The sequence below is a fragment of the Pseudomonas sp. Xaverov 259 genome, from assembly GCF_019352915.1.
Taxonomy (GTDB): Bacteria; Pseudomonadota; Gammaproteobacteria; order Pseudomonadales; family Pseudomonadaceae; genus Aquipseudomonas.
In genome coordinates, this window is the sequence record NZ_JAAAFV010000001.1 from 1 (window position 1) to 48214 (window position 48214).

At 61.1% G+C, this 48214-nt stretch carries 42 protein-coding genes; 24 read left to right on the forward strand and 18 right to left on the reverse strand.

Annotated elements, in window-relative coordinates:
• The first annotated feature begins 1010 nt into the window (after nucleotides 1-1010).
• Genes K0H48_RS00005 through K0H48_RS00020 form a run of 4 tightly spaced genes read left to right on the forward strand, consistent with a single transcriptional unit; the run spans nucleotide 1011 to nucleotide 5685 of the window.
• On the forward strand, nucleotides 1011-1484 hold the full coding sequence (locus K0H48_RS00005) for a MarR family winged helix-turn-helix transcriptional regulator (RefSeq protein WP_058421761.1): 474 nt from the start codon (nucleotides 1011-1013) through the stop codon (nucleotides 1482-1484).
• The gene (locus tag K0H48_RS00010; RefSeq protein WP_219265488.1) at nucleotides 1481-2938 is read left to right on the forward strand and encodes an efflux transporter outer membrane subunit; all 1458 of its coding nucleotides are present in this window, start codon (nucleotides 1481-1483) and stop codon (nucleotides 2936-2938) included. The genes K0H48_RS00005 and K0H48_RS00010 overlap by 4 nt, the downstream gene beginning before the upstream one ends.
• A 15-nt stretch (nucleotides 2939-2953) precedes the next feature.
• Nucleotides 2954-4150: an efflux RND transporter periplasmic adaptor subunit gene (locus tag K0H48_RS00015; protein ID WP_219265492.1), complete on the forward strand. Its 1197-nt coding sequence runs from the start codon at nucleotides 2954-2956 to the stop codon at nucleotides 4148-4150.
• The gene (locus K0H48_RS00020; RefSeq protein WP_065931059.1) at nucleotides 4150-5685 is read left to right on the forward strand and encodes a DHA2 family efflux MFS transporter permease subunit; all 1536 of its coding nucleotides are present in this window, start codon (nucleotides 4150-4152) and stop codon (nucleotides 5683-5685) included. Before K0H48_RS00015 ends, K0H48_RS00020 begins: the two co-directional genes overlap by 1 nt.
• A 154-nt stretch (nucleotides 5686-5839) precedes the next feature.
• Here the strand turns inward: K0H48_RS00020 and lpxH are convergent, their stop codons facing one another.
• Both lpxH and K0H48_RS00030 read right to left on the reverse strand, forming a co-directional pair.
• Nucleotides 5840-6589 (reverse strand): UDP-2,3-diacylglucosamine diphosphatase, encoded by a 750-nt coding sequence (gene lpxH / locus K0H48_RS00025; protein ID WP_056858495.1) that lies wholly within the window; start codon nucleotides 6587-6589, stop codon nucleotides 5840-5842.
• On the reverse strand, nucleotides 6586-7089 hold the full coding sequence (locus K0H48_RS00030; RefSeq protein WP_016977438.1) for a peptidylprolyl isomerase: 504 nt from the start codon (nucleotides 7087-7089) through the stop codon (nucleotides 6586-6588). The genes lpxH and K0H48_RS00030 overlap by 4 nt, the downstream gene beginning before the upstream one ends.
• Before the next feature lie 249 nt (nucleotides 7090-7338).
• On the opposite strand from K0H48_RS00030, the gene K0H48_RS00035 reads away from it, so the two are divergent.
• The 4 genes from K0H48_RS00035 to lepB all read left to right on the forward strand — a co-directional run bounded on the left by K0H48_RS00035 (nucleotide 7339) and on the right by lepB (nucleotide 12912).
• The gene (locus K0H48_RS00035) at nucleotides 7339-9039 is read left to right on the forward strand and encodes a glutamine--tRNA ligase/YqeY domain fusion protein (RefSeq protein ID WP_219265495.1); all 1701 of its coding nucleotides are present in this window, start codon (nucleotides 7339-7341) and stop codon (nucleotides 9037-9039) included.
• Between the two features lie 21 nt (nucleotides 9040-9060).
• Nucleotides 9061-10449, forward strand: coding sequence for a cysteine--tRNA ligase (gene cysS / locus K0H48_RS00040; protein ID WP_017134693.1), 1389 nt, complete (start codon nucleotides 9061-9063; stop codon nucleotides 10447-10449).
• 560 nt (nucleotides 10450-11009) lie between these two features.
• The gene (locus K0H48_RS00045; RefSeq protein WP_257626789.1) at nucleotides 11010-11921 is read left to right on the forward strand and encodes a hypothetical protein; all 912 of its coding nucleotides are present in this window, start codon (nucleotides 11010-11012) and stop codon (nucleotides 11919-11921) included.
• Nucleotides 11922-12243: 322 nt separating this feature from the next.
• Nucleotides 12244-12912, forward strand: coding sequence for a signal peptidase I (lepB, locus tag K0H48_RS00055; RefSeq protein WP_219265501.1), 669 nt, complete (start codon nucleotides 12244-12246; stop codon nucleotides 12910-12912).
• On the opposite strand, the gene K0H48_RS00060 is transcribed toward lepB, so the two are convergent.
• On the reverse strand, nucleotides 12913-13500 hold the full coding sequence (locus K0H48_RS00060) for a TetR/AcrR family transcriptional regulator (protein ID WP_219265504.1): 588 nt from the start codon (nucleotides 13498-13500) through the stop codon (nucleotides 12913-12915).
• Nucleotides 13501-13524: 24 nt separating this feature from the next.
• A complete protein-coding gene (locus tag K0H48_RS00065; protein WP_219265507.1) occupies nucleotides 13525-14277 on the reverse strand; it encodes a 3-oxoacyl-ACP reductase family protein in 753 nt (250 codons plus the stop codon).
• A gap of 162 nt (nucleotides 14278-14439) precedes the next feature.
• Here K0H48_RS00065 and K0H48_RS00070 point away from each other — a divergent pair, with 162 nt between their 5' ends.
• Nucleotides 14440-14898: an HIT family protein gene (locus K0H48_RS00070; RefSeq protein ID WP_219265509.1), complete on the forward strand. Its 459-nt coding sequence runs from the start codon at nucleotides 14440-14442 to the stop codon at nucleotides 14896-14898.
• 126 nt (nucleotides 14899-15024) lie between these two features.
• Here K0H48_RS00070 and K0H48_RS00075 read toward each other — a convergent pair whose 3' ends face one another.
• The 7 genes from K0H48_RS00075 to K0H48_RS00105 form a co-directional block, all read right to left on the reverse strand.
• Nucleotides 15025-15363, reverse strand: coding sequence for a Na+/H+ antiporter subunit G (locus K0H48_RS00075; RefSeq protein WP_017137536.1), 339 nt, complete (start codon nucleotides 15361-15363; stop codon nucleotides 15025-15027).
• The gene (locus K0H48_RS00080; protein WP_038846025.1) at nucleotides 15360-15638 is read right to left on the reverse strand and encodes a K+/H+ antiporter subunit F; all 279 of its coding nucleotides are present in this window, start codon (nucleotides 15636-15638) and stop codon (nucleotides 15360-15362) included. Before K0H48_RS00080 ends, K0H48_RS00075 begins: the two co-directional genes overlap by 4 nt.
• Nucleotides 15635-16123: a Na+/H+ antiporter subunit E gene (locus K0H48_RS00085; RefSeq protein WP_219265512.1), complete on the reverse strand. Its 489-nt coding sequence runs from the start codon at nucleotides 16121-16123 to the stop codon at nucleotides 15635-15637. The genes K0H48_RS00080 and K0H48_RS00085 overlap by 4 nt, the downstream gene beginning before the upstream one ends.
• On the reverse strand, nucleotides 16120-17802 hold the full coding sequence (locus K0H48_RS00090; RefSeq protein ID WP_219265515.1) for a monovalent cation/H+ antiporter subunit D: 1683 nt from the start codon (nucleotides 17800-17802) through the stop codon (nucleotides 16120-16122). The genes K0H48_RS00085 and K0H48_RS00090 overlap by 4 nt, the downstream gene beginning before the upstream one ends.
• Nucleotides 17799-18143, reverse strand: coding sequence for a Na+/H+ antiporter subunit C (locus tag K0H48_RS00095; protein ID WP_003192163.1), 345 nt, complete (start codon nucleotides 18141-18143; stop codon nucleotides 17799-17801). Before K0H48_RS00095 ends, K0H48_RS00090 begins: the two co-directional genes overlap by 4 nt.
• Nucleotides 18143-21064 carry a monovalent cation/H+ antiporter subunit A gene (locus K0H48_RS00100; protein ID WP_219265517.1) on the reverse strand — a complete coding sequence of 974 codons (2922 nt, stop codon included), beginning with the start codon at nucleotides 21062-21064 and terminating at the stop codon, nucleotides 18143-18145. The genes K0H48_RS00095 and K0H48_RS00100 overlap by 1 nt, the downstream gene beginning before the upstream one ends.
• A gap of 263 nt (nucleotides 21065-21327) precedes the next feature.
• Complete coding sequence (locus tag K0H48_RS00105; RefSeq protein WP_219265520.1) at nucleotides 21328-22254, reverse strand: DMT family transporter; 927 nt, start codon at nucleotides 22252-22254, stop codon at nucleotides 21328-21330.
• A gap of 92 nt (nucleotides 22255-22346) precedes the next feature.
• Here K0H48_RS00105 and K0H48_RS00110 point away from each other — a divergent pair, with 92 nt between their 5' ends.
• From K0H48_RS00110 to K0H48_RS00160, 11 genes are all read left to right on the forward strand, one after another.
• Nucleotides 22347-22910: an XRE family transcriptional regulator gene (locus K0H48_RS00110; RefSeq protein WP_219265522.1), complete on the forward strand. Its 564-nt coding sequence runs from the start codon at nucleotides 22347-22349 to the stop codon at nucleotides 22908-22910.
• Between the two features lie 154 nt (nucleotides 22911-23064).
• Nucleotides 23065-24261 (forward strand): SfnB family sulfur acquisition oxidoreductase, encoded by a 1197-nt coding sequence (locus K0H48_RS00115; protein ID WP_219265528.1) that lies wholly within the window; start codon nucleotides 23065-23067, stop codon nucleotides 24259-24261.
• Nucleotides 24262-24273: 12 nt separating this feature from the next.
• Nucleotides 24274-24600 carry an acyl-CoA dehydrogenase gene (locus K0H48_RS00120; RefSeq protein ID WP_219265530.1) on the forward strand — a complete coding sequence of 109 codons (327 nt, stop codon included), beginning with the start codon at nucleotides 24274-24276 and terminating at the stop codon, nucleotides 24598-24600.
• Nucleotides 24600-26015 carry an LLM class flavin-dependent oxidoreductase gene (locus tag K0H48_RS00125; RefSeq protein ID WP_138814886.1) on the forward strand — a complete coding sequence of 472 codons (1416 nt, stop codon included), beginning with the start codon at nucleotides 24600-24602 and terminating at the stop codon, nucleotides 26013-26015. Before K0H48_RS00120 ends, K0H48_RS00125 begins: the two co-directional genes overlap by 1 nt.
• A gap of 133 nt (nucleotides 26016-26148) precedes the next feature.
• Entirely contained in the window at nucleotides 26149-27060 is a 912-nt protein-coding gene (locus K0H48_RS00130) for an AMP-binding protein (protein WP_219265532.1), read from the forward strand.
• The gene (locus K0H48_RS00135) at nucleotides 27057-27830 is read left to right on the forward strand and encodes an ABC transporter ATP-binding protein (RefSeq protein ID WP_219265534.1); all 774 of its coding nucleotides are present in this window, start codon (nucleotides 27057-27059) and stop codon (nucleotides 27828-27830) included. The genes K0H48_RS00130 and K0H48_RS00135 overlap by 4 nt, the downstream gene beginning before the upstream one ends.
• Complete coding sequence (locus tag K0H48_RS00140; RefSeq protein WP_219265536.1) at nucleotides 27827-28708, forward strand: branched-chain amino acid ABC transporter permease; 882 nt, start codon at nucleotides 27827-27829, stop codon at nucleotides 28706-28708. The genes K0H48_RS00135 and K0H48_RS00140 overlap by 4 nt, the downstream gene beginning before the upstream one ends.
• Before the next feature lie 4 nt (nucleotides 28709-28712).
• Nucleotides 28713-29762, forward strand: a complete 1050-nt coding sequence (locus K0H48_RS00145) for a branched-chain amino acid ABC transporter permease (protein WP_219265538.1) — start codon at nucleotides 28713-28715, stop codon at nucleotides 29760-29762.
• 22 nt (nucleotides 29763-29784) lie between these two features.
• Nucleotides 29785-31125 carry an ABC transporter substrate-binding protein gene (locus K0H48_RS00150; RefSeq protein ID WP_219265539.1) on the forward strand — a complete coding sequence of 447 codons (1341 nt, stop codon included), beginning with the start codon at nucleotides 29785-29787 and terminating at the stop codon, nucleotides 31123-31125.
• Between the two features lie 3 nt (nucleotides 31126-31128).
• Nucleotides 31129-31896, forward strand: coding sequence for an ABC transporter ATP-binding protein (locus K0H48_RS00155; RefSeq protein WP_219265541.1), 768 nt, complete (start codon nucleotides 31129-31131; stop codon nucleotides 31894-31896).
• Nucleotides 31897-31908: 12 nt separating this feature from the next.
• Entirely contained in the window at nucleotides 31909-33300 is a 1392-nt protein-coding gene (locus tag K0H48_RS00160) for an FAD/NAD(P)-binding protein (RefSeq protein ID WP_219265547.1), read from the forward strand.
• A 124-nt stretch (nucleotides 33301-33424) separates the two neighbouring features.
• On the opposite strand, the gene K0H48_RS00165 is transcribed toward K0H48_RS00160, so the two are convergent.
• The 4 genes from K0H48_RS00165 to K0H48_RS00180 are packed head-to-tail and all read right to left on the reverse strand — an operon-like array spanning nucleotide 33425 to nucleotide 38039.
• Complete coding sequence (locus tag K0H48_RS00165; protein ID WP_219265549.1) at nucleotides 33425-34672, reverse strand: efflux RND transporter periplasmic adaptor subunit; 1248 nt, start codon at nucleotides 34670-34672, stop codon at nucleotides 33425-33427.
• Nucleotides 34662-36143: a TolC family protein gene (locus K0H48_RS00170; RefSeq protein ID WP_219265551.1), complete on the reverse strand. Its 1482-nt coding sequence runs from the start codon at nucleotides 36141-36143 to the stop codon at nucleotides 34662-34664. Before K0H48_RS00170 ends, K0H48_RS00165 begins: the two co-directional genes overlap by 11 nt.
• Nucleotides 36136-37335 (reverse strand): ABC transporter permease, encoded by a 1200-nt coding sequence (locus K0H48_RS00175; RefSeq protein WP_219265553.1) that lies wholly within the window; start codon nucleotides 37333-37335, stop codon nucleotides 36136-36138. Before K0H48_RS00175 ends, K0H48_RS00170 begins: the two co-directional genes overlap by 8 nt.
• Entirely contained in the window at nucleotides 37332-38039 is a 708-nt protein-coding gene (locus K0H48_RS00180) for an ABC transporter ATP-binding protein (RefSeq protein ID WP_219265555.1), read from the reverse strand. The genes K0H48_RS00175 and K0H48_RS00180 overlap by 4 nt, the downstream gene beginning before the upstream one ends.
• 359 nt (nucleotides 38040-38398) lie before the next feature.
• On the opposite strand from K0H48_RS00180, the gene K0H48_RS00185 reads away from it, so the two are divergent.
• Both K0H48_RS00185 and K0H48_RS00190 read left to right on the forward strand, forming a co-directional pair.
• Entirely contained in the window at nucleotides 38399-39151 is a 753-nt protein-coding gene (locus K0H48_RS00185) for a TetR/AcrR family transcriptional regulator (protein ID WP_099550527.1), read from the forward strand.
• Nucleotides 39152-39446: 295 nt separating this feature from the next.
• Nucleotides 39447-41807: a YncE family protein gene (locus tag K0H48_RS00190; RefSeq protein ID WP_219265557.1), complete on the forward strand. Its 2361-nt coding sequence runs from the start codon at nucleotides 39447-39449 to the stop codon at nucleotides 41805-41807.
• Between the two features lie 528 nt (nucleotides 41808-42335).
• Here the strand turns inward: K0H48_RS00190 and K0H48_RS00195 are convergent.
• The 3 genes from K0H48_RS00195 to K0H48_RS00205 all read right to left on the reverse strand — a co-directional run bounded on the left by K0H48_RS00195 (nucleotide 42336) and on the right by K0H48_RS00205 (nucleotide 46314).
• Nucleotides 42336-43397, reverse strand: coding sequence for an FUSC family protein (locus K0H48_RS00195; protein ID WP_200434691.1), 1062 nt, complete (start codon nucleotides 43395-43397; stop codon nucleotides 42336-42338).
• Between the two features lie 151 nt (nucleotides 43398-43548).
• Nucleotides 43549-45165: an NADP-dependent glyceraldehyde-3-phosphate dehydrogenase gene (locus K0H48_RS00200; RefSeq protein WP_219265559.1), complete on the reverse strand. Its 1617-nt coding sequence runs from the start codon at nucleotides 45163-45165 to the stop codon at nucleotides 43549-43551.
• A 78-nt stretch (nucleotides 45166-45243) separates the two neighbouring features.
• Complete coding sequence (locus K0H48_RS00205; RefSeq protein WP_219265561.1) at nucleotides 45244-46314, reverse strand: MFS transporter; 1071 nt, start codon at nucleotides 46312-46314, stop codon at nucleotides 45244-45246.
• A 128-nt stretch (nucleotides 46315-46442) separates the two neighbouring features.
• Here K0H48_RS00205 and K0H48_RS00210 point away from each other — a divergent pair, with 128 nt between their 5' ends.
• Both K0H48_RS00210 and K0H48_RS00215 read left to right on the forward strand, forming a co-directional pair.
• Entirely contained in the window at nucleotides 46443-47159 is a 717-nt protein-coding gene (locus tag K0H48_RS00210; RefSeq protein WP_219265563.1) for a helix-turn-helix transcriptional regulator, read from the forward strand.
• Between the two features lie 28 nt (nucleotides 47160-47187).
• On the forward strand, nucleotides 47188-48057 hold the full coding sequence (locus tag K0H48_RS00215; protein WP_219265565.1) for a Dyp-type peroxidase: 870 nt from the start codon (nucleotides 47188-47190) through the stop codon (nucleotides 48055-48057).
• The last annotated feature ends 157 nt before the right edge of the window (nucleotides 48058-48214 follow it).

A 48214-nucleotide genomic window follows, 5' to 3' on the forward strand; every position in this document is an offset into this window, starting at 1 on the left:
GTCCTGCCGGGTTACCCACGGATTCAAGCCTGCGTTCGGCCATCGTGGTTGACGGGGCGTCTGAGATCAAAATCAAGATCAAGATCTACAGCACGGCGGCCTGAAAGCCGACCTGAGTGGTTGAAGCAAGAGCCAGATCAAGTGCGAAGCAAAAGCCTATCTACCTGATGCAACTCGGTCTAAATGTGGGAGCGGGCTTGCTCGCGAATGCGGTGGGTCAGTCAATTTATCTGTCACTGATACACCGCATTCGCGAGCAAGCCCGCTCCCACAGTTGACCGCATGCAGCTTTGAAAATGATGTCGGCTGCGGATTTGCATGCACTGAATATCTGCTTTTCTGTGGGAGCTGGCTTGCCTGCGATGCAGGCACCTCGGTACATCAGACACACCGAGTTGATGCCATCGCAGCGGTGCGACGATTCGACAAGCCAGCTCCCACATTAGACCTAGTATGGCTTTGCTGTTGCTGTTGCTGTTGCTGTTGCTGTTGCTGTTGCTCCGGCCCTTACATCCTTTTCGATGACGAAGTCAGCGGTCTTTTGATCTGCGCTTTTGATCTTGATCTGAAATCGCCCCGTCAAACACGATGGCCGGAATCTGACAGTGATTTGGGGGGTAAACCGGCAGGGATGCCGGTTTAGCCGCCCCGCGCCATGGATGGCGCGTGGCGGCGGCCCCCCAAATCACTGTCGGATTGCGGGCATGCCGAGCCACAGCGAGGCACCGAGTGTTGGGGCGAGGACTTTTTGGTTACCTTTTTGGTCCTTCAAAAAGTGACCCGCCGTCAGGGCGGAACCCTAAGCCGCCGTTACCGCAGCAACGGATATGCCCCCCGACCACCCAGCCCCACCGCTATCGCGGGCAACCCAGCTCCCACAGTTGTTTGTGTTTCAAGCCCACCTGTCGCCAAATTACCAAGCAAGCTAATAATTCCATTTGACATTTGCTGCCTAAGCAGTAACATCTTGTCATACATTCACTGCCTAGGCAGTAATAAGGTGACTTTCGATGACCCACTACACCCCTGACAGCTTTCGCAACTGCCACCTCGGCCTGTTGCTGGGCCGGGCGGCGCTGCTCAAGGACCGCATTATCGACACCCATATGGAACCCCACGGCGTCACCGCCGCGCAGTTCAAGGTGTTGATCATCATTGCCCAGTTCGACGTCGACACCCCGGCGGAGCTGTGCCGCAACCTGTCCCTGGACAGCGGCTCCATGACCCGCATGCTCGACCGTCTGGAGCAAAAGGGCCTGCTGGCGCGCAAGCGTTCCGAACAGGACCGGCGGCAAGTGCAGTTGGTGCTCACCGAAGACGGCCAGCGCCTGGCCGACATGTTGCCGCACATCGGCGCGCAGTCGATGAATGAACTGGCCGGTGCCCTGGAGCCTGGTGAGTTGGAAACCCTGGAAAGAATCCTCAAGAAAATTCTGGTAGCTGCCGGTGACGCCATCGTCATCCAGCGGGTAGGTAATCAATGAAAACGCGTGCACTCAGCCTGGTGCTGGTGGCGATGAGCATGGCCGGTTGTGCCAACTTCAGCGGCCTCGACACCCAGGGCCAACGTCTCGACGCCAACACCTTGCAAACCGGCAAATCCTTGAGCGGCGTGACCCTTTCCACGGCCGCCTGGCCGACCGCCGACTGGTGGAAAAGCCTCGGCGACCCACAGCTCGACGGCCTGATCCATGAAGCCCTGCAAAATAGCCCCGATATGCAAGTGGCCAGCGCGCGTGCGCACCAGGCTGAAGCTGCCGCCTATGCCGCCGACGCCGAACGCATGCCCACCCTGGATGCCAGTGCCGGCGTGAGCCGTTCGCGCCTGGCCAAGGACCAGGACCCGCGCGGGCAGGGCGATGCCTATGCCACCGTGCGCAACATCGGCGCCAGCTTCAACTACAACTTCGACCTCTGGGGTGGCCAGCGCGCCGCCTGGGAAGCCGCGTTGGGCCAGGCGCGTGCCGCCGAAGTCGACCAGCAAGCTGCTCGCTTGACCCTGGCGGCCAACGTGGCCAAGGCTTACAGCGACTTGGGCCAGGCGCATATCGTGCGTGACCTGGCCAACGATGACCTCAAGCGCACCCGCCAGATGCTCGACCTGAGCAAACGTCGCCTCAGCTCCGGTATCGACAGTGAGTACCAGTACCAGCAGACCGAAAGCCTGGAAGCCAGCTCCCAGTCGCAACTGATCGATGCCGAAAAACAGCTGCAAAGCGCCAAGATCGCCCTGGCCGTATTGCTCGGCAAAGGCCCGGACCGTGGCGGCGAGCTGAGCCGCCCGAATGTGCTGAAACCCAGCGCCGTCGCCGTGCCTTCGGTCTTGCCGGCCGAACTGCTGGGCCGTCGCCCGGACCTGATCGCCGCACGCTGGCGTGTCGAGGCCGCGAGCAAGAACGTGGCCGCGAGCAAAACCCGCTTCTACCCCAACCTCAACCTCAGCGCGAGCGCCGGGGCCGAGTCGTTGCTCGGTGACGCGATGTTTGGCTCGGCCAGCCGCTTCTTCAGCATTGCGCCGACCATCTCGTTGCCGATCTTCGACGGTGGCCGCTTGCGTGCCGACCTCGATGCTCGCGACGCCGATTACGACCTGGCCGTGGCCCAGTACAACAAAACCCTGGTGCAAGCCTTGGGCGATATCGGCAACACCCTGATGCAACTGCGCGAAACCGGGCGGCAGATCCAGGCGCAGCAACACGCTGCGGACATCGCCCAGCAGTCTTACGACACCGGCGTGCAGCGTTACAGCTCCGGCATCGGTAACTACCTGGATGTGCTCAGCATCGAGCAGCAATTGCTGCAGGCCCAGCGCCAGCTGGCGACCCTGAATGCCGCGCAGATCGATCTGTCGATTCAATTGATGCAAGCCCTGGGTGGCGGATTCAACGCCGATAACGTGGCCGCGACCACGACCAGCCCCGCCACCCGTACGGAATAATTTGAGGTATTTGTCATGGCCACTGCCGAAAACAGCAACGCAACTGAAAAACCCGATAACAACCCGCGCAAACGCAAAGTCATGCTGATCGGCCTGGCGCTGATCGTCATTCTTGGCGTAGTCGGCGTGTGGGGCTGGTATGAGTTCTACGGGCGCTTCAATGAAAGCACCGACGACGCCTATGTGAACGGCAACGTGGTAGAAATTACCCCGCTGGTCACCGGCACTGTGGTCAGCATCGGCGCCGACGACGGCGACCTGGTCCATGAGGGCCAGGTGCTGATCAACTTCGACCCGAATGACGCCGCCGTCGGCCTGCAAAGTGCCCAGGCCAACCTGGCGCGCACCGTGCGCCAGGTACGCGGTCTGTACAGCAATGTCGACGGCATGAAAGCCCAGGTCAACGCACAGAAAGCTGACGTGCAAACCGCCCAGGATAACTTCAACCGGCGTAAGACCCTGGCCCAGGGCGGTGCGATCTCCCAGGAAGAGCTGTCCCATGCGCGTGACAGCCTGACCGCCGCCAAAAACGCCCTGACCAACCTTGAGCAGCAACTGAAAACCACTAATGCCTTGGTGGATGACACGGTGATTTCGTCCCATCCAGACGTGCAAGCCGCCGCCGCGCAACTGCGTCAGGCCTACCTGACCAACGCGCGCAGCACCTTGATCGCACCGGTCACCGGCTATGTGGCTAAGCGCACCGTGCAGCTGGGCCAGCGCGTGCAGCCCGGCACCGCGTTGATGGCGGTGATCCCGCTGGACCAGTTGTGGATCGACGCCAACTTCAAGGAAACCCAGCTGCGCGATATGCGCATTGGCCAGCCGGTGGACATCGAAGCGGACATCTATGGCAGTGACGTGAAATTCAGCGGCACCGTCGACAGCCTCGGCGCCGGCACCGGCAGTGCCTTTGCCCTGCTGCCTGCGCAGAACGCCACCGGTAACTGGATCAAGATCGTGCAACGCGTACCGGTGCGCATCCATATTAACGCTGATGAGCTGGCCAAGAACCCGCTGCGGGTAGGCTTGAGCACTGTGGTCAACGTCAACCTGCACGACCAGAGCGGCCCGGTGCTGGCGCAACAGGCACCGCAAAAGGCCTCGTTCACCACCAACGTGTATGACCGCCAACTGGCCGAAGCCGATGCCATGATCACGCAGCTGATCCATGACAACAGCCTCGCCGCACCCAAGGCTGTGCAACGCTGATGAGCGCTAACGCCCCCGCGTCCTTTACGCCGCCCAGCTTGCTGATGGCCACGATTGGCCTGTCGCTGGCGACTTTTATGCAGGTGCTCGACACCACCATCGCCAACGTGGCGTTGCCGACCATTTCCGGCAACCTGGGCGTGAGTTCGGAGCAGGGCACCTGGGTGATCACCTCGTTTGCGGTGAGCAACGCGATTGCCTTGCCGCTCACCGGCTGGCTGAGCCGCCGGTTTGGCGAGGTGAAGCTGTTTTTGTGGGCGACCATTCTGTTTGTGCTGGCGTCGTTCCTCTGTGGTATTTCCACCTCGATGCCCGAGTTGATTGGCTTTCGGGTGCTGCAAGGCCTGGTTGCCGGGCCGTTGTACCCGATGACGCAGACGTTGCTGATCGCGGTTTACCCACCGGCCAGGCGCGGCATGGCCCTGGCGTTGCTGGCGATGGTCACGGTGGTGGCGCCGATTGCCGGGCCCATCCTCGGCGGCTGGATTACCGACAGCTACAGCTGGCCGTGGATCTTCTTTATCAACGTGCCCATCGGCATTTTTGCGGTGATGGTGGTGCGTTCGCAACTGAAGAAACGCCCGGTGGTCACCAGTCACCAGCCGATGGATTACGTCGGCTTGCTGAGCTTGATCGTCGGTGTCGGCGCGTTGCAGATCATCCTCGACAAGGGCAATGACTTGGACTGGTTTGAGTCCAACTTCATCATCATCGGTGCGGCGATTTCTGTGGTTGCTTTGGCGGTGTTCATCATCTGGGAACTGACCGACAAGCACCCGGTGGTCAACCTGCGGCTGTTTGCCTATCGCAACTTCCGCATCGGCACCATCGTGTTGATTTTGGGTTACGCGGGCTTCTTCGGGATCAACCTGATCCTGCCACAATGGCTGCAAACCCAGATGGGCTACACCGCCACCTGGGCCGGTCTGGCGGTCGCGCCGATCGGTATTTTGCCGGTGCTGATGTCGCCGTTTGTGGGCAAGTACGCGAACAAGTTCGACCTGCGTTTGCTGGCGGGCCTGGCGTTCCTGGCGATTGGCTTGAGCTGCTTTATGCGTGCAGGCTTTACTAATGAGGTGGATTTCACCCACATCGCTTTGGTGCAGTTGTTCATGGGGATCGGCGTGGCGTTGTTCTTCATGCCGACCTTGAGCATCCTGATGTCCGACTTGCCGCCGGCGCAAATCGCCGACGGCGCGGGTCTTGCGACCTTCCTGCGGACCTTGGGCGGCAGCTTTGCGGCGTCGCTGACCACCTGGATCTGGATTCGCCGCGCTGACCAGCACCACGCGTACATGAGCGAGAACATGACCACCTACGACTCGGCCACCCGTGATGCCTTGCAGGCGCTCGGCGGGGCAGGGCACAAGGCCTATGCGCAGCTGGACCAGATCCTCACCAGCCAGGCGTACATGATGTCCACCGTGGATTACTTCACGTTGCTGGGGTGGATGTTCATGGGCTTGATGTTGCTGGTGTGGTTGGCCAAGCCGCCGTTTGGCGCGAAGGCCGGGCCGGAGGCTTCGGGGCACTGATCTGAAGTTGTACGCGGTCAAAAATGTGGGAGCGGGCTTGCTCGCGAAAGCGGTGGTTCAGTCGATACCTGAGTTGACTGACACGCCGCCTTCGCGAGCAAGCCCGCTCCCACATTTGGATCTCGGTTCACATTGGAGCGGGGGTGTTTGAAAGTTATGCGCCGGGCAACGCCAGCTGCGGGTTTACAAAGTCAAACGCCGCCAGCGCAAACCCTTGCTCATCCACCTGCAACGCCCAACCCTGCTTGTCCCAATCGCCCAGCACAATGCGCTTGGCCGCCTGGTCACCAATCTGCAACTTATGAATGGCGGGGCGGTGCGTATGGCCGTGGACCAGGGTGCGCACGCCGAACTGCTGCATCACCCGTGGGACTTCCTCGGGCGTCACATCCACAATGTCGTTGGCCTTCATGCGCGTTTGCGCACGGCTCTCGCTGCGCAGCTTGCGCGCCAGCTTGTGGCGGGTGCGCAAGGGCAGATGCCGCAGAATGAACAAAACAATCGGGTTGCGCAGAATGCGCCGCAGCTTCATGTAGCCGACGTCGCGGGTGCAAAGGCTGTCGCCGTGCATCAACAGCACGGGCTCGCCGTAAAACTGCACGACACTCGGGTCCTTGAGCAAGGTAGCGCCTGCTGCTTTGCAGAACGCCTTGCCGATCAGGAAATCACGGTTGCCATGCATGATAAAAATCGGGGTGCCGCTGTCGCTCAGCTCGCGCAATGCTGCGCAAATCGAACGTTGGAAGGGTGTCATCCCATCGTCGCCAAGCCAGGCTTCAAAAAAGTCCCCCAGAATGTACAACGCCTGGGCGCCACGGGCGCGGCCGTGGAGCAGATCCAGAAACGCCCGGGTGATGTCCGGGCGCTCCTCTTCCAGATGCAAATCTGAAATCAGTAATATCACCCAACGATCTCGGCTTTCTCGACGATTACGTCTTCTACCGGAACGTCCTGGTGACCGGCTTTACCGGTGGTCTGCACGCCTTTGATCTTGTCAACGACGTCCTGGCCTTCGGTGACTTTGCCGAATACCGCGTAGCCCCAACCCTGCACGTTCTTGCCGCTGTGGTTGAGGAAGGCGTTGTCGGCCACGTTGATGAAGAACTGCGCGGAGGCCGAATGCGGCTCCATGGTACGGGCCATAGCGACGGTGTACTTGTCGTTGGAGAGGCCGTTGTCCGCTTCGTTCTGGATGCTTGGGCGCTTGTCCTTCTTTTCTTTCATGCCCGGCTCGAAACCGCCGCCCTGGACCATGAAGTTACCGATGACACGGTGGAAAACAGTGTTTTCGTAGTGGCCGGCGTTCACGTACTCGATGAAGTTGGCGACGGTGATCGGCGCTTTCTCGGCGTTCAGCTCGATGACGATGTCACCGTGGTTGGTGGTCAGTTTGACTTGAGTCATGTTCACTACTCTTTTCAGGGAATTCGTGGGTTTGGACGCCAAGGCGCCGCTACCGGTTTGGCTAAATGTGTGCCAAGGCGGGCAGTTTAGCGTGCCCGGCAGGAATTTCGAGGTGGTTTTTTACCGCCGGTGCATTAAATGCAGCAGTTTTCGGTGCTGCTCTGTCAGGTACTTGACAGCATCGGCTATGATATCGCCTTTGTTTTATCTGGCCCCAACCGGCCACGAACCTGTCTGTTCAAGGATCCTATGAGCAAGCCCACTGTCGACCCTACCTCGAATTCCAAGGCCGGACCTGCCGTCCCGGTCAATTTCCTGCGCCCGATCATCCAGGCGGACCTGGATTCGGGCAAGCACACGCAGATCGTCACCCGCTTCCCGCCAGAGCCCAACGGCTACCTGCACATCGGTCACGCCAAGTCGATCTGTGTGAACTTCGGCCTGGCCCAGGAGTTCGGTGGCGTCACGCACCTGCGTTTCGACGATACCAACCCGGCCAAGGAAGACCAGGAATACATCGACGCGATCGAAAGCGACATCAAGTGGCTGGGCTTCGAATGGTCCGGTGAAGTGCGCTATGCGTCCAAGTATTTCGACCAGTTGTTCGACTGGGCCGTCGAGCTGATCAAGGCCGGCAAGGCCTACGTCGACGACCTGACCCCCGAGCAGGCCAAGGAATACCGTGGCAGCCTGACCGAGCCGGGCAAGAACAGCCCGTTCCGCGACCGTTCGGTTGAAGAGAACCTCGACTGGTTCAACCGCATGCGCGCTGGTGAATTCCCGGACGGCGCCCGTGTGCTGCGTGCCAAGATCGACATGGCCTCGCCGAACATGAACCTGCGCGACCCGATCATGTACCGCATCCGCCACGCCCATCACCACCAGACCGGTGACAAGTGGTGCATCTACCCGAACTACGACTTTACCCACGGTCAGTCGGACGCCATCGAAGGCATCACCCACTCCATCTGCACCCTGGAGTTCGAGAGCCATCGCCCGCTGTATGAATGGTTCCTCGACAGCCTGCCAGTACCGGCGCACCCGCGTCAGTACGAATTCAGCCGCCTGAACCTGAACTACACCATCACCAGCAAGCGCAAGCTCAAGCAACTGGTGGACGAAAAGCACGTGCACGGCTGGGATGACCCGCGCATGTCCACCCTGTCGGGCTTCCGCCGCCGTGGCTACACCCCGGCATCGATCCGCAGCTTCTGCGACATGGTCGGCACCAACCGCTCCGACGGTGTGGTCGATTACGGCATGCTCGAGTTCAGCATCCGTCAGGATCTGGACGCCAACGCGCCGCGCGCCATGTGCGTATTGCGCCCGTTGAAAGTCGTGATCACCAACTACCCGGAAGACAAGGTCGATAACCTCGAACTGCCACGTCACCCGCAAAAAGAAGAACTCGGCGTGCGCAAGCTGCCGTTCGCGCGTGAAATCTACATTGACCGTGATGATTTCATGGAAGAGCCGCCAAAAGGCTACAAGCGCCTGGAGCCGAACGGCGAAGTGCGCCTGCGCGGCAGCTACGTGATCCGTGCCGACGAAGCGATCAAGGACGCCGATGGCAACATCGTCGAACTGCGTTGCTCCTACGACCCGGAAACCCTGGGCAAGAACCCTGAAGGCCGCAAGGTCAAGGGCGTGGTCCACTGGGTGCCGGCCGCCGCCAGCATCGAGTGCGAAGTGCGCCTGTACGATCGTCTGTTCCGTTCGCCGAACCCTGAGAAGGCTGAAGACAGCGCCAGCTTCCTCGACAACATCAACCCTGACTCCCTGCAAGTTCTCACGGGTTGTCGTGCCGAGCCATCGCTTGGCGACGCACAGCCGGAAGACCGTTTCCAGTTCGAGCGCGAAGGTTACTTCTGCGCGGATATCAAGGACTCGAAACCTGGTGCGCCGGTATTCAACCGTACCGTGACCTTGCGTGATTCGTGGGGCCAGTGATTCTGTCTTAAGGGAAATGTCGTGCTAACGATCTACAACACACTCAGCAAGACCAAAGAAGTCTTCAAGCCGCTGGATGGCAACAAGGTGCGCATGTACGTGTGCGGCATGACCGTGTACGACTACTGCCACATCGGCCACGGCCGCAGCATGGTTGCCTTCGACCTGGTGACCCGCTGGTTGCGTTTCAGCGGCTATGACTTGACCTATGTGCGCAACATCACCGACATCGAAGACAAGATCATCAACCGGGCGCGCGAGAACGGCGAGCCGTTCGATGTGCTGACCGAGCGCATGATCACCGCGATGCACGAGGATGAGGCGCGCCTGAACATCCTCAAGCCGGACATGGAACCGCGTGCCACGGACCACATTCCGGGCATGCTGAGCATGATCCAGACCCTGATCGACAAGGGTTACGCCTACGCCCCAGGCAATGGCGACGTGTACTACCGCGTCGCCAAGTTCATGGGCTATGGCAAGCTGTCGCGCAAGAAAATCGAAGACCTGCGCATCGGCGCACGTATCGAAGTCGACGAAGCCAAGCAAGACCCGCTGGATTTTGTGCTGTGGAAAGGCACCAAGCCCGGCGAGCCGAGCTGGGAGTCGCCGTGGGGCGCCGGGCGTCCGGGCTGGCACATCGAATGCTCGGTGATGTCCACCTGCTGCCTGGGCGAGACCTTCGACATTCATGGCGGCGGCAGCGACCTTGAGTTCCCGCACCACGAAAACGAAATCGCCCAAAGCGAAGCCGCCACCGGCAAAACCTACGCCAACGCCTGGATGCATTGCGGCATGATCCGCATCAATGGCGAGAAGATGTCCAAGTCCTTGAACAACTTCTTCACCATCCGCGACGTGCTGGAAAAGTATCACCCGGAAGTGGTGCGTTACCTGCTGGTGTCGAGCCACTACCGCAGCGCCATCAACTACTCGGAAGACAACCTCAAGGACGCCAAAGGCGCCCTGGAGCGTTTCTACCACGCGTTGAAAGGCCTGCCAGCCGTGGCGCCGGCCGGCGGCGAAGCCTTCGTGGCGCGCTTTACCGAAGTGATGAACGACGACTTCGGCACGCCGGAAGCCTGCGCGGTGCTGTTCGAGATGGTGCGCGAGATCAACCGCCTGCGTGAGAGCGATCTCGATGCAGCGGCTGGTCTTGCTGCGCGCCTGAAAGAGCTGGCCAGCGTGCTCGGCGTGCTGCAAATGGAAGCCGATGACTTCCTGCAAGCCGGCGCCGAAGGGCGTGTGGACGCGGCTGAAGTTGATGCGTTGATTCAAGCGCGTCTGGCTGCCCGTGCTGGTAAAGACTGGGCGGAGTCCGACCGTATCCGTGACCAACTCACCGCGATGGGTGTGGTGTTGGAAGACGGCAAGGGCGGGACGACGTGGCGGTTGGCTGATCAGGCTTGATTAGTAAACGCTGAATGAAAAACGCCCCGACTGGTTCGGGGCGTTTTTTTGCGGGGGTGTTATTTCAGCGGCCTACTCAATCCAAATGTGGGAGCGGGCTTGCTCGCGAATGCGGTGGATCAGTTAAAGATGTATTGACTGGCACGCCGTCTTCGCGAGCAAGCCCGCTCCCACATTCTACCGTGCTCGCTCTGCATACCCGCTGTTGTTGGATTTTTCCCTGCATTGGGCTAGGAACGAGCCAGCGTCTGCTCCAATTGCCGGAAAAAAGTGGGTGATGGCGGGGCAGTAAGCCTACTTAAAATATGGAACTTTCGGCGTCCGACTAACCAATGAGAGGTTGCAGCCTTATGGGCTTTTCAATCCATTAGTCGGGAGAGTCGTAGATGTGGAATCCAGGGGTAACAGGGCCAGTGGGTGGGAGCGGCCTTTATGCTCAGAACGGCATGCGACCGAATTCAGTATCTACCGCGTCTGCGGCTGATGTTGCTGCGGTGAGACAACAGGTTGATGAGTGGCTTAGAGCGGCGCCAGGGTCCAAGGCCCAAACGGCCTCGAGTTTGATTGACCGGTTGAGGGTGATCCGGGAAAGGACGGGTGACGGCACCTTCAAGAACAATCTCAACAAGTTGATCCAGACCCTCGGCCACTACGTAGAGGCCAAGGCTGCTGTTGGTCAGTCTATGCAGCAACAGTTTCCAGATGCGGGTGATTCCTCGTTGCCCAACACAAGGCGTTCCCTGCGTTATCCCCAGTCTGCCAACAGAGCTGGGCTTCGCAATCAGCAGCGCGTGAACAACCAGACACCCATTCAGAGTAGGGAATCTTATGACTATTACACCTCTAAGAGTCATCCGGGAAGAAAGCCCAGCGCAGGCAGTGGACCCGGTAATATCTGGAGTGGTTTCAGCCAAGGGAAGGACGGGAACTGCATCACGGTTGCGGCCATAAAAGCGGCGATGATGAGGTTTGGTCAGAAACCCACCGATATTTTCAACCAAGTGAAACTAACGGGTGATGGCTATGACGTGGTGATGCGCGATGGCTTCAGGCTCCACCTGTCCAAGAGCGAATTAGCAACGGCAGCCCAAAGATCGGATTTTAAAGGCACTGATTCGGCGATGCTGGCCGATGCTTGCTTTTTGTATGCCGCGAGTGCCAAACGAGCACAATGGGAAAACAACGATGGTTACGCCAGCAGGAGTTTTGACGCCGCGCTTTACAGCATTAATGATGGTGATAGCGATCGTAGAGATGGGTTGCGGCGTCTGGGCTTGTCCGCTCACATCCGAGTCACAGATGTTAGGACCTTGGGGCGTGGGCAGCTGGGTGTTGTCACACATGGCGTTCCAATCAATGGTTTGATGACAGGTCACTCCATGGCAGTGATTAATGGCAGGGAGGAAAAGTGGGGGGCGCAAGGCGGCCATCCGCCCACTCATATCTATGCTAATGCATTGGCTTTGGTCTGATAGGTGATTGGGCCGGATCAATACTCCTGCCGAAAACTGCCGAGCGTGGGCACTTGAATCTCAATGCTCGGCGGTGACCTGATACCGACTCTGAACAAAGCCGTTTTCGCCGTCTGGCCGCGCAATAAATCCGTCGACGCTGGCCGCGATAAAGACCGAGCATTTGATTTCCATGGGGAGCGACTCTCCTTTCTTATAGGCCTTTGATTGCGGGCTGTAACGCTAATATTAATTTAATCCACGGGTGTAATAAGCGAGTATTGCCAAATGTTACCCTGGGCTCTCTGGCAGCCGCCGGTGCCCCTCTATAGTGCGAGGCTGTATGCGAAGTTGGTTGAGCGGCTACCGTTACGTCATCCTTTTCTGGCTGTGCTTCGGCGTGTTCCGTACCTCGCTGGCCGACTGGAACCCGATCCCCTCCGGGTCGATGCGCCCCACGTTGCTTGAGGGCGATGTGGTACTGGTCAACCGCGTGGCGTATGACCTCAAGTTGCCGCTTACGGATATTTCCCTGGCCAAGCTGGATGACCCTAAACGCGGCGATGTGGTGACTTTCTCGTCACCCAAGGACGGCATGCGTTTAATCAAACGCATCGTCGGCATTCCCGGCGATACCCTGGAAATGAAAGATGAGGTGCTGTGGGTTAACGGCACACCCGCCACCTACAGTGATGGCCAGGACATCAGCGAGCCGCTAGTGCCAGGCCAAAGCGTGCCGGGTATCAAGCTGACCGAGCTTGCGAGCAACAGTAAACGCAGCATTCAGTTCATGCCCACGGTTCGGGCACTGCGAAATTTCGGCCCGGTCACTGTGCCGGCCGACAGTTATTTCATGCTCGGAGACAACCGCGATAACAGCGATGATTCGCGCTACATCGGCTTTGTGCCACGCCGCTTGCTGATCGGGCACGCGCATCATGTGCTGGCCTCAGCTGAGATACTCGATCATTGGATGCCGCGCTTGAACCGGTTCGGGGCGCAGATCCTGTAATTACGCGCTGGTGCCCAGTGCGCGAATTGCGAACCCCGCAATGTTAGCCAATTGCTCGACGGTAGCGCCGCCCTTGCCGGCGATCTTCATGCCGCTGAGGGTGGCCATCAGGAAATCGCAGGCGCCCGGCAGATCGATGCCCGGCGCAAGCTCGCCCTGTTGCTGTGCACGCCCCAAGGTTTGTTCGAATGCACGGCGCAAACGCTCGGCGCTGTTGGCAGTAAGCTGATTGATTTGCTCATCCTCCTGGCCGAATTCGCAGATCGCATTGACGCCCATGCACCCAGCAGTGCCTTCGCGAAGGGCGCGGGTGGCGAAGGAGTTCAGGGTGTCGTGCAGGCTTTGCAGCGGTGTCGGGCCTTGGCCCAGGCGCTCGATCAGGTCGTCGACGCCCGTGCGCTGATACTCGGCCATGGCCTGCAGGTACAACTGGCGTTTGTCGCCAAAGGTGTTATACATGCTCTGGCGGCTGAGCCCCATGGCCTGCATCAGTTCCTCGGTTGAGGCGGCGGCAAAACCCTTGTCGCAGAACACGCGGATGGCGTGTTGCAGCACCTGGTCGCGGTCGAAGGCTCGGGGTCTTGCCATGGGGTACCTCTGTAAAGTGAAGGGTCAGGCCAGGTAGCCACCGTCGATGCTCAGGCTGGCGCCGGTCACAAAGGCAGCTTCTTCGGACGCGAGGTAGGCGACCATGCCGGCGATTTCGTCAGTGGTGCCCACGCGGCCCAAGGGCACCAGGCTTTTGATCAAGTCGGCATGCGGCGCATCGGCCGGGTTCATGTCCGTGCTGGTCGGGCCGGGCTGGACGTTGTTGACGGTAATGCCGCGCGGGGCAAAATCAATCGCCAGGCCGCGGATCATACCGGCGATCGCCGCCTTCGTCATGCTGTAGACGCTGGAGCCCGGGAAGGCCGAGCGCTGCGCTACCACACTGCCTACGCTGATGATCCTGTCGCCACTGCGCATCACGGCTGACGCGGATTTCGCGGCGGCGAACGTCGCGCGTACATTCACGGCGAACATGCGGTCGAAGTCTTCCATGCTGAACTCATCGACGCTGCCGAGCTGCAAGATCCCGGCATTGTTGACCAGGATATTCAGCGCGCCGAAATGCGCAACGGTGGTCGTCACGGCCCGGGCAATCGCCGCCACATCGGCGCTGTCCGCCTGAATAGCCAGAGCTGTGCCGCCTTGGCTCTGGATCTGGCCGACCAGGGCTTGCGCCTTGTCAGAAGACGCGGCGTAGGTGAAGGCCACTGCTGCGCCTTCAGCCGCCAGGCGCCGCACGATGGCTTCGCCGATGCCACGGGAACCGCCGGTAACCAGGGCGATTTTGTTGGTGAAGCGTGCGAGATGAGCGGTCATGGGTGTGCCTGTTTTTAGTGGATTAAAAAATCCATTAAACCGTATCAACTGCTCACGGCGCTGCCAAGTCATTTATGGATTATTTAATCTTTAACTGCGCTGCGACATTTTTGCCTTACCTTTGCAGGCTTGGCTCGCACACTGAAACTGACGGTGATTTGAATGGATTGTATTTTTTGCAGCGTTGTCCGCAAGACGTCCCCGGCCCATATCCTGTGGGAAGACGAACAGCATATGGCGTTCCTGTCGATCTTCCCCAACACGCCAGGTTTCAGCGTAGTGATCCCCAAGCAGCATTACGGCAGCTACGCGTTCGCGCAGACGGATGCGGTGTTGTCCGCGCTGATTGTGGCGACCAAGAAGACCGCACTGCTGATTGATCGGGCGTTTCCCGACGTGGCGCGCACCGGGATGATGCTGGAAGGCTATGGCGTCGACCATCTGCACGCGAAGCTGTTTCCCATGCATGGCACAGGGCAGGACAGTGCGTTCAAGCCCATCAGCTCCAGAGTGGACAAGTTCTTTGAGGCTTATGAGGGTTACATCTCATCCCACGATTTTGTGCGGGCTGATGATGAGGAGTTGGCGAAATTGGCGGCGCACATCCGCTTGTTTACCTGACGCAAAACCCAAATGTGGGAGCTGGCTTGCCTGCGATAGCGGCCTATCAGTCACAGTAACATTGACTGATACACCGCTATCGCAGGCAAGCCAGCTCCCACAGTTTGATCGTATTCGCTTTATCAATCAGCGACGGCTGCTGACCTCGGCGGGCACATCATCGCCGGCCATGCGCTTGCGAAACAGCGCCGTGCGCGCCAATAGCAACGTGGTCACCGGCACCGTGATTGCCAACAAAATCGGAATCAACCAGCCGTGCAGCACTGGCCCGGACTTGAGCACCGAAAAATAGATAATCGATGCCAATGCCACGCACCAGGCACCCAGCGTGGAGGCCAATGCCGGTGGGTGCATGCGCTGGAAGAAGTCCTTCATGCGCAACAACCCAATGGCACCAATCAGCGCAAACAGGCTGCTGAGCACCAGCAACACGGCCACGATCACTTCAACCCAGAGCGGCATCATTCAATCACCTCACCACGCAGCAGGAATTTCGCCAGGGCGAATGACCCGACAAAGCCAAACAGCGCAATCAGCAGCGCCGCTTCAAAGTAGGTGTCACTGGCATAACGAATGCCGAGCACCAGCATCATCAACATCGCCAGGATGTACAGGTAGTCCAGCGCCAGAACCCGGTCTTGCGCGGACGGGCCTTTGAACAGGCGCACCAGGGTCAGCACCATCGCCAGCGAGAAAAGGAACAGGCTTAACAGGATCGCATTGGAGAGCAGGGCGCTCATTCGAAGATCTCCATCAGGGGCCGCTCGTAGACGGCTTTGAAGTGCTCGATAAACGGCGCTTCATCGTCCAGATCGAATACGTGCAGCAACAGGATGCTGCGGTCCAGGGCCAGTTCCGACCAGACTGTGCCAGGCGTCACGCTGGTGATCATCGACAGTACGGCCAGGCCGTTGGGGTCACGCAGGTCGAGCGGGATTTTGATAAAACGTGAGCGCGGCGGGCGCGATCCGCAAGTCAGTACGCCCCAGGCCACGTGCAGATTGGAGACGATCACGTCGCGGCCCACCACGAAGAACAGGCGGATGATGACCCCGGGGCGACGAATGCGCACCGGTAGCGGGCGCAGTGGCGCCATCAGCAGCGGCGCGAGAAAGCCCAGCACCGCGCCCAGCAACAGGTTGCCTGGGCTGACCGATAGGTTCAGCACCAGCCACAGCACCCACAATGCCAGCGACAACCACGGGGCAGGGAACAGGCGCTTCATGGCTGCACCTCCAGGGCGGCGGATTTGGATTCAGGGCTCAGTACCGGACGCGTGGCCATCACCGCCATCACGTAGTGCTCAGGGTTATTCAGGCTGTCGGCGGTGGCCTGGGTGTAGCGCATCAACGGTTCAGCCTTGAAGGTCAGAAGAATGCTCAGGCCGAGCAAGAAGAAGATCGGCACACACTCGTAGCGGCGCAGCAGCGGCGATGGGCGCTCCTCCGGTGTCCAGAAGCGCTGGATGCCCAGGCGGGCGAAGGCGATCAGCGATGCCAGGCCCGACAAGATCAACAGCGCCACCAAACCCCAGGCCGCCGGGCGGATCGGCTCATCCACCGCGTTACCCAGGCCCATTGGGTTGACCAGCGCGCTCAACAGGCTGAGCTTGCCGATAAACCCGGACAACGGTGGCATGCCGATAATCAGCAGTGCGCAGGCGATAAAGCTCAAACCCAGGAAGGCCATGGTCCAGGGGATCACCTGGCCGACCACGGCTTTCTGCTCATCATCCAGGTTGACGCCGGGGCGTGGGTGCAACGACTCCATGGCCTTGGGCAGCGCATCGATTTCTTCATCCAGCGGCAGGTCATTGGCCGAGCGCGAACGCTCGATCAACTCGGCCAGCAGGAACAGCGCGCTCAGTGCGAGGGTCGAGCTGACCAGATAGAACAATGCCCCGGCGGTCAGGCTTGGCTGGGCAAAGCCTACCGACGACAGCAGGATCCCGGCCGACACCAGAATACTCAGGCTGGCCATCCGCTCCAGGCGCTGCGCGGCCACCATGGCCAGCGCCGCGCAGACGATGGTCGCCATGCCGCCGTACACCAGCCAGTCGCCGCCAAACAGCGCCGATGCACCGGCTTGCCCGGAGAACAGCAAGGTCCACAGGCGCAGCACGGTGTACACGCCGACCTTGGTCATGATCGCAAACATCGCCGCCACCGGCGCGCTGGCCGAGGAGTAGGCGGGTGCGAGCCAGAAGTTCAGTGGCCACATGCCGGCCTTGGCCAGGAAGGCAGTGGCGAGGATCGCTGCGCCAGCGTGCAACAGGCCGCGATCGGCTTCCGGCACCAGCGGGATTTTCAGCGCCAGGTCAGCAAAGTTCAGCGTGCCGGTGACCCCGTAGATCATCGCCGCGCCAATCAGGAACAGCGACGACGCCAACAGGTTGATGGCAATGTAATGCAGCCCCGACGACACCCGCGCGCGGCCGGAACCGTGCAGCATCAAGCCGTAGGACGCCGCCAGCAGCACCTCGAAGAACACGAACAGGTTGAACAGGTCCGCCGTCAGGAATGCACCGTACAAACCCATCAGCTGGATCTGGAACAGCGCATGGAAACTGGTACCGGCGCGGTCCCAGCGGGCCATGGCGAACAGCAGCGCGCTCACGCCGATAATGCCGGTGAGTACCAGCATCATCGCCGACAGTTGGTCCACCACCAGCACAATGCCGAAGGGCACCTGCCAGTTGCCCGGCAGGTACACGCCAATCGAGCCGGGGCCGCCTTGTTGCGTCCAGTACAGCAGCAGGATGGCGACACCCAGGCCGATGATGCTGGAGAACAGATTAATCTTGGCTTTCAACGGGCGGCGTTTTTCGCCGAGCATCAGCATCAGCGCGGCGGTCAGCAATGGCAGCAGGATCGGCGCGACGATCATTTGATTCATCCACGTCATTCCTTTGGCTCCCGACCGTCCACATGGTCAGTGCCGGTCAGCCCACGGGAGGCCAGCAGCACCACCAGAAACAACGCGGTCATGGCGAAGCTGATCACGATGGCCGTGAGTACCAAAGCCTGGGGCAGCGGATCGGTGTAGTTGAGCAGGTCCTGCGGCACGCCGTCCTTGATGATCGGCTCTTTACCGATAAACAGGCTACCCATGCTGAAGATGAACAGGTTGACCCCATACGACAGCAGGCACAGGCCCATGACGACCTGGAACGTCCGTGGGCGCAGGATCAGCCAGACGCCGGAGGCCGCCAGCACTCCAATGGCAATTGCGATGACTTCTTCCATCAGGCGGCTCCTTCGGTTACGGCAACGGCCTTGGGCTGGTTGCTCGGTTTATGCGCTCGCACCGACTGGTGACCGAGGGCGGTGAGCATCAACAGCGTGGAGCCGACGACCATGGCGTACACGCCGACGTCGAAGAACAACGCGCTGGCAATGTGGATATCGCCCAGCAGCGGCAGGCTGAAGTGCCAGGTGTGGGTGGTGAGGAACGGGTAGCCAGCAAACAGCGCGCCGAGCCCGGTCAAGGTGGCCGAAAGCAGGCCGAAGCCCATCCAGCGCATGGGCCGCAGGCTCATCTGCGCCTCGACCCATTGGGTGCCGGCGACCATGTATTGCAGGATAAACGCCACCGACATCACCAACCCCGCGACGAAACCGCCGCCCGGCTGGTTGTGGCCGCGCATGAACAGGTAGAACGACACCACCAGCGCAATCGGTAGCAGCAGGCGTACCAGCACCGCCGGCACCATCATAAAGCCCAAGGCGGTATCGCTGGCCTGTCGCGGGTTGACGAGATCGGTAGCCACGTCCGGCGCCAGTTGGCGCTGTTGTGGCGGCAATTCCATGCTCTCTTTGGAAGGGCGGAAGCGGCGCAGCAGGGCGTAGACGGTCAGCGCCACAGCGCCGAGCACGGTGATTTCGCCCAAGGTATCAAAGCCCCGGAAGTCCACCAGCATCACGTTCACCACGTTGCTGCCGCCGCCTTCGGGCAGGGCGCGGCTCAGGTAAAACGAGGAAATATCGTTGGGGGTCTGGCGGGTCAGCATTGCGTAGGAGAGCAGCGCCATGCCGCCACCCACCACGGTGGAGAGCAGGAAGTCACGCAGGCGACGGATGCGCGCCTTGCGCAACGAACTCGGCAGTGGCGAGACTTCTTCGATCCGCCGTGGCAACCAGCGCAAGCCCAGCAAAATCAACACGGTGGTGACCACTTCGACCACCAGTTGCGTCAGGGCCAGGTCTGGCGCCGAGAACCATACGAAGGTCACACAGGTGACCATGCCGCACACACTGACCATGGTCAGGGCTGCCAGACGGTGATACTTGGCTTGCCAGGCGGCGCCCAGTGCACAGGCGATGGCCAGCACCCACAGGGTCACGAACACGATGGAGCCGGGGATCTTCGGCCGGTCGCCCCAGCTGAGGCCGCTGTTGAGCATCGGGATCAACCCGGCAACCACCGCCGCCAGCACCAGCAGGAACAATTGGGTTTGCAGGCGCTTGGTGCTGATGCGTTTTTCGATACGGCGCACGCCGCGCATCATCACCACCAGGCTGCGCTCGAACATGCGCTTGCCGTTGAAGTAACTGATGATCGGCGGGTATTTGAAACGGCCACGTTTGAGCTGTTTGCGCAGCAGCAGGTACAGCACGATGCCGCCGGACATGGCCACCAGGCTCATGATCATTGGCGCATTCCAGCCGTGCCAGATGGCCAGGCTGTATTCGGGCAGCACCCCGCCGACCACCGGCAATGCGGCGGCGGCGAGGATCGAACCGACCACCTGGGCCGGGAAGATGCCAACCAGCAGGCAGGTAAACACCAGCAGCTCGACCGGCGCGCGCATCCAGCGCGGTGGCTCGTGGGGCGTGTGGGGCAGGTCGGTCGCGGGCGGGCCGAAGAACACATCGACGGTAAAGCGCAGGGCATAGGCCACGCTGAATGTACCGGCGATGGTCGCGATCAGCGGCAGGGCGATTTCTACCCACTGTGTCGCCGAGATAAACACGGTTTCGGCGAAGAACATCTCTTTGGACAGGAAGCCATTGAGCAACGGCACACCGGCCATGGACGCACTGGCCACCATCGCCAGGGTCGCGGTAAACGGGATCAGGCGTACCAGGCCACTGAGCTTGCGGATATCCCGCGTTCCGCTTTCGTGGTCGATGATGCCGGCGGCCATGAACAGCGAGGCCTTGAAAGTGGCGTGGTTAAGGATATGGAACACCGCAGCGACGGCGGCCAGCGGGCTGTTGAGGCCCAGCAGCAGGGTGATCAGCCCGAGGTGGCTGATGGTGGAGTAGGCCAGCAGGCCCTTGAGATCATTCTGAAACATGGCGCAGTAGGCGCCGAGGAGAAGGGTGAGTGCGCCGGCACCGCCGACGATCCAGAACCATTCTTCGCTGCCGGACAGCGACGGCCACAGGCGGGCCAGCAGGAACACGCCGGCCTTCACCATCGTCGCCGAGTGCAGGTAAGCCGATACGGGCGTGGGTGCCGCCATGGCGTGGGGCAGCCAGAAGTGGAAGGGGAACTGTGCGCTCTTGCTCAAGGCGCCGATCAGCACCAGGGCCAGCATCACCGGGTACAGCGAATGCGCGCGAATCTGATCGCCCGCCGCCAGCACCAGGTCCAGGTCGTAGCTGCCGACGATATGCCCCAGCAGCATCACGCCTGCCAGCAGGCACAAGCCGCCGGCGCCGGTGACCATCAGTGCCATATAGGCACCGCGCCTGGCATCGGCGCGGTGGTGCCAATAGCCGATCAGCAGGAACGAGAACAGGCTGGTCAGTTCCCAGAAGAACACGATCTGGATCAGGTTGCCGGAGATCACCAGCCCGAGCATGGCGCCCATAAACGCCAGGAAAAACGCAAAGAAGCGCGGTACCGGATCGTCCGGCGACATGTAATAACGCGCATACAGCGCCACCAGCGTGCCGATGCCCAGCACCAGCATCGAGAACAGCCAGGCAAACCCGTCCATGCGTAGCACGAAGTTGAGCCCGAGGCTGGGCAACCACATGAATTCTTCGCGGATCACGCCACCGTGGGCGATCTGAGGGTAGAGCAGGGCGACTTGAATGGTGCCGACCAGGGCCACAAGGCCGGCCAACAGGGATTCGGTGTTACGTGCATTATGCGGCAGCAAGGCCGCCAGACAGCTGCCGATAAAAGGCAGAAGCAGTAGAACTATCAGGGACATAGGCTTCTAATCTGCGGGAGTTTGGGATGCATCATACGTGCCGCTTTCTCGATCACCAAACGGCAAGATGTGGCAGGATCCTACAAGGTAGGCCGAAAACCCCCATTTGGCATTGTTTCGGGCCTGATCGTTCCCACGCTCTGCGTGGGAATGCCGCCCTGGACGCTCCGCGTCCCAACTGCTTATGCAGCCGTGTGCCTTGCGCAAGGGTGACGCGGAGCGTCACAGGATGCATGCCCACGCAGAGCGTGGGAACGATCGGGTCAGGGGGCTTCCTGTTCCAGTTCGATTGATTTTTCAGCTTCTCGCTGATTGCGTGTCTTCATCTCACTCACAATCACCGCCGCCACAATCAACGCCGCGCCCACCATCGCTATTGGCGGAAAACGCTCCCCCGCAATCCGTCCGATTACACCGGCCCATACCGGTTCCCCGGCATAGATCAACGTGGCACGGGTTGGCGAAACACTCTGCTGCGCCCAGTTCATCGCTACCTGGATCACCGCACTGGTCAAGCCCAGGCCCACCGCGCTGAATACCAGCAACCACGAAAACCCCGGCAAGGCTTCACCCATCGGCACCACCATCAGGAATGACAACAACGACGCCGTGGCCAGTTGCACCACCGTGACCCGTCGCACATCCACCTGCCCGGCATAGGCACCAATGAGGATAATTTCGGCCGCCACCGCGATTGCGCAAATCAGCGTGGCAATCTCACCGGGGCTGAAGTTGAGGGACGCACCGGTCGGGCCTGTGAGCAGCATCAACCCGGTAAACGCCAGCATGATGCCAATGCTCGGCATCAGGCCTGGGCGACGCCCCAGCACCAGCCACTGCAACAGCGGTACGCAAGGCACATACAGCGCTGTGATGAACGCCGACTGGCTGCTTGGGATGGTCTGCAAGCCGATCGTCTGCATGCCGTAACCGAACATGATCGAGGTGCCGATGAAGGCGCCGGCTTTCAACTCGAACAAGGTCAGGCCGCGCAAGGTGCGCAACGAAAAGAACCCCACCACAATCGCCGCCGCCGCAAACCGCAGGCCCACGAAAAACATCGGCCCGCTGACGGTCAGGGCGTGCTGCACCAGCAAAAACGTGCCACCCCAGATCATGGTGATCACCACCAGGATGCATTCGGCTTTGCTGAAACGGTTGAAACGTGGGGAGGCGTTCGGGACGGTCATGGCGGCTCGGTCTTGCAAGGGAAAGGTACGGACCGCACAATGCGCCGCACGCTGGGCAGTATACTGCGCACACCCACCCATTGAGCAATATAGTGCACAAAGAAAATCCACAACGGGCTTCGGTCCTGCAACACGTCAGCCAGAACGTCCGTCGCCTGCGCCATGCTGCGGATCTGAGCCAGACTGCGCTCTCGGAAAAGTCCGGGGTCAGCCGGCGCATGCTGGTGGCCATCGAGGCGGGCGAGAAGAATGTCAGCCTGTCCACGCTGGACCGCGTCGCCGAAGCCTTGGACGTGGCCTTCAGCGACCTTATCCAGGCCCCGGATGCCGGTGATCACAGCCGCATCAACGAGCTGGCGTGGGCCGGTGACATTCCCGGCAGTAAAGCGGTGTTGCTGGCCAAGGCCACCGCGCGGCGTGAAGTCGAGTTGTGGGAGATGCACCTGGAACCGGGTGATCGCTACAGCCCCGACCCCGACCCGGACGGCTGGAGCGTGCAGCTGTTCGTGTTCGAAGGCTGCCTGACCTTGCTGGTGGGCGAGCAAGAAAAACACGTGGCGGCCGGTGAGTTCTACATGTTCGCCAGCCGCAACGTGCACGGCTATCGCAATGACGGCAAGGTGGCCGTGCGATTTGTGCGCAACGTGGTGATCTAACTGTTGCCCCGGCAACAGTGGATGCACACTTTGCTGGTTTGAAACGCGCTCAACAGCCGCTTAAAGCCAGTAAAAGCCTGATTTTGTTGACGATTAAATTCAGGCACGACTCCTGCAATCGCTCCGGTATCCCATCGGAGCCTGGAGTCGGCCCATGTCAGCCCACCCTCAACAACCTGCCCACATCATCCGTTCGGATGCCGAAGCCATTGAAGTCGCGACTCGCTTGGCTGTGCGCTTTGCCGTCGACGCCAGCGTGCGCGACCGCGAGCGGCGCCTGCCGGTGGCCGAGCTTGATGAGTTTTCTTCCAGCGGCCTGTGGGGCATCACCATTCCCAAGGCCTACGGTGGCGCCGAGGTGTCTTATGTAACGGTGGCCGAGGTGATCAAGTTGATCTCCGCCGCCGACCCGTCGCTGGGGCAAATTCCGCAGAACCACCTGGGCGTGGTGGACATCCTGCTGCAAACCGCCTGCGAAGAACAAAAGCGTCACTACTTCGGCAAGGTCCTGGCCGGCTACCGTTTCGGTAATGCTTTTTCCGAAGCCAAGAGCAAAAACGCCGGCACCTTCGACACTCAGATTCGTTTTGACGGCGACACGGCTTCTATCAACGGCGAGAAGTTCTACTGCACCGGCGCGTTGTTCGCCCACCTGGTGCCCACGGTCGGCAACAACGAGAACGGCCAGGCGTTTATTGCCTTTGTCGAACGCGATGCGCCGGGCCTCAGCGTGATTGACAGCTGGGATGGCTTCGGCCAGCGCACCACCGCCAGTGGCGGCGTGACCCTCGACGGCGTGAGCGTGCCCCTTAGCGCGGTCATTCCTGCGCACCAAGCCTTCGATCAGCCCACCGCCAACGGCCCGATCTCGCAGATTATTCAGGCCGCCGTCGATACCGGCATCGCCCTGGGCGCCCTCGAACAGGCAAAAATCTACGCCCGCCAGGCGCGGCCCTGGATCGACAGCCAACAGGATCACGGCTGGCAAGACCCGTTCACCATCGCGGCTATTGGCGATCTGGAATGGCGTGTGCACGGTACCGAAGCGATCCTCGCCAAGGCCGGCAAAGCCGTCGACCTGGCCCTGGCCGAGCCCAACGAAGACACAGTCGCCAACGCCTCGCTGGTGGTCGCCCAGGCCAAAGTGCTGTCGGCCGAAACCGCCTTGCTCGCCAGCAGCAAACTCTTCGAACTGGCGGGCACCCGCTCGGTGACCGGCAAGCACAACCTCGACCGCTTCTGGCGCAACGCGCGCACCCACACCCTGCACGACCCGGCCCGCTGGAAATACCACCTGATCGGCAACTTCGTGCTCAACGGCGTAAAGCCTGCGCGCCACGCCTGGAACTGAGGATATGTATTCATGACCGCCCTGAATCAAGCGCGCCAACTGCTGGAAAACACCCTGCGTTTTGTACAAACCAGCGATGACCCTTACGTGATCAGCCGTTTCGGCGACTTGCAGATCCGCGTCGACGTGGCCGCTGCGTTGTTTGAACGCGCCGAAACCCACCCAAGCCCGGTGGCGTTGACCGAGGCGCAAATTGCCGCCGCAGAAGCTCTGATCGCTGCCAGCAATGCCGAATTTGAACTCACCGGGCAACGCACCGCGCTGGCGTCGCCCCTCGATGACCCACTGCGCCGCAAGTACCAGATCGTCGGCAACTACCACCTCAACGGAGTGCTTTGATGTCCCGTGAAATCCGCTTGAATGCCTTCGACATGAACTGCGTCGGCCACCAATCTCCCGGCCTGTGGGCGCACCCGCGTGACCGTTCGTGGCAGTACAAAGACCTGGAATACTGGACGGACCTGGCGAAAATTCTTGAGCGTGGCAAGTTTGACGGCCTGTTTATCGCCGACGTGCTGGGTATCTACGACGTGTACAACGGCAACGGCGACGCGGCAATTCGCCAGGCGGCACAAGTGCCGGTCAACGACCCGCTGTCGCTGATTGCGCCGATGGCGTTGGTCACCGAGCACCTGGGGTTCGGCCTGACCGCTTCGTTGTCGTTTGAACATCCGTATCCGTTCGCTCGCAGGCTCTCAACCCTCGATCACCTGACCAAGGGCCGCGTCGGCTGGAACATCGTTACGTCTTATCTGGAGAGCGGCGCCAAGAACCTCGGCCAGAAAGCCCAGACGGAACACGATGCGCGCTACGACTACGCCGAGGAATACCTGGAGGTTTGCTACAAACTCTGGGAAGGCAGCTGGGAAGAGGGCGCCGTGCTGCGTGATCGCGAGCGCCGCATTTTCAGCGACCCGAGCAAAATCCACGAGATTCGCCATGTCGGCAAGCACTTCCAGGTGCCTGGCATTCACCTGTGCGAGCCGTCGCCGCAGCGCACGCCAGTGTTGTACCAGGCCGGGGCCTCCAGTCGTGGCAAACAGTTTGCTGCCGAACAGGCCGAGTGCGTGTTCGTGGCCGCACCCTCCAAGGTGCTGCTGAAAAAAACCGTCGCCGACATCCGCCGCCGTGCCGCCGAGGCCGGGCGTGATCCGAAGAAAATCCTGATCTTCAACTTGCAGACAGTGATCGTTGGCGAGACCGATGCCAAGGCCAAAGCAAAGTTTGACGAATACAAATCCTATGTCAGCTATGAAGGTGCAATGGCACTGATCTCCGGCTGGACCGGCATCGACTTCAGCCAGTTCAAGCCCGATGAACCGCTCAAACACGTACACACCAACGCGATTCAATCGGCGGTGGAAGCCTTCTCCACGGCGGACCCGAACAAGGTCTGGACGCCGAATGAACTGGCCGACTGGGTCGGCATTGGCGGCTTTGGCCCGTTGTTTGTCGGCAGCCCGCAAACCGTGGCGGACCTGTTGCAGGAATGGGTCGAAGAGACCGACGTGGACGGCTTCAACCTGGCCTACGCGCTGACCCACGAAACCTTCATCGACGCCGTGGACCTGCTCGTGCCGGAGCTGCAAAAGCGCGGCGTGTACAAGACCGAGTACGCCCAGGGTACCTTGCGCGAAAAGCTGTTCGGCGACGGTGCGCGGCTGGCGCCAAATCATCCGGGTGCCGGCTACCGAAATTTATCAGGTGTACATCGGGCCAATGTGGGAGCGGGCTTGCTCGCGAATGCGGACTGATATTCACCATTGATGGTGACTGAACCACCGCTTTCGCGAGCAAGCCCGCTCCCACATTTTGATCTTCATTGTTTGATCTATATTGGCCAGCGGACCACCGCACGCACATTACTTGAATAGGAGCATTACCCCTATGAGCGTGCACGAACTCAAACGTCCGCTGGCGCTGGAATGGCCCGCCGAACTGCTCGGCAACCTGCCCAAAGCCCTGGAACAATTGCAGCACTGGGCGCAGCTCACCCCGCTGCACATCGCCCTGCGCCACAAGCGCCAGGGCCGGTGGTATGCCTGGCGCTGGATCGACGTGTTGCGCGACGTCGAGCGCCTGGCCGACGGCTTGCGACAGCAGGGTTTCAGCGCGCAGTCACGCTTGGCCTTAAGCGCAACATTCGAGCCTAACCTGCTGCTGTTGGCGCTGGCCGCGCAGTCTGTCGGCGGGCAGGTGTTGACCCTGGCCGATGACCTGGAGCCAGAAGCCCTGTACCAACAGCTATGGCGCATTCACCCCAGCCATTCGTATGCCCAGGGCCGTCAGCAGGTGCGGCATTGGCAGTCGGCCAATCCGTTGGATTTCACCCAGTTGCTCGGCCCGGTGGACCCGGCGCAGCATCTGCAGCGCTGGTGGCAACCGAGCGGTGAAACCGTGTTGTGGAGTGAGGAGGGCACCCACTGGCAAGGCGGCCTTGCGGTGGTGCTGGAGCAATGGTTGAACAGCGGCCACGGCCTGGCGTTTCCGGAGAGCCAAGCCTCGGCCCGGCGCGATCGCGGTGAAGTCGCGCCGAGCGGCCTGTTGCTGTCACCAGAGCGTTTACAACACCTGGCCGATGAGATCGAAAGCCGCTTGGCGCCCCACGGCACCTGGCGCCGACGCTTGTGCGACTGGGCCATCGCTCACCCACAAAGTGGCCTGCGACGCCTGTTGAAAAATCGCGTTCGCAGGCTGCTGGGCTTTCAACGGTTGACCTACATCTGGCAGCCACCCAGCACGCAAACAACCAGCAGCGATCCAGTCTGGCTGGCTGAATTCAAACGGGACATCGCATGAGCCAGACCATTCTCAAAGTGCGCGATATCTCGCTGTCATTCAAAGGCGTCAAGGCCATCAATGCCTTGTCCTTTGAGGTGCAGCGCGGTGAAATCTGTGCGCTGATCGGCCCCAACGGCGCCGGTAAAAGTTCGCTGCTCAATGTGCTTAACGGTGTGTACCGCTTCGATGCCGGTGAGATTGTGTTTGAGCAACAACACTTCCACCGCATCGACCCTTTGGGCGCGGCGCGTCGAGGTATTGGGCGGACTTTTCAGAACAACGCACTGTTCAAGAAAATGAGCGTGCTCGACAACATCCTCACCGGCCTGTCGCGGCATATGCGCACCCACTTTATCGAGCAGGCCCTGGGCTTGCCGCGCGCCCGCCGTGAGGCCGAAGCCTTTCGCCTGCGCGGCCAAGGCATCCTCGAGTTTCTCGAACTGCAAGCGCACCGCGATGTGCTGGTGGGCAACCTCTCCTACGGCTTGCAAAAACGCGTGGAGCTGGGCCGAGCGCTGATCGCCGGCCCCAGCCTGTTGTTGCTGGACGAGCCCATGGCCGGCATGAACGCCGAGGAAAAACAGGAAATGGCGCGCTTCGTCGCCGACGTAAACCGCGACCTCGGCACCACCGTGGTGTTGATCGAACACGACATCGGCGTGGTGATGGGCCTGTCCCACCACGTGGTGGTGCTCGACTACGGGCGCAAAGTCGGCGACGGCACACCGGCGCAGGTGCAGGCCGACCCCGAGGTGATCGCGGCGTACCTGGGAGTCGCGCACCCATGACCTTTTTCTTTGAAACCCTGCTCGGCGGCCTGCTCGCCGGCACCATGTACTCGCTGGTCGCCATCGGTTTCGTACTGATCTACAAGGCCAGCGGTGTGTTCAATTTCGCCCAGGGCTCGATGCTGCTGTTTGCCGCGCTGACCTTTGTCAGCCTGCATGACCAGGGTGTGCCCTTTGCCTTGGCGTTGCTGCTGACGGTAATCGTGATGATCATCGGCGCCTTGCTCATCGAGCGGCTGGTACTGCGCCCGCTGGTGAACCGCTCGCAGATCACCCTGTTCATGGCCACCTTGGGCCTGTCGTTCATCATCGAAGGCCTGGCCCAAGGGCTGATGGGCTCGCAAGTGCGTGCGCTGGATTTGGGCATCGACGACGTGCCGCTGTTTGTCGGCCCGCTGATGCTCAGCCAGTTCGACCTGATCGCTGCGGCGGCGGCCGTGGTGCTGGTGAGCGTGCTGGCGCTGCTGTTCAACAAGACCCGCATCGGCGTGTCGTTGCGCGCCGTGGCGGATGACACCACAGCGGCGCTGTCCATCGGCATCAACCTCAATCGTATCTGGCAGATCGTCTGGGCCGTGGCCGGTATTGTCGGGTTGGTGGCGGGGTTGCTGTGGGGCGCACGCCAAGGCGTGCAGTTCTCACTCTCGCTGGTGGTGCTCAAGGCCTTGCCGGTGCTGATCATCGGCGGCTTCACTTCGATTGGCGGCGCGATTGTCGGCGGGCTGATTGTCGGCGCGGCGGAGAACCTCGCCGAGGTGTACATCGGCCCGCTGATCGGTGGCGGCATCACGCCGTGGTTCGCTTATGTATTGGCCTTGGCCTTCCTGTATATCCGTCCCGCCGGCCTGTTCGGCGAGCGCGCCATCGAGCGAGTCTGAAACCATGTCGATACCCGTTGTTCAAGAAACCGCGCCGTGGCTGCTGATCCAGCGGCGCTTGCCCTGGGGCCTGATCGGCGTATTGGCAGTGGCCTTTATTGGCGTGCCGCTGTGGGGCAATGACTATTGGCTGAATGCGATCCTGATCCCGTTTCTGGTGCTGTCGCTGGCCGGTCTGGGCCTGAACCTGCTCACCGGCTACACCGGGCAAACCTCTGTGGGCGCGGCGGGTTTCATGGCCGTTGGCGCGTTTGCCACCTACGGTTTTCTGTTGCGTCTGCCCGAGTTGGGCCTGCCGGTGGCGCTGCTCGGCGGTGGGGTGATCAGCGCGCTGGTTGGGCTGTTATTTGGTTTGCCCAGCTCGCGGATCAAAGGCTTCTACTTGATGGTCACCACCCTGGCGGCGCAGTTCTTTTTGGAGTGGCTGTTCGTCAAATTCCCCTGGTTTTACAACTACGGCTCCTCCGGGACCATTTCCGCGCCGAAGCTTTCGCTGTTCGGCCATGACCTCAATACGCCGCTGGGCCGTTACTGGCTGACGTTGGTCACGGTGCTGCTGTTGACCTGGACCGCCATCAACCTGGTGCGCAGCCAGGTGGGGCGTAACTGGATGGCGATCCGCGACATGGACACCGCCGCCGCCGTGGTCGGCATCCCGGTGGTGCGCTACAAGCGCCTGGCATTCGCGGTCAGTTCGTTCTACCTGGGGATTGCCGGTGCGCTGTGGGCGTTCGCCTACCTGGGCACGGCCAGCGCCAGCAGTTTCGATATCAACCGCTCGTTCCAGATCCTGTTCATCATCATTATCGGCGGCATGGGCAGCATTGCCGGCAACTTTGTCGGCGCGGCATTCATCAGCTTATTGCCGATTTTCCTCAGCCACGCCGGGCAGGCGCTGTTCGGTGGCTCGGTGGATGCGGGGCAGTTGCAGAACCTGCAAAAAATCATCTTTGGCGTGTTGATCATCGTGTTCCTGATCAAGGAACCCGAAGGCTTGATTCGCCTGTTGCACACCCTACGTGACCGTCTGCGGCAATGGCCGCTGCGTTTCTAACATTCCCTCAAGAGAATCCAACATGCGTGCAACCTTGAAACGTTCTCTGCTCGGCGCCGCCTTCGCGCTGGCAGCCCTGGCCGGTGCGGTGCCCCAGGCCATTGCCTCGCCCGACCAGCAATTTATCCCGCTGGCCACCTACCGCGTCGGCGCCTATGCCTCCAGCGGCGTGCAGGTGTGGGCCGGGATGATCGACTACCTGCGTTACATCAACGAGGTTGAAGGCGGCATTAATGGTGTCAAGCTGGTGTGGCAGGAATGTGAGACCGAATGGACGGCGGAGAAGGGCATCGAGTGCTACGAGCGCTTCAAGAATGGCCTGGATGGCGCGCCGGTCGCGGTGTACCAGCCTAACGGCGCACCGGCCGCCTATGCCCTGAGCGAGCGCGCGGAAGTCGACAAGATCCCGTTGATTACCCTCGGTTATGGCCGCACCGAAGCCACCGACGGCACGGTATTCCCGTATAACTTTCCGGTGATGCTGACCTTCTACAGCGAAGCGTCGACCTTGGTGAACTACATTGCCCAGCGCGAAGGCGGCTTCGACAAACTCAAGGGCAAGAAGATTGCCACGGTCTATCACGACTCGGCCTACGGTCGCGAAACCCTCGGCCCGTTGAAGTTGTTGGCCGAGAAATACGGCTTTGAAAATATCCAGATTCCAGTAGCCGACCCGGGCAACGAGCAATCAGCACAATGGCGTCAGGTGCGCCAGGCCAACCCGGACTGGGTGTTTTTGCGCACCTGGGGCGTGTCCACGCCGGTGGCGGTGAAGACCGCTGCGCGCTTTGGCTTCCCGGTTGACCACATCATCGGCGATATCTGGGCCAGTTCCAGCGAAGACGTGCTGCCCGCAGGCGCCGCCGCCAAAGGCTATCTGGCGCTCACGCCCTATCCGGCAGGCGCCGATTTCGAGATCCACAAACGCCTCAAACAGTCCATCCTCGACAAGGGCCACAGCGACCTCAAGGACCTGAAAAACTTCGGCAGCGTCTACTACAACTCGGGCCTGGTGAACGCCGCCGTGGCGGTGGAAGCGATCCGCACTGCCCAGGCCAAATTCGGCAAGCGCCCGCTTAATGGTGAAGAGGGCCGTTGGGGCCTGGAGCATCTGAATATCGATGACACACGCCTCAAAGCCATGGGCTATTTTGGCCTGATGCAGAACCTCAAGTTGTCGTGCCGCGACCATGAGGGCGGCGGCTCGGCGCGCGTGCAACAGTGGGATGGCGCCAACTGGACGCTGATCAGCGACTGGATCGCCGCCGACCGTGCGCTGCTGCGCCCGCTGATCGATGAAAAGTCCGCTGCGTTCGCCAAGGAAAAAGGCCTGACGCCGCGCACTTGCACCGGGGATGAATAAGCCATGAGCCAGCCCGCCGCTGAACCTGCGAGCCCGTCGCTGTTAAACGTCAATGACATCGAAGTGATCTACGACGGCGCCATTCTGGCGGTGGCCGGGGTCTCGCTGCACGTTCCAAAGGGCGCCATCGTGGCGTTGCTGGGGGCCAACGGTGCCGGCAAAAGCACCACGCTCAAGGCCATTTCGGGGCTGGTACGCGCCGAACGCGCCGAGGTCAGCCGTGGCGTGATCGAGTATGCCGGCCGCGACCTGGCGGGTATCGACCCCAGCCAGCGGGTGCGCCAGGGCATGGTCCATGTGCTGGAAGGCCGCCATGTGTTCGGCCAACTGAGCGTGGAAGACAACCTGCGCAGCGGCGGGTTCGTGCGGCGCTTGAGCCGCAAAGACATGGAGCATGACCTGGAGCGCATCTACGCCTGGTTCCCACGCCTCAAGACCAAGCGCCACACCCGCGCCGGGTTCACCTCGGGCGGCGAGCAACAGATGGTCGCGATTGGCCGCGCCTTGATGACCCGGCCGACGTTAGTCTTGCTCGACGAGCCCTCCATGGGTCTGGCGCCGATGATCGTGCAAGAGATTTTCGCGATAATCGCCCAGCTTAACCGCGAGCAGCAGGTGAGCTTCCTGATCGCCGAGCAGAACATCAATGTCGCGCTCACCTATGCCTCCCACGGCTATGTGCTGGATACTGGGCGCGTGGTGTTGAGCGGCAGCGCGGCTGAACTGCTGGCGCGCGGCGATTTGCATGATATTTATCTGGGCAAACAGTAAGGGCGAATGTGCATGACTGAATCCATCCGCAATGCTGATGTGCTGATCATCGGCGGCGGCTTGAGCGGCACGATGCTGGCGGTGCAACTGCTGCGCCAGCCTGGCAAGCGGCAGATCCTGGTGATCGAGCCGCGCAATGAACTTGGCCGTGGCGAGGCCTACAGTGCCGTCGAACTGGGGCACACCCTGAACGGCAATGCGGCGCGCATGAGTGTCGACCCGGACAACGCCGATGACCTGACCCAATGGCTCACCGACTACATCGGCGTCGGTGGCTGGCCGGAGTCGGACCAGCAACCTGTACCCATCAGCGAATTGTTCCCGCCACGTGGGATTTTTGGTGTGTATGCGCAACAGCGTCTGGCTGAGGCCAAGGCGCTTTCGGATTCCACGGTCGAGCATATTCGTGCCGAGGTGGTCGACCTGCAAGTGGATGCCGACTCAACGTTGTTGACGCTGGATAACGGCCAACAATTGCGCGGTGCTCATGCCGTATTGGCCACCGGCATGTTTCCGGCGGCGCGCACGCCGCAGACTGAATCCAGCGGTTTGAATGCTGCGGCAGTGGACCCGTGGGACGTCAAGGCCATGTGCCAGATCGACCCGCAGTCAACCGTGCTGATCATCGGTTCCGGGCTGACCATGGTGGATGCCGTGGTGTCCCTGGAACAGGCCGGCCATCGTGGGCCGATCGAGATATTTTCGCGCCACGGTCTGTTGCCCCATGTGCGGCGGCAACCGCCGAGCTGGGTGGATTTCCTGGCTGAAGATCATCGCCTGCGCAGCCCACGGCAGTTGCTGCGCGAGGTGCGGCGCCAATGCCAACTGGCGGTGGAGCAGGGCATCGATTGGCAGGCGCCACTGGACACGGTACGCGCGCATATCGGCCGTTTGTGGAGCCAGGCCAGTGAGCGTGAGAAACGCCAGTTCGTGCGCCATGTACGGCCGTGGTGGGAGAGCCATCACCATCGCTCACCTCCGTTGAGCGCGCAGCTGGTGGCGCGGTTGCATGCAGAAGGGCGGTTGCGGGTTCAGGCAGCGTCGTTCAAGGGGTTGGTGGCGTCGGACAGCGGTGTGATGATCCAGCTGCGAAGGCGCGGCGAGCAAGCCGTCACTCAGGTGTCTGGTGCGGCGTTGATCAACTCCAGCGGTATTGAGTACGACTGGCGGCGAGTAGCCAAACCGCTGCCGCAGCAGTTGCTCAAGCGTGGGTTGATCAAGCCTGGGCCGTTGGCGTTGGGGATTGCGGCGGATGTGTCGGGGGCTGTGTTGGATGCTCAGGGGCAGGTCAGCCAGCGACTGTTTGCCATGGGCCCGCCCTTGCGCGGGATGTGGTGGGAGAGTACGGCCGTCACCGATGTGGCGCTCCAGGCCAAAGCCCTGGCCGCCAAACTCACCCAATGATCGTTCCCACGCTCTGCGTGGGAATGCCGCCATGGACGCTCTGCGTCCGCTCTTGACGTCGTGACGCAGAGCGTCACCGGATGCATTCCCACGCAGAGCGTGGGAACGATCAGCGTGGGAACGATCATGGGCCGGTTTTTACAAACCCTGGCTTGAGGCCGAATACCTCGACACCTTCGGCGGTTGACTGCCCTGTGGTGATTTTCACCCGCTCAACCGGCTGATCCATCGCCGCGCGATACTCCACGCTCATGTCCGCCTGGATCGCCTGGCTGGGCACCACAATCGCCTGCGCATTGTTGTAGGTGACGATGGTCAACCGCGCACTCATGCCCAGGCGCACCCGCTGCAATTGCTGCGCAGTGAGCGTGGGAATCGACAAGCTGACCGGAAACTGTGCGCTGCCCTGGCTGTCGCTGGCAATCGCCAGGCCGCTGACCACGCTGACGGAGCCGGTCAGGCGCTCGCCGTCAAAGCCATCACCCATTACTTCTACCGCCTGGCCCTGGTGCAGTTGGTTGATGTCCAGTTCCGACACTTTGGCGACGATCTTCAGCCGTTCGATATTGGCCAGCCCGAACAGCACCTGCCCCTGGCTGACCTTGCTGCCGGCCTGCACCGGTGCGTTGTTACTGGCTCCCCCTGGCGAGGAGTTATTGCTGCCCGGCGCCGGCACCACGATGCCGGAGAAGGGCGCCTTGACCTCCTTGCCTTCCAGCAGCTTATGCAGGGCATCGTATTTCACCGTGGCGTTGGTCAGCTCCATCTCGGCGATCTGCCGGTATTCGCCTTTGCCCTGATCCTGCGCCTGCTGCAGCTCACTGCGGGCCGAAGCGAGGTCCAGTTGCTGCTGCTGGGTCTGCTGTTTGAGATCGTCCAGCTCGTTGCGCGGGATGATGCCGCGCTTGAACAGGTTTTCACTCTCGGTGAGTTTGCGCTGGGTGTTGCCGGCGGTCATTTCTGCGGTGCGCAGGCTGCGGCGTGCGCGGCTCACTGCGGGGCTGCTGTCCCAATCCTGCATCTCTTGCACGGTGCGCCGGGCCTTGAGTTGGGCGGAGAGCGCGTCACGCAGTTGCACTTCGAGGGTGGACGGGTCCATGCGCAACAGTACCTGGCCGGCCTCGACGCGTTGGCCTTGCTCCACCAGATTGGCCTGCACATTGCCGTCGAACGGCGCAGTGAGGGTGATGGTGGTGTCGGGTTCGATCTTGCCCACCAGGCCGATCTGGTGCACCAGCGGGTCGGGCTTGACCGCCAGCCATTGCTCGGTCGCGGCGGGCTGGTTGGTGGCCGGGCTGCGCAGGGCAATGCCTGCGCCCGCCAACAGCACGATGATCACGGCACCCAGCAGGTATTTTTTATTAGTAGTCATTGAGGGCGATTTCCCAACTTTCCAGCGTCATGCCCAGGGTCAAATCGAGCTGGGTCTGGGCGTTCAGATAAGCGATCAGTGCATTGAGCCGGGCGTTTTCGGCGTTGCGCAGGTCAGCCTCGTAACTCAACACCTGGAAGTTGGTGGAGCGTCCGGCGCTGAGTTTTTCCCGCTCGATTTCGATCTTGCGCCGCGACAGCTCCACGGCACGTTGGGAGATTTCATATTGGCGCCAACGCGTGCCCAGGTCGCGCACCACGTCGTTGACACTGCGCTCCAGCTCCTGGCGCGCGTCGGTGATGCGGATCTCCTGGTCTTCTACATTCACCCGCGCGCGCACCTCGGCCTGGCGGGTGCTGATGTCGCCGATAGGAATCTGCACCTGCACCCCGGCGTAGCTGTTCCACGTGCGGTTGTTGCTGTTGCCGCTGTCATTGTTGCTGTAGGCGTCGCGTAGCTGGTTGGCGCCGGCCACCAGGTCGACCTGCCAGCGCCCGGAGTCCTTGGCGATCACCAGGTTAAGGTCGGCCTGTTGGCTGCCAAGCAGGGCGGCGAGGTACTCCGGCTGCTGGTTCTGCGCCAGGTTGAAGGCCTGGCGTTTGTCGATGGTCATCGGCTTGGCTTCCAGGGCTTCGCTGGCGCGGATCGGCGTGGACAGGTCCAGCGCCAGCAAGCGCAGCAGGGCCAGGCGGCTGGTGTCGAGTTGGTTCTGGGCCTCTTCCACGCCCAGTTGCTGGGTGGCGATATCGGCTTCGGTCTGCACGATTTCAAACTCGGCCATGCGCCCTGCGCTGATCAGCGCCTTGTTCACCTCCAGCAAGGTGTTGGAGCGTTTGAGCGCGTCCTGGACAATGCTCAACTGCTCCTGGGCACGCAGCAGTTCACGGTAGGTGGCGATGATCTGGCTGATGGTCTGCGCCACGGTGGCCTTGAGGTTCAGGCGGTTGGCCTGCTCCGACAGGCGCGACAGGCGCAGCGGCGCGGTGGTGGCGTCCCAGCCGCCACCGCGCATCAGCGGTTGAATCAGCGTGAGGTCGAGGCCGTCGCTGCGGTAGCGGCCGGCGCGGTCGGCGTTGTTCAGTTGCTGGGTCCAGGCCATGCTCAACTGGGTGCCGTATTCACTGAGCAAAGTCGCTCTGGGCGCCAGGTTGGCGTTGCGCGCGTTGTCAGCCGAGCCGCGACTTTGGCGGTAATAACTGTTGAGGGAGAGCTTGGGGTTGAAGGTGTCTTCGGCCACCCGCAGGTCGAACTTTTGCGCCACGCGTTGCAGGTACGCGCTGCGGATCGCCGGGTTTTTGCGCAGGCCCAGGTACACCGCATCACCCAAGGTCATCGTCGTGACCTGGTTATTGAGCGACACACTGCGGTCATAACCACTGCGGGTGGTGCTCGGCGCCGACGGGTTGATCACCACGTCGGTGGCCATGGCCGGCAGGCTTGCCAGGGCGAGTAACCACAGCCATTTATTCATCGCGCAAGGCCTCCACCGGCTGCAGCCGCGAGGCCGAGACTGCCGGGTAGATGCCAAAGAACAAGCCCACCAGCAAGGTGCTGCCCACCCCCAGTGGCAGCGCGGCGGCGGCCAGGGCAAACTCCCAGCCCGACAGCCAGGCGTAGAGCCAGGCGGCGGTCATGCCCAGCACTGCACCACACAGCGCGCCCACTGCCGTCAGGGTGACCGCTTCGAGCAGGAACAGGTTGCGGATGTCGCGCTGGCGAGCGCCCAGGGCCATGCGGATGCCGATTTCACGGCGGCGTTCCGAAACATTCATCAGCATCACGTTCATCACGCCAACGCCGCCGCCGACCAGGGAAATCGCACCCAGCGCCAGCAGCAAATAGGCGAACGTGCGGCTTTGCCGGGTCATGCCATCGATCATTTGCTGGGGCACCTGAATGTCGACATCGTGGTCGGTGAGCTGGCTTTTCAGGGCAACGGCGGCCTCTCGGGCGATGCGCTCCATATCCTGGCCGGGCGCGGCGCGGATGATCACATTGCCGATCTGCGGCGTCGGGTAGATGCGCCGCATGCCTTCGGCGGGGATAAACAGCGATTCGTTGGCCTGCACCGGCATCAGCATTGCGCGGGGTTGGTTGTGCAGGATGCCCACCACCAGGAACAGGTAATCGTTGATACGCACACGGTCGCCCAGCTTCAGCGGGTTGCCCGGTGTGCCCAAGGCCTGGGCGACTTGATCGCCGATCACACCGTAGGTTTCGTTGGCGTCGAAGGCGGATAGAAAACGCCCCTCACGCAGGGCCAGGCGCATGGCGTCCTTGATATCCGCGGTGCTGCCGACAAAGTTGGCGTTGGCCGTGCGGCCCTGGAACACCAGCGGCCCGCTGAACAGGCTGAGCGCGCCGATATGGGCAATGCCCGGCACCGCCTGGCGCACCGCGTCCAGGTCAAGGCTGGCGCGCATCGGCGCGTTGCTGTTGCCTTTGGGTGGGAACTGGGCGATCAGGGTGTCGGTGCCCATGTCCTTGAAAATCATCGCCGCGTCCACCGCCGCGTTATGGCCGATATTGATCAGGGCCACCACCGATGAGCTGCCGATCACAATGCCCAGCAACGCCAGGATCGAACGTTTGCCCAAGGTGCGCAGGCTCACAAAGGCTTCATGCAGCAGTTGGCTCAGGCTCTGTTCGATCCGCTGGCTCATAGGCGTCCAGCCTCATGCACCACGCCATTGCGCACCAGGATCTTGCGCTCCAGGCGCTCGGCGATGTGCGCATCATGGGTGACGATAATCAGCGTTACCTGTTGATCGCGGTTCAGGGCCAGGAGCAGGTCCATGATCTCTTGGGCGGTGGTGCTGTCGAGGTTGCCGGTGGGTTCGTCGGCCAGGATCACCGAAGGCTTGCCGACCAGCGCACGGGCAATCGCCACGCGTTGGCGCTGGCCGCCGGAAAGGTCGGCCGGGCGGTGGTGGGCGCGCTCGGCCAGGCCGACTTGCGCGAGCATGCGCAGCGCCTGTTCCACCGACTCATGGCGCGACACGCCACGGTAACTGAGGGGCAGGGCGACGTTGTCCAGGGCACTGAGGCGTGGCAGCAGGTTGAAGCTCTGGAACACAAAGCCGATTTGCTGGTTACGGATCGCCGCCAGCTCATCGGGCGTGGCGCTGAAGATATCGTGGCCGGCAAAGTGGTACTGGCCGCCGTCGGGCAGGTCCAGCAGGCCAAGAATATTGAGCAGGGTACTTTTGCCCGAGCCTGAGGCACCAAGAATGCCGCAGCTGTCGCCGCGAGCGATGGACAGGCACACGTCATTGAGAATCGACAGGTGTTGCCCTGCGAGCTGATAGCTTTTGCCGATGCCTTGCAGGGAGATCAAGCCTGGGTGCGCGGGGGTATCTGTCATCATGACTACGCCTGCAGTCTCGACGCTATCGCCACGCCCCCGGCAAAGCCTTGTAACAAGTTCGGGAACTGCCTGATACGCGCCACGGACTGGTTTTATTTCTTGTTTTTAAAATAATGTTTGAATAGTAACCGCGTTCAACGCGCTTCGCCAGCCATGGATGTAGAGCGGTTTCACCCCTTGTAACGATTTGCCGGTTGCTGGGCGGCGGTGTCAGAAAACTCCCTCGGCTAGCGTCTACAGGCCCGTTTATACGGGCTTTTCATAGCATGGCGCGGTGTCACTACTTGCTTTCGCTGGGCCGCCCCGGTATAAAAAATCAAATTATTTTTTAAAACAATATTTCCTACGTGGAACCTTTCATGGTCGCGAAGAAACTCAGCGCTCCAAACGTTACCAAGACTCGACTGCTGGATGCGACAGAGGCTCTCTTCATCAAATACGGTTATGACGCCGTGTTGCTCCGGCAGATTACCGAGCGCGCCCAGGTGAACCTGGCCGCCGTGAACTACCACTTCGGGGACAAGGACTCCCTGATGAAAACCCTGCTGATGCAGCGCCTGGAGCCGCTCAACGAGCAGCGCCTGGAATTGCTCGCGCGCTGCGAAGCCGAGGCCGATGGCCCGCTCGACTGCGACACCCTGCTGGGCGTGCTGTTCGCCCCGGCCATGGGCCTGGAGCGCAGTGACCCGGCCAGCGGGGAAGGGCGTTCATTTATCCGTTTCCTGGGCCGGGTCTACAGCGACACCTCGCCGTTTATCCAGGAATACCTCAAGGTGCATTACCAGCCGGTGTTCCAGCGCTTCTTCGAAGCCTTCGCCCTGGCCCTGCCGGATCTGCCGCGCAATGAGCTGGGCGTGCGCCTGCAATTTGCCCTCAAGGCGATTTCCGGGGTAATGGCCGGCACTGAACTGCGCCTGCTGATGAACTCCATGAGCCTGGGTCGCCCGGCTACGGACGCCGAGGTCATGGCCAAGCTGATCACCCTGGTCTCGGCCGCGATTCGCGTACCGCAACAAAGCCCCGAAGCCGAAACCGCTTTGGCCAAGGTGCTGGATACTCAGCGCGCCATTCGTGAACAAGCGGCTGCGCCCGCCACCAAGGCAGCGCGATAAGCCTTTATCCAAAGCAAAAAAAAGCCCGCTGGGGCGGCGGGCTTGATGTGCAACGTTTGTAACGGATGAGGCTTCACCCTACGTCTGCGGATGTGAATAAATCGTGAAAAATATGTAAGAAAATGGGTGGGCAACAACAGATGTTCGATCCCGCGTGTGTCTGTCGGATTTTTCCTGCAAGCCTACCATTCGTCGCCACTGTCATTTCTGACAGTAGATTCGATTAGAACACCAAGCGCCTCATTCACCTTGCCTGTCGCGCCGTTTCAGCGCGCTAAACCAGCAAGGTATAGCCATGACCATTCCCACTGAAGAACTGTCTACACCCCCTTATTCGGTCTACCCTGCAGTCCGATTGGCTGAGACGCCTTACCCGGAAACCGCGAAGTGGGGCCTGGGCCAGCGTGAAACCGATCCCTACGCGCTCTTTGCCTTCGAGAACTGGGAAGCGGCCACTGGCAACGATTCTTATGGGCTCTACTGGAGCAATCCGAAAATAGCGGTGGCTTCGACTGTCATTACCAAGGTGACTAATCGCTACAACCTGGCCATCCCCAAGACCGATATTCCGGAGGGCGAATTCCCGGTGTTCGGGCAGGTTAGCCGCGCTGCCAGCGGTCAATTGCTGCGCTCGTTTCCTGAAACCTACCTGGTAAAAACCAAGCGTCCCGGAGGCCTCACGTTCTGGGCGTCCGAACAATTCCACAGAGGCCTGATCCTGTCGGTTGAGGGGTTCCCGGCGGGTGCGTTCCTTAATCCGAGCAACATTATCCGCGGGTTGTGGTGCCTGATTACCAAGTACGAACACATCCGCAAGAACGACACCATCACCGTCGCATACGGCGCCACGACCATTGACCATGTTGTCAGCCCCGAGGAGGCTGCCGGGCCGGGACCGATCCGGGTGTTTATCAGCCGGGCGATTATCGAGAACGGCAACAAGTACGGTCCGGTGGGCGTGGCGTTTATGGTGCGCGATGTGGTGAACAACACCTCCGGGGAGAAGTACGCCTATTCCCGGCCATACATCCTCAACAGCGAACTGGACCTCGACCTGCTTGATCCGCCGATCTTTACGGTGGACGGGGTCGAGGCCTCTATCGTCGATCTTGATCTGTCCAGTGCGGCACATTTTGCGGCGATGGTCACCTTGCCACGCAAGACGCCGGCGCCGATCCCCAGCAACCGGGTTGTGCTGATAATGGTGATTACCCAGGTTACCGAGTATGGGGAGACAACCCGAACGCTTCGTTTGCCGGCGGTGACCGACAGAAACCTGCGGGGCGAGACCATTCCCATCGACAACGGCGTATTCAGCTCGTTGATGGATGCCAAGATCAGCCTGAGCTTTGAGTGGCAATCCGCTGGGGGGGTGGTGCAAAATCGCTCGGGCACGAGTGTGGTTCAAGTGGTCGGTACGCCCCAGTTGCGGCTCCTGGCGCCTTCCTTCGATAACAAAGCGGGCCCCCAGGTTGTCCTCGCCAGCAACTATCTGAGTGGCGCCGTTGTGGTCGTGGCGTACCAGGGCATGAATGAGGCGCAGATCATCAGGCTCAAATGGACCTTCGCCGATGGCACTGTCGCCAGTATTCCCGTGCAGGCCGGGGTGAGCAGCGGCCAGGTGCTGTTTTCCATCAGCGCCCAAATCATTGCGCAAAGCCCAGGCCAGCTCATCAAGTTGTCTTATGAGGTGACGACGGGAACCAAGACACAAACCTCGGCTATTCAAGAGCTGACGTTTCAAGCCCAGGGCGGCGGGTTGACCGACACGGTTGATGTCGGGATGGCTCCTCACTCGATCACTATCACCAACGATGGGCTGCGGGCTTTTGTAACCTGTCAATTTAGCCATTCGGTTTCGGTAATTGATATCAGGGCACGTAAAGTCATTCACACCCTCTTCAGCGTGAACTCGGCGTTCCTGTCGGTGCTCAGTCCAGACAACCGGCGTCTGTATGTGGGCAATTTTGATGGGGCAAGTTACACCGTCATCGACACCTCCACGTACAGGATCCTTTCGACGGTTCCGATCGTGGGCGGCAACGACCTTTCGGGGCTCGCCATTACGGCGGATGGCTCGCGATTGTTTGTTGCCTGCACCCGAAATTCCTTTGTGTCCGTCCATGATACCGTCTCGGGCAACGTTCTCGGTCGCGTCGCCGTTGGGGTGAACCCATTCGGTGTGGCGGTCAACCCGGAACAAACACAGGTGCTCGTCGCTTCAACCTCGGTGTTGGATATCATCAGCGCCGGTACCCGCAACGCGCTCGTGGCGAGAATCAATGGTACCGGTCGGTCCATACAGATTGCTTTCAGTGCCGGTACTCCGGCGCGCTACGCCTATGTCAGTGACAAAGATGGCGTTCTGGTTGTTGACCTTATGAGTAACACCATCATCCAAAAAATCGTGGGTATCAATTGGGCATGGGGCATCACACGAAACCCGAATGCTCCGGAAATCTGGGTGGGCGGTGTCGGCCCTGGAGGGATTGGGAGCAATCGCGATTCGGTGTACATCATTAACACCAATACAAACCAGATTACTAAACGCCTCACCGGGTTCAGCAACGCTGCAAACATAGCCTTCTCGCCCGCCGCCGGCGTAGCCCTGGTTGTCAATAATGGCTCGAACAGTGTGAGTTTCGTTCCGCTTTAAGGTCCTTCGGTTCCCCACGCAAAACGCACAAAACGTGCAATGGGACAGCACTGCGCCAGTGCAGGCTGTCCCTTTTTCGTTAACGCTAGCAAAGACTCGCCGGCCTGGCCTCCCGCGGATGCCGCAAAACGGTCTCTACCATTTGTCGCTACTGTCATTTCTGGCAGTAGATTCGATGGTTGCCCCGAGCGCTGCATTGACCTTGCCCGTCGCGCCAGTTGCGCGCGTCCTAACCCAACAAGGTGATGGCCATCCCCAAGACCAAGATTCCGGAAGGCGAATTAAGGCCCCGTCTCCATACCCCGGCAGCAGTGATATGTCCTCGATGCCGAGTTTGTCGGCAGCATGGGCGGTGCGGAAGTTGTGCTTTATAACTACCAGGCCAGAGGGGCGGCAGTGGTACGCAGGGTGGCAATGACTTTATCGTTAATTCGGTGCGCATTACCCGTCTGACCTGATCATCAGGCATGTTTGAGCGTGCGTCGGGACAGCGCTACTTAACCGTACGCTGTCCCTTTTGCATGCCCGTCAAATCTTCCAGTGACTCGCTGTCTTGGCCAGCCGCTGGCGCATGGCATCCATATGCGCCGCCAGTTGCAACGTCAACAACCGATACCCGTCCAGCGCATTCTGGACCGGCGCTTCCAGCGCCTCGTCGTCCGTTGTGTGCGTGGCAGGCCGTTCCAGCCGCTCGGTAAACCCCAGCTTCAATGCCCGCGCCATGCCCACCCACTGCACCCGAATCTGCCGGTGCTCCGCCTTCAACATCACCTGCATCCGTGCCATCGCCTGTTCATCGCGTGGATCGGGCCGGGTATTGCCGAGAATCTCCAGGGTGCTGATGCACATGCGCAGATGCCGTTGGATCGCATCCAGTTCGGTCATGGAGATGCGCACTTCCTTGGACACTGACGGCATCAACGAGCGCAACTGCAGCATGGCTGCATTCAATCGGTTGAGCAGTTTCAAGTGTTCATCATCCGTGACCGACTGGCCACTGATGATTCGGCTATAGATTTGCGCGCAGTCACGCAACGCACTGGCCAGGTTGTAGCGCCACGAATACACCGCGTAGAGCGGCAGGGCAAAGGAAAACGCCAGCGCCAGCACAATGCCGATAAGGATATCGACGGTGCGCCACAAGCCATCCGAGATCGGGTTATCGCCGTGGCCGGCCACGATAAACACCGTGATCGCCGACAGCAGTGCGATGTAACCGCCCTTGCCGATGGCGTGATAGGAGAAGAACCCGCATACCACTGACATCAGCAGGTAGGTCAGCAACGGTATGCCGAAATAGGCTTGTTGCACCACCAGCAACAGGCCGACGCTGGCACCGATCAGGGTGCCGTAGGCGCGCTCCACGGCTTTTTTGCCGATATTGCCGTGGTGCTGCAAGCCGCCGATCACGATCAGCATGGTCACCGAGGCCCACTCGCCGTGGGGCAGGTTGATGCCGGTGGTGAGCAGGATGGTCGCCAGCAGGCCGATGGACACGCGCACGGCGTGGATCAGCTTGGCATGGCGATAGCGGCGGTAGGGGTCAAGCAAAGGGCGCAACAGGCGCCGGGCGAAGAAGGGCAGGTTCATCGGTATTAAAGTGGCCTCATAATGCAGGGTGGACTCGATCTAATTGTGGGAGCGGGCTTGCTCGCGAATGCGCCTAGTCAGTCGACACATCTATAGCTGACCCACCGCATTCGCGAGCAAGCCCGCTCCCACATATTGAACCGAGTTAACTTTAGAAAATGTAATCCGTGGTCAGGAAACTCGAATCACGGTTGCGCAAAATATCGCTGACCAGCGCCTTGTTGCTCTCCTGGAACTTGGTCGCCACCAACGTGCGGATCGAGAACACGCGCAGCGCGTCGTGCACCGACAGTGTGCCCTCGGCCGAGTTCTTGCGTCCGTTGAACGGGAAGGTGTCCGGCCCGCGCTGGCACTGGGCGTTGATGTTGATCCGCCCGACCTGGTTGGCAAAGGTGTCCACCAGCCGGCCGACTTCCACCGCATTGGTGCCGAAAATACTCAACTGCTGGCCGAAGTCCGAATCCAGCACGTACTCGATCACCGTTTCCAGGTCACGGTACGGCACGATTGGCACAACGGGGCCGAACTGTTCTTCGTTATAAACGCGCATCTGCGGGTTCACCGGGTACAACACGGCGGGGTAGAAGAACGAGCCGCGACTTACGCCGCCATTCGGGTTCACCACCTTGGCGCCGTGCTGCGCGGCATCGGCCACCAGCGCGTTGAGGTAGTCGACCTTGCCGGCTTCCGGCAGCGGTGTCAGCGATACGCCGTCTTCCCAGGGCATGCCGGGTTTGAGCGTGGCCAACTTGCTGTTGAATTTCTGGATGAAGCTGTCGACTACCTCTTCGTGCACAAACAGGATTTTCAGCGCGGTGCAGCGTTGGCCGTTGAACGACAGGGCGCCGGTGAGCGCTTCGCTCACGGCATTGTCGAGGTCGACCTCGGGCAACACGATGCCGGGGTTTTTCGCGTCCAGGCCCAGGGCTGCGCGCAAACGGTGTGGCTTGGGGTGCAGTTTTTTCAGGTCGCTGGCGGCCTTGTTGGTGCCGATAAACGCAAAGATATCGATTTTGCCGCTGGCCATCAGCGCGCTGACGGTTTCGCGGCCGCTGCCGTAGATCACGTTGATCACGCCGGCCGGGAAGCTGTCGCGGAACGCCTCCAGCAGCGGGCGAATCAACAGCACGCCGAGCTTGGCCGGCTTGAATACCACGGTGTTGCCCATGATCAGTGCCGGTATCAACGTGGTAAAGGTCTCGTTGAGCGGGTAGTTGTAAGGGCCCATGCACAGCGCCACGCCCAGTGGCACGCGGCGGATCTGGCCAAGGGTGTCCTGTTCCAGCTCGAAGCGGCTGGAGCGGCGGTCGAGTTCCTTGAGGGCGTTGATGGTGTCGGTGATGTAGTCGCAGGTGCGGTCGAATTCTTTTTGCGAGTCCTTGAGGTTCTTGCCGATCTCCCACATCAGCAGCTTGACCACCGCGTCGCGCTGTTCGCGCATGCGCCGCAAAAAGGCTTCGACATGCTGGATACGTTCGGCCACGCGCATCGTTGGCCATTCACCCTGGCCACGGTCGTAGGCGCGCACGGCGGCGTCGAGGGCGGTGAGGGCGGTCTCGGCATCCAGCAACGGCGTGCTGCCAATGTGCACGCGCTCATCGCCCAGTTGCACCGGGCTCTGCACCTTGGCCAGCGGGCCGTTCCACACCTGCAACTGGCCGTCGACCAGGTAATCACGCTGTTCGATCGGCGCGGCCAGGCGGAATTGCTCGGGAATGTCGCTGGCGGCGGTGGGAAACAGCTGGGCGAGCAGGTTACTGGTGGTCATGTCGCTACCCCTGGAATAGTTGCAAAACATGACTAGAGAGTCACCCATCCAAGGGCTGTGTGGCAAGCGCCAGACGCGTTACAGCAGGCATCCGGCAAGCGCCACGCCCAAGGCTGCGCCGATTTGTCGCGCCGTATTGAGGGTGCCGGCGGCGATTCCGGCCTGTCCCGGTGGCACCGCATTCATCAACGCGGCCGTGGCGGCGGGGGTGATCAAGCCGGCAGCCAGGCCAATCAGCGGCATGGGCACCACGATCAAGGCGTAGTCGGGCGTGGTGCCGCCCATCAGCAACAGGCCAAAACCGGTCATGTAGAGCATCAGGGCGCCACCGATCAGCCAGCGGCTACCGAAGGCGCGCACGAACTCGCCGGCCATCAGGCTACCAATGCTCACCAGCACCGTCAGCGGCAGGAACGCTACGCCGGTGCGCAGCGGCGAGAGCCCCAAGGTCCGCTGGAAATACAGGCTGAGTACAAACATCAGGCCATACAGCAGCAGTGCCGACAGCAGTGACACGGCCACACACAGGCTGAACACGCGGCTGCCAAACAGCTGCACGGTAAGGCGCAACCAGCCGGCGGCCCGGGGCTGAATCACGCTGGCGGCAAGGCGCGCGCTGAGGCCGACGGCGATCAGCCCCAACGGCAGGTTGACCAGGAAGATACTGCGCCAGCCCAGCGTCTCGATCAGCAGCCCACCCACTAACGGCCCGGCGGCCATGGCGATGCCGCCGCACCCGGCCCACAGGCTGATGGCTGTCGCGCGGCCTGTGGGGTTGCCTGCATACGCCTGATTGATCAGCGCCAGAGACGCTGGCACCAGCAACGCTGCGCCGACACCTTGCAGCACCCGCGCGGCGACCAGCAGGCTCATATTGCTGGCCACGCCACACAGCAGTGAGGCCAGGGTGAACACCAGCAAGCCGGTCATGTACAGCCTGCGTGCGCCAAAACGATCCGCCAACGCACCACCGGCCAGCAGCAGGCAGCCAAAGGTCAAGGTGTAGGCGCTGACCACCCATTGCAGTGCGCTGGTGTTGCTGTGCAGGGCTGTCGCGATGGGGTCCAGCGCCACATTGACGATGGACGTATCGAGGATCACCAGTACATAGCTGAGGCTGGTGGCGGCCAGCACCTTTCGTTGTGGCATGCACATCTTCCTTGAAAAGACACGGGCAGCGAATCTAGCGCGCGGGATGCTGCAGATGCTTCGGTGTTGATCGAAGCATGCTCGCCTGCGTCACGCTTATACTGCGCAGGTTCCGTTGGAGAGCCGCCATGTCGAACCCATCCACCTTTACCGAAGTTGCCGCGCTGCTCGCCGAGCCCGCCCGCGCGGCGATGCTGCTGGCGTTGTTCGACGGGCGTGCGTTGCCGGCCGGCGAGTTGGCTTTTGCCGCCGGCATCACCGCACAGACCGCCAGCACTCACTTGGCCAAATTGGTCGCCGGGGGTTTGCTCGTCTGCCAAACCCAGGGCCGGCATCGCTATTACCGCCTGGCCGGGGAGCATGTGGCCCAGGCGATCGAGTTTCTCAGTGCGATTGCGCCGTTGTCGGCGATTGTGCTCAAACCCCAGAGTCGCGAGGCCCAAGGGCTACGGTTTGCGCGCTGCTGCTACAACCACTTGGCCGGGCAGTTGGGCGTCGCGGTGACCCAGGCGCTGGAAAAACACCACTACCTGCGCGCCATCGATGATAAACACTATGAAGTGCTGCCCGCAGGCGCCGCCTGGTTGCAAACCCTGGGCATCGATTCGAGCGCGTTGAAACCTGCGCGCCAATGCCTGGACTGGACCGAACGCACCCATCACGTGGCCGGCCCGCTCGGCGTGCAATTGCTCAGTGCCTTGTGTGAAGCCGGCTGGTTGCGCCGCGCCAAGGATTCGCGTGCGGTGCGGGTCACGCCCAAGGGCTGGGCGCAGTTCAAGGCGCAATTGGGCCTGGAACCGCGTGATCTGGAAAACCTTGAGCAAAAGCGTGCGCTGGCCGGTTAAACTGCGCGGCTTTTCAGAAGGAGTTCACATGAGTCACTACCAGCCGGGCATTCTTGCCGCACCGGTGCCGTTGCAGGCACGCCATCTGTTTTTTGCCGTTGACGTATTGGCCGCCGTACCTGCCGCGTTGGACGCGCTGGTGCAGTGGGCGGACGCGGGCGCAGTGGTCGGTTTTGGCGAGCCGCTGGTAACTTCGCTCGGCGCGCACATTGAAGGGTTGCGCGCATTCCCCGCCGTCACGGGCCCAGGCGCGCATAACCCGTCCACCCAGCAGGCGTTGTGGGTGTGGCTGCACGGTGTGGATCGCGGTGAACTGCTGCTGCGCAGCCGCGCAGTGGAAAAAGCCCTGGCCCCCGCATTTGGCCTGGTGCAGATGACCGAAGGTTTCCGCTACAAGACCGGCTTCGACCTGACCGATTACGAAGACGGCACCGAAAACCCCCACGACGACGCCGCCGTCGAAGCCGCCCTGACCGACAGCGGCGCCAGCTTTGCCGCGATCCAGCAATGGCAGCACGACCTCGATGGTTTTGCCGCGTTACCCGCCCAGGAGCGTGACCACATCATCGGCCGCCGCCATGGCGATAACGAAGAGCTGGACGACGCCCCCGAATCCGCGCACACCAAACGCACCGCCCAGGAAAGCTTCACACCGGAAGCCTTTGTGGTGCGCCGCTCGATGCCCTGGGCCGAAAACGGCCAAGCGGGGTTGATGTTCCTGGCGTTTGGGCATTCCTTTGATGCGTTTGAAGCGCAACTGCGGCGCATGAGCGGGCTGGAAGATGGGATTGTGGATGGGTTGTATCGGATCAGCACGCCTTTGACCGGTGGCTACTACTGGTGCCCGCCGGTTAAGGAAGGGCATTTGGACCTGAGTGCACTTTGCGTTCCAGCGTAAATCCAAAACTGTGGGAGCTGGCTTGTGTGGGAGCTGGCTTGCCTGCGATAGCGGTTTTTTTGGTGGTGTACATATCCGTTGCTGCGGTGATGGCGGCTTAGGGTTCCGCCCTGACGGCGGGTCACTTTTTGAAGGACCAAAAAGGTAACCAAAAAGT

Coding starts and splice junctions, on each gene's coding strand:
- K0H48_RS00005 (WP_058421761.1), top strand. CDS start 1,011: ATGACCCACTACACCCCTGACAGCTTTCGCAACTGCCACCTCGGCCTG.
- K0H48_RS00010 (WP_219265488.1), top strand. CDS start 1,481: ATGAAAACGCGTGCACTCAGCCTGGTGCTGGTGGCGATGAGCATGGCC.
- K0H48_RS00015 (WP_219265492.1), top strand. CDS start 2,954: ATGGCCACTGCCGAAAACAGCAACGCAACTGAAAAACCCGATAACAAC.
- K0H48_RS00020 (WP_065931059.1), top strand. CDS start 4,150: ATGAGCGCTAACGCCCCCGCGTCCTTTACGCCGCCCAGCTTGCTGATG.
- K0H48_RS00030 (WP_016977438.1), bottom strand. CDS start 7,089: ATGACTCAAGTCAAACTGACCACCAACCACGGTGACATCGTCATCGAG.
- K0H48_RS00035 (WP_219265495.1), top strand. CDS start 7,339: ATGAGCAAGCCCACTGTCGACCCTACCTCGAATTCCAAGGCCGGACCT.
- lepB (WP_219265501.1), top strand. CDS start 12,244: ATGCGAAGTTGGTTGAGCGGCTACCGTTACGTCATCCTTTTCTGGCTG.
- K0H48_RS00060 (WP_219265504.1), bottom strand. CDS start 13,500: ATGGCAAGACCCCGAGCCTTCGACCGCGACCAGGTGCTGCAACACGCC.
- K0H48_RS00065 (WP_219265507.1), bottom strand. CDS start 14,277: ATGACCGCTCATCTCGCACGCTTCACCAACAAAATCGCCCTGGTTACC.
- K0H48_RS00070 (WP_219265509.1), top strand. CDS start 14,440: ATGGATTGTATTTTTTGCAGCGTTGTCCGCAAGACGTCCCCGGCCCAT.
- K0H48_RS00075 (WP_017137536.1), bottom strand. CDS start 15,363: ATGATGCCGCTCTGGGTTGAAGTGATCGTGGCCGTGTTGCTGGTGCTC.
- K0H48_RS00080 (WP_038846025.1), bottom strand. CDS start 15,638: ATGAGCGCCCTGCTCTCCAATGCGATCCTGTTAAGCCTGTTCCTTTTC.
- K0H48_RS00085 (WP_219265512.1), bottom strand. CDS start 16,123: ATGAAGCGCCTGTTCCCTGCCCCGTGGTTGTCGCTGGCATTGTGGGTG.
- K0H48_RS00090 (WP_219265515.1), bottom strand. CDS start 17,802: ATGACGTGGATGAATCAAATGATCGTCGCGCCGATCCTGCTGCCATTG.
- K0H48_RS00095 (WP_003192163.1), bottom strand. CDS start 18,143: ATGGAAGAAGTCATCGCAATTGCCATTGGAGTGCTGGCGGCCTCCGGC.
- K0H48_RS00100 (WP_219265517.1), bottom strand. CDS start 21,064: ATGTCCCTGATAGTTCTACTGCTTCTGCCTTTTATCGGCAGCTGTCTG.
- K0H48_RS00105 (WP_219265520.1), bottom strand. CDS start 22,254: ATGACCGTCCCGAACGCCTCCCCACGTTTCAACCGTTTCAGCAAAGCC.
- K0H48_RS00115 (WP_219265528.1), top strand. CDS start 23,065: ATGTCAGCCCACCCTCAACAACCTGCCCACATCATCCGTTCGGATGCC.
- K0H48_RS00120 (WP_219265530.1), top strand. CDS start 24,274: ATGACCGCCCTGAATCAAGCGCGCCAACTGCTGGAAAACACCCTGCGT.
- K0H48_RS00125 (WP_138814886.1), top strand. CDS start 24,600: ATGTCCCGTGAAATCCGCTTGAATGCCTTCGACATGAACTGCGTCGGC.
- K0H48_RS00130 (WP_219265532.1), top strand. CDS start 26,149: ATGAGCGTGCACGAACTCAAACGTCCGCTGGCGCTGGAATGGCCCGCC.
- K0H48_RS00135 (WP_219265534.1), top strand. CDS start 27,057: ATGAGCCAGACCATTCTCAAAGTGCGCGATATCTCGCTGTCATTCAAA.
- K0H48_RS00140 (WP_219265536.1), top strand. CDS start 27,827: ATGACCTTTTTCTTTGAAACCCTGCTCGGCGGCCTGCTCGCCGGCACC.
- K0H48_RS00145 (WP_219265538.1), top strand. CDS start 28,713: ATGTCGATACCCGTTGTTCAAGAAACCGCGCCGTGGCTGCTGATCCAG.
- K0H48_RS00150 (WP_219265539.1), top strand. CDS start 29,785: ATGCGTGCAACCTTGAAACGTTCTCTGCTCGGCGCCGCCTTCGCGCTG.
- K0H48_RS00155 (WP_219265541.1), top strand. CDS start 31,129: ATGAGCCAGCCCGCCGCTGAACCTGCGAGCCCGTCGCTGTTAAACGTC.
- K0H48_RS00160 (WP_219265547.1), top strand. CDS start 31,909: ATGACTGAATCCATCCGCAATGCTGATGTGCTGATCATCGGCGGCGGC.
- K0H48_RS00165 (WP_219265549.1), bottom strand. CDS start 34,672: ATGACTACTAATAAAAAATACCTGCTGGGTGCCGTGATCATCGTGCTG.
- K0H48_RS00170 (WP_219265551.1), bottom strand. CDS start 36,143: ATGAATAAATGGCTGTGGTTACTCGCCCTGGCAAGCCTGCCGGCCATG.
- K0H48_RS00175 (WP_219265553.1), bottom strand. CDS start 37,335: ATGAGCCAGCGGATCGAACAGAGCCTGAGCCAACTGCTGCATGAAGCC.
- K0H48_RS00180 (WP_219265555.1), bottom strand. CDS start 38,039: ATGATGACAGATACCCCCGCGCACCCAGGCTTGATCTCCCTGCAAGGC.
- K0H48_RS00185 (WP_099550527.1), top strand. CDS start 38,399: ATGGTCGCGAAGAAACTCAGCGCTCCAAACGTTACCAAGACTCGACTG.
- K0H48_RS00190 (WP_219265557.1), top strand. CDS start 39,447: ATGACCATTCCCACTGAAGAACTGTCTACACCCCCTTATTCGGTCTAC.
- K0H48_RS00195 (WP_200434691.1), bottom strand. CDS start 43,397: ATGAACCTGCCCTTCTTCGCCCGGCGCCTGTTGCGCCCTTTGCTTGAC.
- K0H48_RS00200 (WP_219265559.1), bottom strand. CDS start 45,165: ATGACCACCAGTAACCTGCTCGCCCAGCTGTTTCCCACCGCCGCCAGC.
- K0H48_RS00205 (WP_219265561.1), bottom strand. CDS start 46,314: ATGCCACAACGAAAGGTGCTGGCCGCCACCAGCCTCAGCTATGTACTG.
- K0H48_RS00210 (WP_219265563.1), top strand. CDS start 46,443: ATGTCGAACCCATCCACCTTTACCGAAGTTGCCGCGCTGCTCGCCGAG.
- K0H48_RS00215 (WP_219265565.1), top strand. CDS start 47,188: ATGAGTCACTACCAGCCGGGCATTCTTGCCGCACCGGTGCCGTTGCAG.